The organism is Kribbella sp. NBC_01505 (assembly GCF_045040285.1).
GTDB lineage: Bacteria > Actinomycetota > Actinomycetes > Propionibacteriales > Kribbellaceae > Kribbella.
Genome location: NZ_CP109425.1, coordinates 8,996,664 through 9,053,758, shown reverse-complemented (window position 1 = coordinate 9,053,758; position 57,095 = coordinate 8,996,664). Strand labels below are relative to the sequence as shown.

General features: G+C 68.1%; 50 protein-coding genes (2 of these 50 cut by a window edge). 24 read left to right on the top strand and 26 right to left on the bottom strand.

The features are described from left to right. Positions 1-1,066, bottom strand: partial view of an RCC1 domain-containing protein gene (locus OG474_RS42295; RefSeq protein ID WP_405059312.1) — the 5' portion only. Its footprint begins 107 nt before the window's first position; 1,066 of the gene's 1,173 nt are visible here — the first part of the coding sequence; its start codon is at positions 1,064-1,066; its stop codon lies beyond the left edge, outside the window. Between the two features lie 289 nt (positions 1,067-1,355). On the opposite strand from OG474_RS42295, the gene OG474_RS42290 reads away from it, so the two are divergent. Next, a complete protein-coding gene (locus OG474_RS42290) occupies positions 1,356-3,038 on the top strand; it encodes an L-lactate permease (protein ID WP_405059311.1) in 1,683 nt (560 codons plus the stop codon). A 108-nt stretch (positions 3,039-3,146) separates the two neighbouring features. Then, positions 3,147-3,677 (top strand): RDD family protein, encoded by a 531-nt coding sequence (locus OG474_RS42285; protein ID WP_405059310.1) that lies wholly within the window; start codon positions 3,147-3,149, stop codon positions 3,675-3,677. Here the strand turns inward: OG474_RS42285 and OG474_RS42280 are convergent. Genes OG474_RS42280 through OG474_RS42270 form a run of 3 tightly spaced genes read right to left on the bottom strand, consistent with a single transcriptional unit; the run spans position 3,570 to position 5,638 of the window. Further along, positions 3,570-4,214: a response regulator gene (locus OG474_RS42280; protein ID WP_405059309.1), complete on the bottom strand. Its 645-nt coding sequence runs from the start codon at positions 4,212-4,214 to the stop codon at positions 3,570-3,572. The two genes, OG474_RS42285 and OG474_RS42280, sit on opposite strands and share 108 nt — an antisense overlap. After that, positions 4,211-5,380, bottom strand: a complete 1,170-nt coding sequence (locus OG474_RS42275; RefSeq protein WP_405059308.1) for a sensor histidine kinase — start codon at positions 5,378-5,380, stop codon at positions 4,211-4,213. The genes OG474_RS42280 and OG474_RS42275 overlap by 4 nt, the downstream gene beginning before the upstream one ends. A gap of 3 nt (positions 5,381-5,383) precedes the next feature. Next, the gene (locus OG474_RS42270) at positions 5,384-5,638 is read right to left on the bottom strand and encodes a hypothetical protein (protein WP_405059307.1); all 255 of its coding nucleotides are present in this window, start codon (positions 5,636-5,638) and stop codon (positions 5,384-5,386) included. A gap of 129 nt (positions 5,639-5,767) precedes the next feature. On the opposite strand from OG474_RS42270, the gene OG474_RS42265 reads away from it, so the two are divergent. After that, positions 5,768-6,202 carry a MarR family winged helix-turn-helix transcriptional regulator gene (locus tag OG474_RS42265; protein ID WP_405059306.1) on the top strand — a complete coding sequence of 145 codons (435 nt, stop codon included), beginning with the start codon at positions 5,768-5,770 and terminating at the stop codon, positions 6,200-6,202. Here OG474_RS42265 and OG474_RS42260 read toward each other — a convergent pair. The 6 genes from OG474_RS42260 to OG474_RS42235 form a co-directional block, all read right to left on the bottom strand. Beyond that, positions 6,195-7,436, bottom strand: a complete 1,242-nt coding sequence (locus OG474_RS42260; RefSeq protein WP_405059305.1) for a nitric oxide synthase oxygenase — start codon at positions 7,434-7,436, stop codon at positions 6,195-6,197. The genes OG474_RS42265 and OG474_RS42260 overlap by 8 nt on opposite strands. Beyond that, positions 7,433-7,903 carry a DivIVA domain-containing protein gene (locus OG474_RS42255; protein ID WP_405059304.1) on the bottom strand — a complete coding sequence of 157 codons (471 nt, stop codon included), beginning with the start codon at positions 7,901-7,903 and terminating at the stop codon, positions 7,433-7,435. Before OG474_RS42255 ends, OG474_RS42260 begins: the two co-directional genes overlap by 4 nt. Continuing rightward, positions 7,851-9,143 carry a globin domain-containing protein gene (locus tag OG474_RS42250; protein ID WP_405059303.1) on the bottom strand — a complete coding sequence of 431 codons (1,293 nt, stop codon included), beginning with the start codon at positions 9,141-9,143 and terminating at the stop codon, positions 7,851-7,853. The genes OG474_RS42255 and OG474_RS42250 overlap by 53 nt, the downstream gene beginning before the upstream one ends. A 219-nt stretch (positions 9,144-9,362) precedes the next feature. Next, positions 9,363-9,491, bottom strand: a complete 129-nt coding sequence (locus tag OG474_RS42245; protein WP_405064671.1) for a DUF1731 domain-containing protein — start codon at positions 9,489-9,491, stop codon at positions 9,363-9,365. Positions 9,492-9,505: 14 nt separating this feature from the next. Further along, complete coding sequence (locus OG474_RS42240) at positions 9,506-9,979, bottom strand: LysR substrate-binding domain-containing protein (protein ID WP_405059302.1); 474 nt, start codon at positions 9,977-9,979, stop codon at positions 9,506-9,508. Beyond that, positions 9,957-10,364: a LysR family transcriptional regulator gene (locus OG474_RS42235; protein ID WP_405059301.1), complete on the bottom strand. Its 408-nt coding sequence runs from the start codon at positions 10,362-10,364 to the stop codon at positions 9,957-9,959. Before OG474_RS42235 ends, OG474_RS42240 begins: the two co-directional genes overlap by 23 nt. A gap of 72 nt (positions 10,365-10,436) precedes the next feature. On the opposite strand from OG474_RS42235, the gene OG474_RS42230 reads away from it, so the two are divergent. Then, complete coding sequence (locus OG474_RS42230) at positions 10,437-11,099, top strand: type 1 glutamine amidotransferase domain-containing protein (RefSeq protein ID WP_405059300.1); 663 nt, start codon at positions 10,437-10,439, stop codon at positions 11,097-11,099. 144 nt (positions 11,100-11,243) lie between these two features. Here OG474_RS42230 and OG474_RS42225 read toward each other — a convergent pair whose 3' ends face one another. Next, positions 11,244-11,822 carry a LuxR C-terminal-related transcriptional regulator gene (locus OG474_RS42225; protein WP_405059299.1) on the bottom strand — a complete coding sequence of 193 codons (579 nt, stop codon included), beginning with the start codon at positions 11,820-11,822 and terminating at the stop codon, positions 11,244-11,246. Between the two features lie 87 nt (positions 11,823-11,909). On the opposite strand from OG474_RS42225, the gene OG474_RS42220 reads away from it, so the two are divergent. Both OG474_RS42220 and OG474_RS42215 read left to right on the top strand, forming a co-directional pair. Then, entirely contained in the window at positions 11,910-15,071 is a 3,162-nt protein-coding gene (locus tag OG474_RS42220) for a bifunctional cytochrome P450/NADPH--P450 reductase (protein WP_405059298.1), read from the top strand. A 15-nt stretch (positions 15,072-15,086) separates the two neighbouring features. Beyond that, complete coding sequence (locus tag OG474_RS42215; RefSeq protein WP_405059297.1) at positions 15,087-15,848, top strand: isocitrate lyase/phosphoenolpyruvate mutase family protein; 762 nt, start codon at positions 15,087-15,089, stop codon at positions 15,846-15,848. Here the strand turns inward: OG474_RS42215 and OG474_RS42210 are convergent. The 3 genes from OG474_RS42210 to OG474_RS42200 form a co-directional block, all read right to left on the bottom strand. After that, positions 15,832-16,194, bottom strand: coding sequence for a 5-carboxymethyl-2-hydroxymuconate Delta-isomerase (locus OG474_RS42210; RefSeq protein WP_405059296.1), 363 nt, complete (start codon positions 16,192-16,194; stop codon positions 15,832-15,834). The genes OG474_RS42215 and OG474_RS42210 overlap by 17 nt on opposite strands. 88 nt (positions 16,195-16,282) lie before the next feature. After that, positions 16,283-16,885: a hypothetical protein gene (locus tag OG474_RS42205; RefSeq protein ID WP_405059295.1), complete on the bottom strand. Its 603-nt coding sequence runs from the start codon at positions 16,883-16,885 to the stop codon at positions 16,283-16,285. A gap of 177 nt (positions 16,886-17,062) precedes the next feature. Further along, on the bottom strand, positions 17,063-17,377 hold the full coding sequence (locus tag OG474_RS42200) for a hypothetical protein (protein WP_405059294.1): 315 nt from the start codon (positions 17,375-17,377) through the stop codon (positions 17,063-17,065). 61 nt (positions 17,378-17,438) lie between these two features. On the opposite strand from OG474_RS42200, the gene OG474_RS42195 reads away from it, so the two are divergent. Next, complete coding sequence (locus tag OG474_RS42195) at positions 17,439-17,927, top strand: MarR family winged helix-turn-helix transcriptional regulator (RefSeq protein ID WP_405059293.1); 489 nt, start codon at positions 17,439-17,441, stop codon at positions 17,925-17,927. On the opposite strand, the gene OG474_RS42190 is transcribed toward OG474_RS42195, so the two are convergent. Together OG474_RS42190 and OG474_RS42185 are read right to left on the bottom strand one after the other, a co-directional pair. Further along, positions 17,924-19,813, bottom strand: coding sequence for a glycoside hydrolase family 76 protein (locus tag OG474_RS42190; RefSeq protein WP_405059292.1), 1,890 nt, complete (start codon positions 19,811-19,813; stop codon positions 17,924-17,926). The genes OG474_RS42195 and OG474_RS42190 overlap by 4 nt on opposite strands. Before the next feature lie 121 nt (positions 19,814-19,934). Further along, positions 19,935-20,540 (bottom strand): TetR/AcrR family transcriptional regulator, encoded by a 606-nt coding sequence (locus tag OG474_RS42185; RefSeq protein ID WP_405059291.1) that lies wholly within the window; start codon positions 20,538-20,540, stop codon positions 19,935-19,937. 98 nt (positions 20,541-20,638) lie between these two features. Between OG474_RS42185 and OG474_RS42180 the strand changes: the two genes are divergently transcribed. Together OG474_RS42180 and OG474_RS42175 are read left to right on the top strand one after the other, a co-directional pair. Further along, positions 20,639-21,727: a prolyl oligopeptidase family serine peptidase gene (locus tag OG474_RS42180; RefSeq protein WP_405059290.1), complete on the top strand. Its 1,089-nt coding sequence runs from the start codon at positions 20,639-20,641 to the stop codon at positions 21,725-21,727. Positions 21,728-21,758: 31 nt separating this feature from the next. After that, positions 21,759-22,151: a MerR family transcriptional regulator gene (locus OG474_RS42175; protein ID WP_405059289.1), complete on the top strand. Its 393-nt coding sequence runs from the start codon at positions 21,759-21,761 to the stop codon at positions 22,149-22,151. Between the two features lie 3 nt (positions 22,152-22,154). On the opposite strand, the gene OG474_RS42170 is transcribed toward OG474_RS42175, so the two are convergent. The 3 genes from OG474_RS42170 to OG474_RS42160 form a co-directional block, all read right to left on the bottom strand. Further along, complete coding sequence (locus OG474_RS42170; protein ID WP_405059288.1) at positions 22,155-23,102, bottom strand: aldo/keto reductase; 948 nt, start codon at positions 23,100-23,102, stop codon at positions 22,155-22,157. Between the two features lie 63 nt (positions 23,103-23,165). Then, on the bottom strand, positions 23,166-24,116 hold the full coding sequence (locus OG474_RS42165; RefSeq protein WP_405059287.1) for a hypothetical protein: 951 nt from the start codon (positions 24,114-24,116) through the stop codon (positions 23,166-23,168). 918 nt (positions 24,117-25,034) lie between these two features. Then, positions 25,035-25,484, bottom strand: a complete 450-nt coding sequence (locus OG474_RS42160; RefSeq protein ID WP_405059286.1) for an Lrp/AsnC family transcriptional regulator — start codon at positions 25,482-25,484, stop codon at positions 25,035-25,037. A gap of 158 nt (positions 25,485-25,642) precedes the next feature. On the opposite strand from OG474_RS42160, the gene OG474_RS42155 reads away from it, so the two are divergent. Then, the gene (locus tag OG474_RS42155; RefSeq protein WP_405059285.1) at positions 25,643-29,125 is read left to right on the top strand and encodes an indolepyruvate ferredoxin oxidoreductase family protein; all 3,483 of its coding nucleotides are present in this window, start codon (positions 25,643-25,645) and stop codon (positions 29,123-29,125) included. On the opposite strand, the gene OG474_RS42150 is transcribed toward OG474_RS42155, so the two are convergent. The 3 genes from OG474_RS42150 to OG474_RS42140 are packed head-to-tail and all read right to left on the bottom strand — an operon-like array spanning position 29,115 to position 32,015. Next, positions 29,115-29,741, bottom strand: coding sequence for an SAM-dependent methyltransferase (locus OG474_RS42150; RefSeq protein WP_405059284.1), 627 nt, complete (start codon positions 29,739-29,741; stop codon positions 29,115-29,117). The genes OG474_RS42155 and OG474_RS42150 overlap by 11 nt on opposite strands. A gap of 60 nt (positions 29,742-29,801) precedes the next feature. Next, a complete protein-coding gene (locus OG474_RS42145; protein WP_405059283.1) occupies positions 29,802-30,623 on the bottom strand; it encodes a hypothetical protein in 822 nt (273 codons plus the stop codon). Positions 30,624-30,632: 9 nt separating this feature from the next. Next, positions 30,633-32,015 (bottom strand): hypothetical protein, encoded by a 1,383-nt coding sequence (locus tag OG474_RS42140; RefSeq protein WP_405059282.1) that lies wholly within the window; start codon positions 32,013-32,015, stop codon positions 30,633-30,635. A gap of 172 nt (positions 32,016-32,187) precedes the next feature. Between OG474_RS42140 and OG474_RS42135 the strand changes: the two genes are divergently transcribed. Next, on the top strand, positions 32,188-33,342 hold the full coding sequence (locus tag OG474_RS42135; RefSeq protein ID WP_405059281.1) for a hypothetical protein: 1,155 nt from the start codon (positions 32,188-32,190) through the stop codon (positions 33,340-33,342). Here the strand turns inward: OG474_RS42135 and OG474_RS42130 are convergent, their stop codons facing one another. Next, the gene (locus tag OG474_RS42130) at positions 33,343-34,299 is read right to left on the bottom strand and encodes a zinc-binding dehydrogenase (protein WP_405059280.1); all 957 of its coding nucleotides are present in this window, start codon (positions 34,297-34,299) and stop codon (positions 33,343-33,345) included. A gap of 77 nt (positions 34,300-34,376) precedes the next feature. On the opposite strand from OG474_RS42130, the gene OG474_RS42125 reads away from it, so the two are divergent. The 4 genes from OG474_RS42125 (at position 34,377) to OG474_RS42110 (ending at position 41,242) form a co-directional block, all read left to right on the top strand. Further along, the gene (locus tag OG474_RS42125) at positions 34,377-34,952 is read left to right on the top strand and encodes a TetR/AcrR family transcriptional regulator (protein WP_405059279.1); all 576 of its coding nucleotides are present in this window, start codon (positions 34,377-34,379) and stop codon (positions 34,950-34,952) included. 84 nt (positions 34,953-35,036) lie between these two features. Beyond that, on the top strand, positions 35,037-36,311 hold the full coding sequence (locus OG474_RS42120) for a protein kinase domain-containing protein (RefSeq protein ID WP_405059278.1): 1,275 nt from the start codon (positions 35,037-35,039) through the stop codon (positions 36,309-36,311). A gap of 100 nt (positions 36,312-36,411) precedes the next feature. Continuing rightward, positions 36,412-39,129 (top strand): hypothetical protein, encoded by a 2,718-nt coding sequence (locus OG474_RS42115; protein ID WP_405059277.1) that lies wholly within the window; start codon positions 36,412-36,414, stop codon positions 39,127-39,129. Positions 39,130-39,667: 538 nt separating this feature from the next. Continuing rightward, on the top strand, positions 39,668-41,242 hold the full coding sequence (locus OG474_RS42110; protein ID WP_405059276.1) for a DUF222 domain-containing protein: 1,575 nt from the start codon (positions 39,668-39,670) through the stop codon (positions 41,240-41,242). 345 nt (positions 41,243-41,587) lie between these two features. On the opposite strand, the gene OG474_RS42105 is transcribed toward OG474_RS42110, so the two are convergent. Continuing rightward, on the bottom strand, positions 41,588-42,583 hold the full coding sequence (locus OG474_RS42105) for a LacI family DNA-binding transcriptional regulator (protein WP_405064670.1): 996 nt from the start codon (positions 42,581-42,583) through the stop codon (positions 41,588-41,590). A gap of 152 nt (positions 42,584-42,735) precedes the next feature. Here OG474_RS42105 and OG474_RS42100 point away from each other — a divergent pair, with 152 nt between their 5' ends. After that, on the top strand, positions 42,736-44,919 hold the full coding sequence (locus OG474_RS42100; protein WP_405059275.1) for an RICIN domain-containing protein: 2,184 nt from the start codon (positions 42,736-42,738) through the stop codon (positions 44,917-44,919). A gap of 12 nt (positions 44,920-44,931) precedes the next feature. Then, positions 44,932-45,603, top strand: a complete 672-nt coding sequence (locus OG474_RS42095; protein ID WP_405059274.1) for a cyclase family protein — start codon at positions 44,932-44,934, stop codon at positions 45,601-45,603. Here OG474_RS42095 and OG474_RS42090 read toward each other — a convergent pair. Continuing rightward, on the bottom strand, positions 45,593-46,831 hold the full coding sequence (locus tag OG474_RS42090) for an alpha/beta hydrolase family protein (RefSeq protein ID WP_405059273.1): 1,239 nt from the start codon (positions 46,829-46,831) through the stop codon (positions 45,593-45,595). The two genes, OG474_RS42095 and OG474_RS42090, sit on opposite strands and share 11 nt — an antisense overlap. 353 nt (positions 46,832-47,184) lie before the next feature. On the opposite strand from OG474_RS42090, the gene OG474_RS42085 reads away from it, so the two are divergent. Genes OG474_RS42085 through OG474_RS42070 form a run of 4 tightly spaced genes read left to right on the top strand, consistent with a single transcriptional unit; the run spans position 47,185 to position 51,679 of the window. Continuing rightward, positions 47,185-48,318: a metallophosphoesterase family protein gene (locus OG474_RS42085; RefSeq protein WP_405059272.1), complete on the top strand. Its 1,134-nt coding sequence runs from the start codon at positions 47,185-47,187 to the stop codon at positions 48,316-48,318. Positions 48,319-48,324: 6 nt separating this feature from the next. Continuing rightward, entirely contained in the window at positions 48,325-49,557 is a 1,233-nt protein-coding gene (locus tag OG474_RS42080; RefSeq protein WP_405059271.1) for an MFS transporter, read from the top strand. After that, positions 49,554-50,492, top strand: a complete 939-nt coding sequence (locus OG474_RS42075) for a TolB family protein (RefSeq protein ID WP_405059270.1) — start codon at positions 49,554-49,556, stop codon at positions 50,490-50,492. Before OG474_RS42080 ends, OG474_RS42075 begins: the two co-directional genes overlap by 4 nt. Further along, positions 50,489-51,679: a YibE/F family protein gene (locus tag OG474_RS42070; protein WP_405059269.1), complete on the top strand. Its 1,191-nt coding sequence runs from the start codon at positions 50,489-50,491 to the stop codon at positions 51,677-51,679. The genes OG474_RS42075 and OG474_RS42070 overlap by 4 nt, the downstream gene beginning before the upstream one ends. Here OG474_RS42070 and OG474_RS42065 read toward each other — a convergent pair. Next, a complete protein-coding gene (locus OG474_RS42065) occupies positions 51,641-52,588 on the bottom strand; it encodes a hypothetical protein (RefSeq protein WP_405059268.1) in 948 nt (315 codons plus the stop codon). The genes OG474_RS42070 and OG474_RS42065 overlap by 39 nt on opposite strands. 212 nt (positions 52,589-52,800) lie before the next feature. Between OG474_RS42065 and OG474_RS42060 the strand changes: the two genes are divergently transcribed. The 3 genes from OG474_RS42060 to OG474_RS42050 all read left to right on the top strand — a co-directional run. Beyond that, on the top strand, positions 52,801-55,740 hold the full coding sequence (locus tag OG474_RS42060) for a BTAD domain-containing putative transcriptional regulator (RefSeq protein WP_405059267.1): 2,940 nt from the start codon (positions 52,801-52,803) through the stop codon (positions 55,738-55,740). A gap of 43 nt (positions 55,741-55,783) precedes the next feature. Beyond that, a complete protein-coding gene (locus OG474_RS42055; RefSeq protein WP_405059266.1) occupies positions 55,784-56,377 on the top strand; it encodes a hypothetical protein in 594 nt (197 codons plus the stop codon). Between the two features lie 197 nt (positions 56,378-56,574). Next, positions 56,575-57,095 carry the 5' portion of a PepSY-associated TM helix domain-containing protein gene (locus tag OG474_RS42050; RefSeq protein ID WP_405059265.1) on the top strand. 826 nt of this gene lie beyond the right edge of the window, so the window shows 521 of its 1,347 coding nt (coding positions 1-521); it begins with the start codon at positions 56,575-56,577; its stop codon lies off the right edge, out of view.

Sequence of the window (57,095 nt, the reverse complement as noted above, 5' to 3'; positions counted from 1 at the left end):
ACGGGGTGATTTTGTTGTTGCCGATCTGTCCGAGGGTGTTGCGGCCCCAGGCATAGACCCGGCCGTTCCGCAACCGGGCCACGGAGTGCGAACGGCCGACCGCGAGCTGACTTGCCGGGCTGGGGAGCTGGATCGGGCCTTCCGCGGTGGTCTGGATGCCGAGCACGTCGCTGTCTCCGAGCTGGCCGTCCCGCTGGGATCCCCAGGTGTAGATGCTGCCACCGGTCCCTGACGCGTTCACGATGGCGGCGCTGACGCCGAGGCCGCCGTCGACCTGCGCGACATTGGCCAGGGGGGCGCCGTTCGGCTCGACGACCCACCCCGGTTTGGTCCGGTTGACTGTGGTGCCGTCCCCGAGCTCGCCGTCGGTGTTCCGGCCCCAGGAACGAAGCTGCTGGTTGGCCATGATCGCGAAGCTGTGGGCGCTCCCGGCGGCGACATCCTTGATCGCGGTGAGGCTGAGGACCAGGGCTGGGGAACTACGCGGCAGCGTCTGACCGCTGCCGAGTTGGCCAGAGGCGTTCGCACCCCAGGACATGACGTACCCGTCTCGGAGCAGCGCGAGGACGTGGCCGTCTCCGGCCGCGATGTCGACGACATCGGTCAGTCCAGGGACCGGGCGGGGGTCGGCGCGGGTGACGGTGGTGCCGTCGCCGAGCTGGCCGTCCTTGTTGAGGCCCCAGGTCGCGACGGTGCCGTCGGATCGCAGGGCCACACTGAATCCGTTGCCCGCGGCAACCTGGATGACATCGGTCAGACCCGCGACGGCATGGGGCTTGGCGTAGCAGAAACCGCCGATCGACCCGTCCGGATTGGCATGCTCGATCGAGGTGCCGTGGATCAGGACCTGCCCCTGGCCGGTCAGCCACAGGGCATGGTCAGCTCCGCCGTCGACCGACGTGACGGCCTGGCTCGCGGCCGGCTGTGGCAACGGGGCCCACCCCGACTCACACGGGACCTGGCCCCATTGGTAGCCCGTCGTCGCAGCCGGTATCGCCGCCGCCGGTCCGGTGCCGGTCACGAGAGCTGCCGCAACGACAGCCCAGAACCCGAGTCTGCTCCGCATTGATGATCCCTTCTGGAAGTTGAGCGGAACGTAACAACGCCCGTGCGTGCGCAGAACCCCGTCAATCGACATCGAATGGTCCACTGGACCACATCGCCTCGGCTCAGCCGTGGAACTTTTCGGTCGGTTGTGCCAGAAATCCCTGTCTGGACAGGGCGAACGCCGCCTGGCGATGGACCTTCCGAGGGCGGAGTTCCATCCCGGAGAGGACTCTTGTAAGCGTTTGCCGATCGGTGTTAGCGTCCCCTCGCTGTGCGTGAGGAACGCGTGACGAACTGGGGAGGACACCGTGGGCTGGGTTCAGGACTATCAGCCGGCCGGGCCGTTGTGGCTGTCGGCGTTGCTGGCCGCGTTGCCGGTGTTCGTGCTGCTGATCGCGCTCGGAATCGTCCGGCTCTCGGCGCCGGTCTCGGCCGCGTTGTCGTTGCTCACGGCATTGGTTGTCGCGCTGCTCGTCTACGGCATGCCGGTCGGGCTGGCCTTCGACTCGGCGGCGATGGGTGTGGTGTTCGGGGTCTGGTCGGTGGCCTGGATCGCGTTCCATGCCGTGTACTTCCACAACGTCACCGTGGCGACCGGCCGGTTCGAGCAGATCAAGGCGGTGCTCGCTGGGTTCAGTGAGGACCGCAGGCTGCAGGCGTTGCTGATCGCGTTCGGATTCGGCGCGTTGCTGGAGGGCGTCGCTGGTGGTGGTTCGCCGATCGCGATCACCGCGGCGATGATGGCGGCGCTCGGGTTCCCGCCGGTTCGCGCGGTCGTGCTGGCGCTGCTGGCCAACACCGCGCCGGTGGCCTTCGGCGGTCTGGGTAACCCGTTGATCGTGCTGGGCCGGTTGACGGCACCGATCCTCGGTATGGAGCAGGGGCGGGCAACCGACCTCTACTCGGCGATGGTGGGCCGCCAGCTGCCGCTGATCGCGTGGATCGTCCCGGCGTTCCTGGTGATCGTGATGGCCGGGTGGAAGCGGATGCTCGAGGTCTGGCCCGCCGTGCTGACCACCGGCATCTCCTTCGCGGTGATGCAGTACGTGACCGCCAACTTCATCAGCCCCAGCCTGGTGGACGTCATCGCGGCACTCGCGGCGATGGGTTCGCTCTGGATCCTCACCCGGTTCTGGCAGCCGCGCACGATCTGGCGCTTCGAGAACGAGACGGCGCCGGCCACCGAGGCGACTCCGCAGGCAGCCCAGAAGGGTGCCTTCCACGCCTGGACGCCGTACATCATCTTGATCGTCGCGATCTTCCTGTCCCGGATCGGCTCGATCATCAAGGGCCTGCCGAGCTGGCTCGACCTCAGTGTGCTGCTGCACAAGGCGGACTGGAAGTTCCCCTGGCCCGGCCTGCACAACCAGGTGATTCAGCATGCGCCGATCACTCCGAAAGACACGCCGTACGCCGCGACTCTCACCATCGACTGGCTGTTCTCACCAGGCACGGTGGCGCTGATCGCGGCCATCATCGCCGGTCTCGTGATGAGCGCGAGCCCCGGATTGCTGGTCGCCACCTACCGCAAGACCCTGCACCAGATGCGCTGGGCGTTGCTGACGATCTTCATGATCCTCGCGATCGCGTTCGTGATGAACTACTCCGGAGCAACCCAGACCCTCGGCCTGGCGCTGGCCACGACCGGCGTACTGTTCCCGCTCTTCTCCGCCTACATCGGCTGGCTGGGCGTCTTCCTCACCGGGTCCGACGCGTCTGCCAACAGCCTGTTCGGACCGATGCAGGTCATCTCCGCGCAGCAGTTGCACATCAGCCCGATCCTCGCCGGTGCCACCAACACCGCCGGCGGCGTGATGGCCAAGATGATCTCGCCGCAGAACCTGGCCATCGGCGCCACTGCCATCGGCCAGAGCGGCAAGGAAGGCCAGCTCCTCCGGATGACCTTCTGGTGGTCGGTCATCCTCGCCTTCGTCGTCGGCCTGATCGCCCTCCTCCAGGCCACCGTCCTCACCTGGATGATCCCCGGCTAGAAGTTGCACGTTGCTGCAGGTCGTTCGGCTGGACGAGCATCATCGCCTCGCACTGGTACAGCCTCCGCCGCCTTCGGGGGCGCATTCAGCTGCTGCAATGATGGGGGCATGGTAGGGACCGCGGTGGTACGGCGTCGGGTGCTGCAGGGGCTGCTCGACCGGTTGTTGTCGGTGGCAACGGGGTTTGTGCTGGCTGTGCTGGTGATTGTCGTGCTGAAGGCTCTGGGCGTGGGGGAGGACCCGGTCGCCCAGGCGGGCGCGGGGACCTTCGTCGGCGGGCTGGTGGTGGCCGGGATCCTGAACGAGGTGCTGCTGCCCTCGCGGAACGGCGGTGCCACGCTCGGCATGAAGGCGTTGCGGTTGCGGGTGATCCGGATCGACGGTTCCGTGCCGGGCCGGACGCAGTACTTCGTCCGCTACCTGTTGTGGGTGGTGGACGGACTGTTCTGGGCGATCGTCGGCCTGGTCGTCATTCTCTGTACGCCGCATCGCCAGCGCGTCGGCGATCTGGCCGCGCGCACGATCGTGGTGTCAGCCGACGAGGTGGTTCTCCCAGGCCCAGACAGCGAGCTCGGTGCGGTTCCGCAGACCGAGCTTCCGCTGAGCGCTGGCCAGGTGCGACTTGACGGTCGAGAGTGAGACGACCAGTTCGTCGGTGATCTCGTTGTTCGTGCGCCCACGAGCGACCGCCCGTACGACGTCGGCCTCCCGCTCGGTCAGTGGGTGGGCGGCCGGCTCGATCGGTGACGAACGGGTGAAGTGTTCGAGCAGTCGTGTCGTGACCGAAGGCGACACCATCGATTCGCCGTGCGCTGCCGCCTCGACCGCCTCGACGAGCAACCCCGGCCCGGCGTCCTTCACCAGGAATCCACACGCGCCTGCGCGCAGAGCGGCGTACACGTTCTCGTCGATGTCGTAGGTGGTGACGACCACTACACGCAGAGGGTCAGCGACATCAGGGCCGGCCAGCAGCCTGGTCGCCTGCAGCCCGTCGATGAGCGGCATCCGGATGTCCATCAGGACGACGTCCGGCCGCAGCTCCCGAGAGATTCGGACGGCCTCTTCACCGTCGGCCGCCTCGCCGACGACCTCGATCCCCGGGGACGATTCGAGAATCAGCCGGAAGCCCCGGCGCACCATCGCCTGGTCATCGGCCAGTACCACCCGCACCATCAAACGCTCCCCAGCGACTCGGACGACTCCACCGGCAGCGAAGCGACGACCTGCCACCGATCGCCCACCGGTCCGGCTGTCAACGTACCCCCGATCGTCTCCGCGCGTTCGCTCATCCCGGTCAAGCCGTACCCCTTGCCCCGTTGCGCATCCGCGACCAGCTGATTGCCGACCCGCACGATCAGTACCCGCAGGACGCCGCGATACTCCACGTCCGCCTCGATCGCGATCTCGGTCCCAGGTACGGCGTACCGGCGGGCGTTGGTGACCGCCTCCACCACGATGCGGTGTGCAGCGTCGACTACGGGCTTCGGTAGTCGGATGTCCGCCGCCCGGATCCGGATCCGCGGATCGACCCCGCGCGCATCGACCAACCGGGGTACGAGCGCGACCCCATCTCCCTTACGGGGTCCGGGATCCGTGCGCAGCATGCCGACCACCCGACGCATCTCGGTCAGCGCTTCGAGACCCGCCTGCTCGATCTCGACGTACACCTCAGTGTCAGCATCCTCGCCTGCGGCAACCCGCGCACCCTGAGCAAGAACCGTCATCCCGGTGACGTGGTGCGCGACGAAGTCATGCAGCTCGCGAGCCAGTCCGAGACGCTCCGCGCTCCGGGCAGACTCGGCCGCGGCCTGCGCTCGGCTGGTCGCGTCGCGCAAGACGAGCCCGGTGACCACACTGCCACCCCACAACAGCGCGGCCGGTACGGCGAGGAGCGCCCACGAGGTGGTCGGTCCGAACCGTAGTAGCGGCGCAGTGGTCATCGCGGCACCGCTGAGCAGAACCAACGGCACGACCGTGCGGGTCGCGGTGCGATGACAGGCAGCACCGCAGAGGATCGCCAGCGCCAGTACTTCGGTCACGGGTGGCTGCGGCCGGACCGCCCCGCCGACGTGGTCGGCGAGCGCGGTGATCGCGGTGACGGCCAGCGAGACCCCGGCAACGATTGCCGTGAGCAACTTGATGCGGTCGAACCTCCTGCGCAGTACGGCGAGGGCCGCCGCGCCGAGCCCGATCGCCGGCGTGAGTCCGGTGAAGACTCCCGCCAGCAGGCCGGGCTCCGGCGTCGGGGTCAGCAGCACGATCACGATGTCCGCCGCGATGGCGAGGGCCAGGGCGGCGATCTCCAGGATCAACGGCGTCCGCGTACTCACAGCGACCAGCATGCACTAACGCTGCAGATTGCGTTGCCGGAGCAACTTCTTCAGACCGGTGGTGCTCTGGAACAGCAGCGCCAGTCCGCAGGCGGCGATGATGGCGAACAACACCGTCTGACCGGTGCTGAGCTTGTCGCCCACCAGCTCGACCCCGCTCCAGATGAGCAGCAGCGCGGCCACTCCGAGGTTCAGGTAGCCGAGTCCGAGGTTCCTCGGCGTGTGCTGGTACCACGGCTCGTCGGCGGGCCAGGTCGGTTTCTCGTTCATGGTTCCTCCTTGTCGTTGTCCACAAAGTTAGGCGTGGCCGACGACGGGCGGCTCCACCGCGCGAACGAAGATTGCGGGTCCGTCTAGTACTTCTGGCTATCCTGGCGAGGACGACAGGGGAGGGGGCCGGTGAACGACGGCTTCGGGAACGATCTGGTCTGGCTGTCGGTGCTGGTGCAGCGCCGCTACGCCCAGATCTGCGCCGATCATGACCTCACCTCTGTCCAGGCCACCCTGTTGTGCGTGATCAAGGACCGCGCGGTCGGCATGGGGGAGCTCGCCCAGATGCTGGGGGTCGCCAAGAACGCGCTCAGCGGTCTCGTCGATCGGATGGAGCGCCTCGGGCTTGTGCAGCGCGAGTCGGTCCAGAGTGACCGGCGCGCAGTCATGCTGAGCACGACCGCGCGCGGAGACGAGCTCGTGACGGCCCTGTACGCCGATGTTGGTGCGCGCCTGCCCGACATTGCCGCCGTACTGCCGGCCGACCAGCGCGATCAGCTGGCGCAGGCGGTTGCCCGCCTGGCCGCTCCCGCCTACGAATCGGTGCAGACGACCACTAGCTGAAGGCCGGCGGGCTGCCGTGGAGTGCGCGGTGGGTGGCGTCGGGGTCGGTGATGAAGTTCGGCAGCTGGTCCTCGGTGTCGTAGTAGCGGTGGAAGACCGGAGTCTGTGAGCCGGACATCGGCGGTACGATCCAGCTCCAATCGGCCGGGCAGCTCCGGCCGGCCCGCTCCTCGCGTTCCAGATGGACCAGGAATCGGCGGGACTCGGTGTGGTGATCGGTGACGCTGACACCGTTCGTCTGGAACGAGTGCAGCACGGCGCGGTTGAGCTCGACCAAGGCCCGGTCGCGCCAGAGGGTTGATTCGTCCGAGGTGTCGAGGCCCATCCGCTCCGCGACCTCGGGGACCAGGTTGTAGCGGTCGCTGTCGCCGAGGTTGCGGGCGCCGATCTCCGTGCCGAGGTACCAGCCGTTGAAAGGAGCGGTCGGGTAGGAGACGCCGCCGATGACGAGCCGGCTGTTGCTGATCACCGGGACCGCATGCCACCGCAGCTCGAGCCCGGCGAACCACGGCAGCTCGGGATGCTCGAGCGGGACCTCGTGGACCGCCGATTCGGGGAGCTCGAACATTCGCACTCCCTCGTCCATCGTCTCGACGACGAGTGGCAGTACGTCGAACGCTCCCACGGGGCGGCGCCAGCCACGGCGGACGAGCTCGCTGGTGAAGGTGCGGTAGCGCGGGTCCCCGATGATCCGGCCGTCCGGTTGCTGGTGACCGGCGTACCGGACGAGTTGTTCGTTCCAGATTCTCGGCGCCGGCCGGGCCGGTGTCTCGGGAGCGAAGACGCTGATCGTCGGGCGGATCTTGCCGTCGTTGTGTGCTTCGCGGAGATGATCGAAGCAGTGCTCCGCGATCTCGCGCGCGGTCGAGACGGTCCGTCGATCACGCACCTGCAGGCTCTGCCAGTACAGCCTGCCGATGCAGCGTGCGTTGTTGCGCCAGGCGACGCGGGCGCCGAAGGTCAGCTCGGCCTGGGTGTGCCAGTAGGTCCCGGTCAGGTCGATCTCGCGCCGGACCTGGGCGAGCCGCGGCTCGACGGCACCGCGACGTGGATCCTCGGAGTGGAAAAGCTGGAGGAATTCCTCGGCCGCCGCTTGCACGGCTTCGACGTCGACGTCCGGCTCCGGTCTGAGCACCGGCTCCGGTCGGGTCCGGGCTCTGGACGGGCTGGGGGCGGCCAGCCGGCCGGTGCGAGGAGCTCGGCGCCGGCCGGCCCAGATCCGAACCACGGTCATCGATCCGCGGCACCCGGCGTACCGGGCAAGGCGGCATCGCTCAGGTGCTCGACTTCGTGGGCGAACGACTCGACGATCGACTGCATCTGGGCCTGCGCGGTCTGGGCGTACGAGCGAACCTGCTGGCCGGCGTTGTCCATCGCCTCCGCGACGATCCGGCGCTCGTGTTCGCGGGCGTGGCCGATCCGTTCGCGGGCATCCCGGCTGACGTCCTGGACCATCTCCTCGACCACGAGCTGCGCCTGGCTGAACATCTGCACGACCTGCTCGTTCACACGGCTGCCGGCCTGCTCGTAGTGATCGAGCTCGGCCTGCACCCGCCGCAGCTCCGCCCGGCCGCGCTCCAGCTCGGCCAGCAGCCGTCCGTTCCTCGCTTCGAGCTCGGTGAGCGCGTGCTCGGTGGTCTGGACCTGATCAGCCAGCTGATCGAGGTATCCGTTGACCTGATCCGCGTCGAGCCCACGCATCCGACGCCGGAACGCCGCGGACCGGATCGACTGCGGGCCCTGGTACGGCGAGCCATGGCGGCGGTGCTTGATCGTCACTTGCGGTCTCCTGACCTGGGCCGGCGGCATGCTCGCCCGCGGCCGCGTAGTAGAAGTGTTCGTACTTGATGTGCTCGGGCTGCATCCCGGCGGCGGCCAGCTGCTCAAGCGTGTGCGCGACCATCTGCGGGCCGCCGCACACCATCGCCGTCCGCCCGTACAGGAGCTGCCGGGCCGCGACCGTGCCGACCTTCCCGCGCATACCGGGATAGGACGGATCGTCGGAGACGACCTCGGTGTAGTCGAACCACGCGCGCTCCCCAGCCAGCTCGCGCAGCCGTGGACGCTCGTAGAGATGCCAAGGCATCCGGACGCCGTGCAGCAGCTGGACCAGCGGTCCGTCGCCGGCTCGCTGCCACTCCTGATCGATCTGTTCGAGTACGGCGAGGAGCGGGGCCAGCCCTGTCCCGCCTGCGACGAGTAGTAGCTCGCGCCGATCGCCTTCGCGCCGGGTCAGCCGCTCGCCGACCGGCGAACCGAGCTTGACGGTGTCGCCGGCCTTCAACGAGCGCACCACGGCCGGACTCACCTGACCACCGTCGATCTGCTGGACGTGCAGGTCGATCGAGCCGTCCACCCGCGGCGCATTGGCCGGACTGAAGTAGCGCCACTGCCGAGGGCGTTGTGGGATCTCCATCGACACCGACTGGCCAGGACGAAACCGGAACGGACTTCGCGGGCGCACCGTCAGCAGAGTGAGATCCATGGTCCGCCGCTCGGCCGTGACCACTTCGGCTTCCCACCAGTCCGGGCTGGACTCCGAGGACATCTCGGCCGCCTCGACCATGATCCGCGCGACCACCTGGTACGCAGCGGTCCACTCCGCAGCGAGCCGCTCGTCCCAGTCGGGGCCCAGGAAATGCATCAGGGTCGCGCAGAGCGAGCCGCCCACGGCGTCGTAGTGCTCCGCGACCACTGCGTACTTGCGATGGTCGCGGCCGAGGTGGCGCAGGAAGTCCGCGTCCACCTCGAGCTGGTCGGCATGGCTGACGATCCTCCCGAGCGCACCGACGAACTTGTCCCGCTGGTTCGACATCGAGAGCGGAAACAGCGGCCGCACCTCAGGGTGCGAGACGAACAGGTGCGAGTAGAAGTACAGCGGCACCTGCTCTCCGTGCTTGGTGACCTGGTCCCAACTGTGTTGCAGGGCGTGCGCATCCATCGGGTTCAGGGTTCCCTCCCGATCCAGTCCCCGAGTCCTACAAGTCCTTCGATCTCTCCGACCTACCCTCGGCCCAGTAGGCCGAAACCGGAGAATCGGACTAAATAGTCTCGAAAATCGGAACGGTGCGAAACCCCTTGTGCACAAACAAAACGCTTGATGAAATGCCGCCGTGGCAACTGCGGGTGACCGATCGTAGACCCGTCGGGCCCGACCTGGCTACAGTTCGGCCGCGGTCGTCCTTGAGGTTGCTGAAGGCAACGATTTTGTCCGGACGAGATCCGCCGCCGCGGCCGGCCAGTCCGGGTGCTCGAAGGTGAAGCCCGCCTCGGTGAGGCGACCTGGAATGACGCGACGACTCTTCAGGAGCTCGCCAGGAGGTGGTCGCGGACGGTTGCGGCTGTGAGGGAGGGGGCCGGGCCGGTCGTCAGGAAGAGCGTGTTCAGTGGCGGCAGGTCGGGGTCGGCGAGCAGTATCAGGTCGCCGGCGGCGAGCGCTGTGGAGCACAAGTAGGTCGGGAGCACAGTCGCTCCAGCGCCTGCCGCGGCGGCGGCCAGCGCGCCGCGGAGATCGGGCACCACGACATCCGGCGTACGGGTCAGGCGGGTGTTGAAGACTGTGCGCCAGTAGCGGCGGATGATCGGTGCCTCGTCGGCGTAGGCGATCAGCGGTACGCCGCGCAGGCGGTCGGGGGTGGCCGGGTCGCTGCCGGCCCAGCGAGGTGCGGCGACCAGGGCGAAGACCTCGTCGTAGTACGGCGTGGCGCGCAGACCGGGACGGCGTGGCCGGGTCGAGCTGACGACCAGGTCGAGGCTACGCCCCTTGGAGCCGATCAAGCAGCCCGTCGGGCAGGCCGAACGTCGTCCGCACCTGGAGACCGTCGGCGATCAGCCCAGCCAGCGCCGGGAGCACCTGGTGGCAGAGGAAGTCCGACGGGCCGCCGAGATGCACAGTCGTCGGGGCCGGGTCGTCGAACTCGGTGCGCAGGAATCCCTGTAAGGCGTCGACCGGATCGGCGATCCGGCGGGCGAGCTCGTCGCCGGCGCTGGTGGGGCGGATACCGCGAGGCAGTCGGTCGAAGAGCGGATGACCGAGGCGGCCCTCCAGATTCTTGAGCTGCGCGGTCACCGTCGGCTGGGACAGACCGAGCGCCCGAGCGCCGCCGGTGATCGAGCCGGCCCGGTGCACGGCGAGGAAGGTGCGGAGCAGATCGAGCGACACATCAGGAAGCTTATGCCTCGCACCAGGTCTGCCTATTGGATTTCGATGCCACTTCGACGGCAAGATCGAGACATGACACGCCTACTGATCGCACTCACCAGCCACTCCGAGCTCGGCGACACCGGCCGGGCCACTGGCTTCTATGTCTCCGAGGCAGCCGAGCCCTGGGATGTTTTCACCACCGCCGGTTTCGACGTCGACCTGGTCTCCGTGAAGGGCGGGCGGCCGCCGATCGACGGCCTGGACGACACCGACCCGATCCAGCAGAAGTTCCTGGCCGACACCGATATCGACCACACCCCGACCGCGGCCGACCTGGACGCTTCGGCGTACGACGCCATCCTGTTCGCCGGTGGTCACGGGACGATGTGGGACTTCCCGCAGGCCGACGACCTCCTGAAGCTGGCCGCTGACATCTACGAAGGCGGCGGTGTCGTCGCGGCCGTCTGCCACGGTCCGTCCGCCTTGATCAACCTCAAGCTGTCGGACGGCTCCTACCTCATCGACGGCAAGAACGTGGCCGGCTTCACCAATGCCGAGGAGGAGACCGTCGGGCTGACCGAGGTCGTCCCCTTCCTGCTGGCCGACACCCTCACCGCCCGCGGCGCCATCCACCACCCCGCCGAGAGCTGGTCCGCCCACTCAGTCGTCGACGGCCGCCTGGTCACCGGCCAGAACCCCCAGTCGGCCGAACTCACCGCCAAGAACGTGACCGCCGTACTCGCGGCAAGCTAACCCACAACGTCCGAAGCCTCGGAGCGTGTTCCGGGAAGGCGGGGTTCTTGGCTAGCCCGAGAGGCCACCGCGATCGACCAGCCACCGCCGGGCGCACCCGGCCGCACTGATTGACCACCCCGGAGTGGAGATCCACGCACGCGCCTAGCGGGGCGGCCAGGTGGTGGTGTCGAGGATGCCGAGGGTGTAGGCGCGGGCGACGAGGGCGACGCGGTTGGGGACCCGGAATCTGTCGAGCAGCCTGTTGAGGTGGTAGTTGACGCCGTCTGCGGTGAGGCCGAGCTCGTGTGCGGCCTGCGACGAGGTGTGGCCGGCGGCGGTGAGGCGGAGGACGGCCAGTTCGCGTTCGGTCAGGTCTGGGACGTCGGCGCTCTCGATCGGCGTGGGCACCAGGGTGAGGAGCAGCACCGTGAGGCTCTGGTCGGTCAGCACCTGAATCGTCAGGGTGCCGGTGCCGGTCTTCCAGCGGACGGCGACATCACCGCGACGGCGGCGACGGGTTCGGAGGCTGCTGAGGAGACGTTCGTAGTCGCGGACGTCCTTCGGCTGGAGGAGGTCGTTCACCTGGCGGGCGCGCAGCTTCATCGGCGTCGTACCGAGGAGCTGTGCGAAGGCCGGGTTGGCATCGACGAGTACGCCGTCGCCCAGGCAGAGCCCGGTCGGCGTCGGGAGCCGGTCGAGCAAGGTCATGAATCTGTTCCGCCACGCGGCCGCGTCGTTCATCCCTACCAAATCTAGTAGCCACACTCGCTCGTTGTCAGCTCGGGGAGGTCGAGGCTGGAACTACCGAGCCGAGTGAAGGAGCTTCTGATGACGAACACAGCCGACAGGATCGATACGACCGGGATGCCGCACCCTCCCGGCCGGATCCCCGTCGTCGGTGATTTCGTCGCCTCCACCAGCCACACCCCGATCCAGGACAACACCCGGCTGGCGCGCGAGCTCGGGCCGATCTTCACCAAGCGGTTCTTCGGGCGAGACATCGTGCTCGTGTCCGGCGCGGACCTGGTCGCCGAGCTCTCGGACGACACGCGGTTCGCCAAGCACGTCGCGCCGGCCCTGGACCGGATCCGCGGCGTCGCCGGCGACGGCCTGTTCACGGCGTACAACGACGAGCCGAACTGGCAGCTCGCCCACGACATCCTGCTGCCGGCGTTCGCGCTGCAGTCGATCCGCAGCTATCACCCGGCGATGCTGGAGGTGGCGAACCGGCTGCTCGGCGCCTGGGACCAGGCCGCGACGAGCAGCGAGTCCGTCGCGGTCACCGATGATATGACGCGGTTGACGCTGGACACGATCGGGCTGACCGGCTTCCGGTACGACTTCGGATCGTTCGAGTCGGCGGAGCCGCATCCGTTCGTGGAGGCGATGGTTCGGGCCCTCGCGCACGCCCAGGCCAAGAGCCGGGAGGTGCCGTGGATCGGTCCGGTACTGAACCGTGGCGCCGACGCGCAGTTCGCTGTCGACTCCGAGTTCATGGCCGGCGTGGTCGACGAGGTGGTTCGGCAGCGCAAGGACAGTGGCGACACCTCGACCGACGACCTGCTCGGCCTGATGCTGAATGCGCCGCACCCGGAGTCGGGGGAGCGGCTGGACGAGATCAACATCCGGAACCAGGTCATCACCTTCCTGATCGCCGGTCACGAGACGACCTCCGGCGCGCTGTCGTTCGCGCTGTACTACCTGGCGAAGAATCCCGCCGTACTGCAGCTGGCCCAGGCCGAGGTCGACGCGCTCTGGGGCGATCAGGCCGATCCGCAGCCGACGTTCGAGGAGGTCGGCAAGCTTCGCTACGTCCGGCAGATCCTCAACGAGGCGTTGCGGTTGTGGCCGACGGCCGGTGCCTTCGTGCGGGAGGCCACGGCGGACACGACGCTGGGCGGTCAGTATCCGGTGCAGGCCGGCCAGTGGCTCGTCGTACTGACTCCGGCTCTGCACCGGGACTCGGTGTGGGGCGACAACGTGGAGGCCTTCGACCCGTCGCGCTTCAGTGCGGAGCAGGTCAAGGCGCGGCCGGCGCATGCGTTCAAGCCGTTCGGGACGGGGGAGCGCGCGTGCATCGGGCGGCAGTTCGCGCTCCACGAGGCGACGCTGCTGCTCGGGCTGCTGATTCACCGCTACCGGCTGCGCGACGACGCCGACTACCAGCTCAAGGTCAAAGAGACGCTGACGCTGAAGCCTGAGGGCTTCGAGCTCACCCTGGTACGACGTACCGCGGCCGAGCGCGCTGTTCCGGAGCCTGCCGTGGTTGCGGTTGGCAACAGTGTCGCGGCCGGTCGGGCAAAGGCCGGGACCGGGGTGACGGTGTTGCACGGATCGAACCTCGGCACCTGCCGGGCGCTCGCGCGGCAGCTCGGCGACGAGGGCGAGGACCGCGGGTTCGCCGCCACGACCGGTTCGCTCGAGACCGCGGTCGGCGCACTTCCCACCGATCGGCCCGTGCTGATCGTGGCGGCGTCGTACAACGGGAAGCCCACCGACGACGCGGCCGCATTCGTTGCCTGGTTGGAGACTGGGCCGAACCTGACCGGCGTGCGGTACGGCGTCCTCGGCGTCGGCGATCGGAACTGGGCGGCGACGTACCAGGTGGTGCCGACGCTGATCGACGAGCGGATGGCCGAGCTCGGCGCAGTTCGCTTGGTCGATCGTGGCGAGGCGGATGCGTCCGGGGATCTCGATGGGGACATCGAGGCGTGGTCGGCGTCCTGGTGGAACCGGCTGCTGGCCGAGTACGGCGATGAGGCCGCGGAGCCGGTGGTTGCCTCGGATCGGCTGTACGACGTCCAGGTGCTGACCGGTCCGATCACGTCCGCGTTGGACGCGCGGTACGAGGTGGAGCCGATGACCGTGCTCGACAACGCCGAACTGGTTGCCGTCGACAACCCGCTCGGCAGGTCGAAGCGCTACCTGCGGATCCAGCTGCCGTCGGGGACGACCTATCGGACCGGCGACCACCTGACCGTCGTACCGGACAATCCGGCTGATCTCGTGGATCGGGTCGCGGCTCGGTTCGGGCTGGACCTCGACCTGGTGGTGGCGGTCAGTGCGCGGCACAAGACGCGGCGGGCGCTTCCGGTCGATCGGCCGGTGACGATCCGGCAGCTGCTCACGCACTTCACCGAGCTACAGAATCCGGCCACCGCGGCGCAGGTCGCGATCCTTGCCGAGAGCAACCCTTGCCCGCCCGAACGCGATGCGCTGCAGGCACTTGCCGCGGCGCCGGATGCGGTCGCGGGTCGCAGTGTGCTGGATCTGCTGGAGGAGTTCCTGGCCTGTGGGCTGTCGGCGGCTGACTTCCTCGAGATGCTGCTTCCGATCCAGCCTCGGCACTACTCGATCTCCTCGTCGTCGGTGAGCAGCCCGGATTCGGTCGAGCTCATCGTCGGGGTGCTGTCCGGCCCGGCCACGAGTGGGCGCGGGACCTTCCGCGGCATCTCGTCGTACTACCTGGCCGGACTCCAGCCGGGGGATCAGATCCGGGCCCGGGTCGAGCCTGCCCGGGAGGCATTCCGGGCTCCGGCGGCCGACGTGCCGGTGATCATGGTCGGGGCCGGGACCGGCATCGCGCCGTTCCGCGGCTTCATCGGCGACCGGGTGGCGCGCGGCGGCGATCAGGCCGAGGCGTTGTGCTTCTTCGGTGCGCGTCATCCCGAGGTCGACTACGTGCACCGCGACGAGTTCGAGGCTGCCGAGCGTGTTGGTGCGGTCTCGATGCGGCCGGCCTTCTCGCGGGCCGACGGTCGCTATGTCCAGGACCAGATCCGGGCCGACGGCAACGATGTGTGGCGACTGCTGGAGCAGGGCGCGCGGGTTTACGTCTGCGGTGACGGTCGCGGGATGGCCCCGGCGGTGCGCGCTGCCTTCATGGCGATCTACCAGGATCAGACCGGCGCGGACGAGACGGGGAGCGAGGCTTGGTTGCACTCCCTGCTCGGTGCGGATCGCTACCTCGAAGATGTCTGGGCCGGCTGACAGTAGGGTGATTTCATGACTGATCTCGCCGCAAAGGCCAGTGAGCTGCTCCGTCTCCACCACACCGGTGAAACCCTCGTACTACCCACCGTCTGGGATGCCTGGTCGGCCCGGGCGGTGGCCGCGGCCGGCTTCCCCGCGCTGAGCATCGGCAGCCACCCGCTGGCCGACTCCCGCGGGCAGAAGGACAACGAAGGCATGACCCTCGACGACGCGCTGGACGGGATCCGCCGGATCACGGGCGCGGTCGACGTACCGGTGACTGCTGATGTGGAGTCCGGGTACAACACACCTGCGGCCGAGCTGGTGGAGCGGGTGCTCGAGGCCGGCGCAGTCGGGATCAACGTCGAGGACACCGTGCACAGCGAGGGCCGCTTGCGCGACGTACAGGAGCACGCCGACTACATCGGTGCCCTGCGCGCCGCGGCTGACCAGGCGGGGATCGAGCTGGTGATCAACGCGCGGACCGATGCGTTGATCGGCAAGGTGGTCAAGTTCGACGACCCGCTGGGTGAGGCGATCCGTCGCTCGCAAGCTTGTGAAGCAGCAGGCGCGCGCTGCGTCTACCCGGTCCTGATCCCTGACGCGGATTCGCTCCGGACCTTGCTCTCGGCGCTGTCCGGTCCGGTCAACGTCACCGCGCACCCGGTCAAGGGCGCCGCCTCCGGCTCCTTCGACGACCTGAAGGCAGCCGGCGTGCAGCGCATCACCTTCGGCCCGCTCCTGCAGATGGCTCTGGCCGAGAAGCTGACCGACCTGGTCACTCCTTGGCGATGACCTGCTTGCGGTAGGTGGCGAGGTCCCGGACCTCAGCGGTGAGCTGGACGTTCAGCCCCTCGACCGGCTTGAGATGGTCGGCGAGGACAGCGAGCACCAGCTCACCGAGCCGCCCCTTCGTCTCCTCGTCCCGGCCCGGCAGGATCGCCACCGCGACGTGAATCATCGCCTCGCCGCCCTGCCCGTCGCCGATGACGGTCTCACCAGTCGTCCGGAACCGCGTCTTGAACCCGGGCAGCGCGCTACCGATCACCTCACCCGCCGCCGTGTGCAGCGCCAGCGCGAACGCCGGCCGGTCGAACGCGTCGGTCAGGGCATCGGAGTACTCAACACTGATCTGTGGCATGCCGCCCAGTATCTCTCGGGGTACGCCGCTCAATCGGGCCGGTCAAGGAGCGGACGCAACTCGGCGTACGACCAAGCAGCCCGGCTCGCTAAAGGTCGTCGGCGCTGAGCGTCGAGCCGGCGAGAGTGGTGGTCGTGGGTTTGATCGCCAAGGTGGCTCGGATCGCCTCGGGGTCGACCGCGGACGGCCAGCGGCCGATCTCGAAACGCGTCGGCCCGACCCGGCGTTCGCCCTGGATGAACTGACTGAGCGGCATCATCTGCAGGCCTTCGAGAAGCCAGTCGAACAGGGCCGGCAGATCGTCGTCGCGCCAGTCGCCGAGACCTGCCGCGTGAACTGATCGGGCCAGCCGATCGGCCAGGTACTGCGGATCGGGCCAGGCGCGAATCTCGATGTCGAGTTGCTTGAAGGTATGCCCGGGCCCGAACTGCCAGTGCCCGAAGACCCGGCCGACGCCGGTTCCAGGATGCGGTTTCGCCTCCAGGAACCACTCGTACTCGGAGATGAACGGCGCCTGCTGCTCGAGCCAGCGCCGTTCCTGTGACGGGAGGCATTGGTAGGGAAACTCCCGGAACGCCAGCCAGTCGACCTCGGGGCAGTACCACTGGGTGGTCCAGGCCCGGACTCGTTCGCGGTTGGCGACGAACTTTGCTCTGAGCTCATCCGCATCAGATCGGGTCGCTCGGCGCATCAGCCCTCCTTGGCAGTCGTCCGAGCGTTCACCTTGTCAGCCTGCGGTCGGTCCGGCGGCCGCTGACCGGAAGAGGCCAGTACGGCGAGGACCGTGCCGATGAGAGCGAGCCAGGTCAGGGCGAGTGTCCAGCCGCATACCTCGATGCTGCTATGCCGTTGGGCATGGCAGCCGGATTCAGAAGATGTAGAAGCCGGTGACGGCGGTGGGCAGGATGCCGACCAGGAGCCAGGGAGAGAGCGGGAAACGGCGGAAGATGGCGAGGATGCCGGCCGCGGTGAGGATGCCGATCACGCCGGACATGACCCACAGGCCGACGCCGCGGCCGAAGTCGTCGGCGGCGACGCCGATGCTGTAGACGGCCAGGGTGATGGCCGGGACGCTGCCGACGTGGAAGAGGATGGCGGAGGCGACCCAGCGCTGAACGGTCTCGATGTTCATCCGCTTCGGCGTGCGCCGGCGCCGGATCACGCGCCGCTGGGTCTGCTCCATGCTCGCTCCTAATGCTTAGTGTACTAATCGTTAGTCTACATAAGGTTGCTACACTAAGCACATGGCAGAGACGGAGATCACGCCGACCTCGAACCCCCTGGCCGGGAACCCGCTGGCGCTCGAGCATCAGGTCTGTTTCGCGCTCGCGGTGGCGGCCCGGACGGTCATTGCGCTCTACCGCCCGGTCCTCGAGCCGATGGGTCTGACCCACCCGCAGTATCTGGTGATGCTGGCGCTCTGGGAGCACGAGCCGGTGTCGGTGAAGGACCTCTCCGGCATGCTCCAACTCGAGCCGGCCACGCTGTCGCCGTTGCTCAAACGCCTCGAAGTCGCGGGCCTGCTCCGTCGCGACCGCTCCACGACGGACGAGCGCTCCCTGGCCGTCGCGCTCACCCCCGAGGGCCGCGCGCTCCGCGACCAGGCCCTCGAGGTACCGCCGGCCATTGTCGAGAAGCTAGGCATGGACGTCGACGAGCTGATGGATCTCCATGCCCGGCTCACCACGGTCATCGCCGCGGCGACCGGCGTACGGGCGAAGTTGACGACCTAGCTGTAGCTGGCGGCAACGTGGTAGACGCGACCGCCCCAGCCGTCGTTGGGGAACGAGTCGGAGATCCGCACGTAGCCTGCCTTTCCTGCTCCGAGGTACGGCGTGAGGTCGAACGTCCGGGCGGCTTTGTTCTCACCGTCGTGGATCTGCTGTGTCTCCGTGGCCACCGTGGTCCACGACTGGCCGTCTCCGCTGACCTGGACCACGAACTCGTTGTCGATGGTCAGCGTCACGGACGCGGCGGTCGCATCGGCCGGGAACGGGAAGCGGTACACGAAGAACGAATGACCGTCCGCGAAGCGGTTCTGGACTCCGTTGCTCTGTGAGCCGTCCGCGTCCCAGAGCCACGGGGTCTCGGCTGCCGTGCCGGTGTCGAAGTCGGCAGTGTGTGCGATCACGATGTCGGAGCGCGTGCTGAACGACAGTTGCGATCCAGACGTCGCGGTCGCAGTCACCGAGTAGCGGCCGTCCGGCGTACCAGCCGGGATGGTCACGTCGAGCTGGACCGACGCCTGCGCTGGTACGGCGTTTCCGCGCGGGCGGAGCGTCACGTTCGTGCGTGCTGGGGTGATCGTCCAACCGGCCGGGCCCGCGGCTCGAACTGTCACCGGGAGTCGGTCGCCTGCCGGTCCGGTTGCCTGCAGATCGACTCGCACCTGCACCTTGGTTGGGCTGCCGGTCGCGGGCATGATCACCGGCTGGGCCGGATCGGTTGTCGCGGACAATGACCGCACCGGGGGTCGGGCTGGTACGGCGGCGATCAGGGCGCTGAGTGCACTGGCCTGCGTACGCCAGTCGTAGGCGTTCGGGTGGCTCGTGTTGGTGAGACCGGACCACCGCTCACCCAGCCGGTCGGCCGCATCCCGGTCGTTGTCCCAGATGGTCGCGGCCTGCCGGGTGACGAAGTCGGTGTAGCGGTGGTCGTGCGTGGTGTCGGCGAGGTCCATCCAGTACCGCATGAAGATGCCCTTGAACTGCTTGCCGTTGTCGTCACAGGTCCGGTCCGGCGCATCACAAGCCTCGGTCAGTACGCCGTTCGGAGCCAGTCCCGTCGGCGCCATCGCGGCATCGGCCAATCGCCGTACCGTGGTCAGGATCTTCGGGTTGTGCGTCGCCCTCCAGAGCTCGAGGCCGGCGCCGATCGCCAGGCCCTGGTTGTAGCTCCACACGGTGTCGCCGTTGCTCTCGCAGTTGCTCTTGAGGCCGTCGTTGACTAGGCCCGAGCTGTTGATCATGCCGCTGGCGGTGAACCAGCTCCAGCCTTCCTGTGCGCGGCCGAGCCAGTGCTTGTCGCGCGGCAGCCGGTTGTGCAGCTCGGCGGTGAGCCGGATCCAGAGTCCGTTGGTGACGGCGTTCTTGTAGGTGCGTTCGCCGTCCCACCAGACCCCGCCTCCGCACGAAGTCGGGTCCCAGTAGTCTTCGACGTACTCCGCGATCGTGACCGCCATGTCGAGGTACTTGCGGTTCGTGGTGAGGTCGTAGGCCTGGATCCAGGTCAGCGCCCACCACTCGGAGTCGTCGATGGCGCGGCTGGTGAAGTTGCCGAGCAGCGGATCGCCCGAGAGGTAGCCGGCCGGGAACACGCCCTTGTCCTTCTCGAACGTGTTGTCCAGCTGGGGCAGATAGCGCCGGTCGCCAGTGCGCTGCATGTAGTCGCCAACCGTCTGCAGAGCGACGGCCGAGTTCCACCAGCTCGACGGGAACCATGCCTTGACGGGCTCGTACGAATCCATCAGCACGTCGGCCGCGACCCGAGCTCGCGCGGTGGCGGTCGAACCGGCGGCAGGATCCGGATGGGCACCGGCGGACGGTGGGGACGTGAGGGCCGCGGTCACCAGGATCGCCGCGGACATCAGGACACGCAGAAGGCGGGCAGAGCGAATCACGGCGGATCTCCTCGACTGCTTCGTGGCGGCTCGGCGGAGCGAGGCTGGAAACGTTTCACCAGGCTTTGAGGAGCTATCGTCGTCACACCCGACAACGATGTCAATGCCCTGTGCCGCTTGGTCAGGGCCGGGGGAGTGCAGGCAGCGTCGTACCGTCGCTTCCCCCGACACGCATGCCGTCGAGGAGTAGGTGAAGGTAGCGCCGCCACAGATCGGGGTCGCCGGTGTGGTCCGTGACCGCTGCCACCATCAGCTGAATCATCGGCAGGTCCAGGCCCTCGACGTCGGGCCGCAGTGTTCCCTGCTCCTTGGCGCGCTCGATCATGGCGTCGACGGTCGGTCGGATCCGCTCCGCGACCAACTCCTCCCGCCGCCGGCCGCGGCCGGTGCCGAGCATGATGTCGCGTAGTCCGTGGTCGAAGGTCTGCAGTTCGCACACCCGCTCCAGGCTGGCGCTCAGACCTCGCCAGGCATCCGGGTCCTCAGCGGCTTCGGCTGCCAGTGCGGCGACTTTGCTGATCATGTCCTCGAAGAGCGCGTCGATCAGTGCGTCCCGATTGGCGAACCGCCGGTACGCCGTTCCGATCCCGACGCCCGCGTGCTTGGCGACGTCCTCGAGCGTGGCGCTGAGCCCGCGATCCCGGAAGACCTCGTGGGCGGCCGCCAGCAGGCGTTGGCGATTGAGCTCGGCGTCGCGCCTGAGCGCCGGCTCCGCGGGCGAATCCATCCACGCTCCCCTAACTGGAGGATCTTCCTCCACTTGATGCTACCATCGCCATAAGTGGAGGGCGGGCCTCCAGTTAATGCCGTGAAGGAGACCGTGAAATGACTCTTGGGCGCAGAAGGACAGCGTTCGTTGCGATGGTGGTGGTGGCGGGCCTGATGCTGGCCGCTTGCTCGTCGGAGGAGACCGGAGCAGGTGGTGCGGCTCCGGCCGGTGGTGCGGCCGCCCTGATATTCGCCACGACCGTCAAGGCGAGCGATACGAGTACCAGCACGGTCATCGCGCCCACGGGTGCGCAGATCGTGCGCGGCAAGACCAACGTCACCGCCCACAACGACATCGTCTACTCGGCGCCGACGGTCAACGGACAGCAGACCGAACTCAAGCTCGACCTCCAGGTCCCCGAGACGGCGGGCCAGAAGCCGCTGGTCATCTACATCCCTGGTGGTGGGTTCGTCCTGTCCCAGAAGACGGCGAACCTCGATCAGCGCACCTACGTCGCTGAGCAGGGCTACGTGGTGGCGAGCATCGAGTACCGGACCATCGGCCAGGGAGCGACGTACAAGACGGGTCCTGCTGATGTGAAGTCCGCGGTGCGTTATCTCCGCGCGCACGCCGACGAGTACGGCATCGATGCCGGCGAGGTCGCGGTGTGGGGCCAGTCGGCCGGCGGCTACCTGGCGGCGATGACCGGAACCACCAATGGCGACAAGCAGTTCGACGTCGGCGACAACCTGGATCAGAGCAGCGACGTACAGGGTGTCGTGGACGAGTTCGGCGCGTCCGACCTCTCGAAGATCGCGGCGGACTTCGACCAGGCCGCGCAGGATGCGAACTACGCCCCGGGCAACTCGTTGGCCACCTGGGTCTACGGTGCGGGCACCAAGGAGTCCGTCAAGAACCCCTCGGCGGCGATCACCGCGTCCGACCCGATCGGCTACATCTCGAGCCGGACAGCCCCATTCCTGTCACTGCACGGTAGTGCGGACCGGTTGATCTCGCCGAGCCAGACGCTGCTGCTTCACAACGCCTTACGCAGCAAGGGGATCGAGAGCAGCCGCTATGTGTTGACCGGTGCAGATCACGGCGACCTGTCCTTCACCGGCGACACCGCGGCCGGCAAGCCCTGGGGCACCCAGGAAACCATGAATCACATCGTGGACTTCTTGGACAAGCAGTTGGCCGGCTGACGCGGTCGGACGACGTGGGAGAATCGACCCCATGACGCGGAACGGTCAGTACTCGCCCGGTGAGGCGGCGGAGGTCACCGGCCTCAGCCTGGACACGTTGCGGTACTACGAACGTGAGGCGCTGATCGGGCCGATCGAGCGCCGTCCTGGCGGCCGACGTGTCTTCCACGAGGGCGACATCGCCTGGATCGGCGTGGTCACCTGTCTGCGCGACGCCGGGCTGGGGATCGCCGACATTCAACGCTTCACGTCGCTGCTCCGGACCGCGGGCGACGCGGCGTCACGCGTGGAGTTCCTGCGTGAGCGCCGAGTCGCGCTGATCGAGCACATGGCCCGGATGGAAGCGGCCCTCGGCGTACTGGATGACAAGATCGCGCACTATGGCGCGCTCCAGCCCCAGACCGCCGAGTCCGCAAAGGCCTGACCGCTACCAGGCTTCGTCGAGTTTCGTCCGGAGCTCTGCGGGGAGTTCGAGGCGGGCGCCGGTGATCGAGGCGGTGAGCTGTTCCGTCCGGCTTGCGCCGACGATCGGGCGCACCGGGGGAGTCCCACCTGTCAGCCAGGCCACCACGACGCTGCTCCGGCTGACACCGAGCTCCGCCGCCACCTTGTCGAGCACCTCCAATCGCCGAGTCGTGCCCGGGTGGTCGAAGGCCTCCTCGATCGGGCGATCCGCACGTTCGTACGCTCCTGACATCAGCGGGCTGTAGGCCCAGAGATCCCAGTGCGGCTGGTTGTCGACGAAGTCCAGGACCTCGTCGGTGATCCACCCGAACCGGTGGTTGTGGATGTGATCGCGGACCAACGGCCGCGGCTGCAGGTACGAGTACCGCAACTGGAACGCGCTCGGCTCCGCCACCCCGGCAGCCGCGGCAAGCCCCCGGGCCCGCTCGACTCTCCAGAGGGCCCAGTTGGACAAGCCGATCTGGCCGATCGTGCCCGCGCCGTGATGCTTGCCGAAGGCAGCGACCGTCTCGTCCAGCGGTGTGCTCCGGTCGTCCCAGTGCGCCCAGTACAGGTCGATGTGGTCGATCCCGAGCCGGCGCAGCGAGGCCTCGAGCGCCGCATCGATCGCAGCCCCGCCAAGCCCTTCGGTGTGATCCGGAAAGCCGCCAGGGACGGTGGGCTCGCACCCGACCTTCGTGGCGATCCGCACGCGCTCGCGGACACCGGGCCGCTGTGCGAACCACCGCCCGAGCAGCTCTTCGCTCTGCCCCCCGAAGCCACTCTCCGACTGCCAGAACGAGTAACAGTTCGCCGTGTCGATCCACACGCCACCCTCGGCGACATACTGGTCGAGCAGCGCGAACGACGTCTTCTCATCGATCCTGCTCCCGAATTCCATCGCACCCAACGCAAGATTCAGTTCGCTCATGACGGCAGCGTTCCTCCTGGAGCGCACTCCAGGTCAAGCCCGCTCCAGGTCAGGCCCGCACCGTCAAGCCACTGCCGCGGCCTCGATGCGGTGCATGGCGGCGGAGAACGCGGGGACCCGCCTGAGGTCCGCCGTACCAGTGCTGTAGTCGGTCAGCTGGTGCCACTCGTTGTCCGCCACGTAGTACATGTGCGGGCTGACCGGGCCGGGCGATTCGCGGTAGAAGCAGGTCGCCAACCGCATCATCGCCAGCAAGGCATCAACCACCGTTGGATCCCGCATCACATGCACGAGCAGCATGTCTCGCGCGGGCATGGCGACCACGCAGCCGTACGGCGGGTTCTCGACGTGCAGGGATTCGCGCAGCACGGTGTCGAGGACCAGCGCCCGCGAGGCCGTGAACATGCTGCCGGTCAGCATCGCGATCTCGGCGCCCTGGAGCTGCACGTGCTCAACCTTGTCCTTGAGCCGACGAAGGTTCGCCAGGCCGATCCGGTTGATCTCGTGCCACGGAATCCCGATGCGGTCGAGGTCGAAGTGCATCGCAACAGCTCGTCCCGTGTACGTCGCCGGCGCGATGAGCAGACCCGGCACGAACTCCGGCACGCGCTCATGCCAGTCCGGGTTGATAGTGGACGCGTCGACCAGTCGAAGGTACAGCTCGTTCTCCAGATCCTCCGGAACCGTCGGCACACCGCCACCCGGGTCCATCTGATCGAAATGCGCCGACACCGCCGCCTGCCACCGCTGCCGCGGCAACCCACCGACCGTCCGGGCAAGATTCACCAGCCCCGCGACCATGCCGTCCTTCATCAGAACGCCCCCGTCGCCGACCGGCAGCAACGCACTCGAACCGTCGTACCGCATCGGGAACCCACGAGCCACCGTCGCATCCTCCGCCAGCCGGACCAGACGATCCACCTGCGTCATCGTCAACGGCTCCAGCACCGGATGAGGCCGGTCTGCGCCCTGCCTGCCGCCCACGCGGCCCTTGCTCTTCTTGCGTGTACTCATGCGAGCACCTCCTTGCCCAAAAACATATGGACTTTCACCCCCCGAAAACCGCCCGCCAAGCAATCTGTGGATAACTTCCGACGCCCTGCCAACCGCGAGGTAAGAGCGTTGGTCGGAAACTCCTGGGCGCCATGTGCCAATTGCGTTTGGCGACTGCTCTTTCCCAGAACGGTTCGGGGAGCGGGATCGCGGCGGCCGACGCGTGCGCGGTGGCTGAGGACTTCGCCTGGTCAGGAACCCCTCCGCCCCGAAGGTGCTCGTCCCGTCCGGCCGCTCGGATTCGGCCGGTGGGGTGGTCGGTGGCTGGTCGCCGCTGCGGCCGGTCTGACGGAGACGGGTGGCTGGGGTGGTCTTCGGCTGAGGGGGATGGTGCGGTCGGTGACCACGGTTGCGGTTGCTTGGGCTTCCGGGCTGTGGTTGCTCCCGACGATCGGGAGGCCTGTCAGGTGACCCGCCGCCGTGGTTGACCACTGGGGTTCGGGTCGGCTGCCAGCGTGTGAAATTTCACTGGATATCCGTTCAAATGGGCCCTTCTCTGCTCAAATATTGAGGGGAGAACCAGCAACTTGCAGGGAGATCCCCTCGTTTCCGGGACCGCAACCGAAGCCCGGAAGCTCAAACGACCGGCACGCGGTCACCGGCCTCGCCATCCCCCTCAGCCACAGACCACGCCCGCCTAGCGCTTCAGTAAATCGGCCGCCGCGGCGACCAGCCACCGGGTACGTGTCCGGCCTGTCCGGTGCGGCGCGAATCGGGGGCACACCAACCACCTTTGCGGGGATCTGCTGCCTCTGAGAGACAGTAGATCCCCGCAAAACACGCACTAGCCGCGACCAAACCACAGATTCGGTTAGGGTGCCGCGCTATCCGGTGGATTTTGGGTGCTCGGTGACGAAAATCCACCGGATAGTGCAGGGGTTAGCCGAGGCGGGTCCATTGTTCGAGGACTACGAGGGTTTTGGTGCCGGCGATGGCTCGGGCCGAGCGGAGGGAGCTGACGACTCGGCGGAGGTCTTCGACGCCTTCTACCTGGATGCGGACGAGGGCGTCGGGGTCGCCGGCGAGGGTGAGGACTTCCTTCACCTCGGGGATCTGGGCGACGAACTCCATGATCTGGGCGAGGTCGAGGTCGTCGGTGAAGTGCAGTTCGGTCATCGCCTCGATGCCGGTCGCGATCCGGCCGTGGTTGATCTGCACGGTGTACCGCTCGATCACCCCGAGCTTTTCCAGCCGGGCGATCCGGCGCTGCACCGGCGCGACGGTGAGGCCGACCGCGGTTGCTATCTCGCGCAGCGGCCGACGCGCGTTCTCCTGCAGCAGGTCGAGGATCGCGCGGTCGGTCTGGTCCAGTGTCGCTTGCTCGGGCACGCAACAAACACTACCTCGTACGGCGGATCTGTTGCCGTCCAGCAGGTCAGATCGTCGCACGGGTTGCGGATCGTCGCCAAACTCGACGGCGACTCTTGTGACGCCGCCCACCCAGACCGCAGGCTCTTGGGAACCGCCGCGGACCACCTGGAGAGCCGATGACGACCATCGCCCCCGCCGAGATCACAGTGGAGCGGCTCGCCGCACCGCCGTACGACCTCGCCGATCGTTTCCGGCCGTCCGGTCCGTCGACGCTGCTTACCGGCGTCCAGGCGATCGCACGGCTTCTCGTGGAGCACCGCGCCCTGGATCGGCGTCGCGGGCTGCGGACGGCGTCCTTCGTGTCGGGCTACCAGGGCAGTCCGCTCGGCGGCCTCGACAAGCTGCTCGCCGACCTGCAGAACGTGCTCGACGCGAACGACATCCGCTTCGTGCCCGGTCTGAACGAAGAGCTCGCCGCAACCTCGGTGTGGGGGAGTCAGATCGACCTACCCCGCGGCACCAGCACGCACGACGGCGTCACCGGCTTCTGGTACGGCAAGGGCCCCGGCGTGGACCGCGCCACCGATGCACTACGCCACGCCAACATGTACGGCGTCAATCCGCGTGGCGGTGCTGTTCTCCTGGTCGGCGACGATCCCGCGTCGAAGTCCTCGACCGTCCCGGCGGTGAGTGAGCGATCGCTTGCTGCGCTGGGGATTCCGGTCCTCTTCCCGCGCAACGCGGCCGAGATCGTGACGCTGGGCCTGCACGCGATCGAGATGTCGCGCGCGACGGGTTGCGTCGTCGCACTCAAGATCGTCGCGGATGTCGCCGACGGCGCCTGGGCGGTCGACGACGTCGCAGGCAGTATCGAGCCGGTCGTCCCCACGATCGAGTGGGACGGCAAGCCCTACACCTACGAGCAGCGTCCGATGGTTCTCCGCCCGGACGCCATCGTGCGCGCCGAAGCTGACCTGGTCGGCCCCCGGACCGAGCTGGTGCGCGCGTACGCCGCCGCGAACCACCTGGACGTTCTCGACATCGACCCGATCCAGGCCAGCGTCGGATTCGTCGCCTCGGGTAGCTGCTACGACTCGATGCGCCAGGCAATGACTGACCTCGGAGTGACCGAGGAAGCGCTCGCCCAGGCTGGAGTCCGGGTGCTGCGGCTCGGCCTGATGAGCCCGGTTGCCACCAGCACCATTCGCTCGTTCGCCGCGGGACTCGACCGCATCGTCGTGGTCGAGGACAAGACGTCGTTCGTGGAGACGCAGATCCGCGAGATCCTCTACGGTACGGCGAACGCGCCGCAGATCGTCGGCAAACGTGACACCGGCGGCCGTGCACTGATTCCCGCGGACGGCGAGCTCACCTCGGGCCGGTTGCTCGCCCCGATGCGGCACCTGCTGGCAGACCTGGTCACGATCACACCGCCTGCTCCGAAGCGGATCCCGCTCCCGCTGCTCTCGACCAGCCGCTCGGCCTACTTCTGCAGCGGCTGTCCGCACAACCGCTCCACCGCGCTGCCCGAGGGCTCGATGGGCGGCGGCGGGATCGGCTGCCACGCCATGGTCACCATCTCCGACCGCGAGGACAGCGCCGTCACCGGTGTCACCCAGATGGGCGGCGAGGGTGCGCAGTGGATCGGTCAGGCATGGTTCTCCGATGCCGGCCACATCTTCCAGAACGTCGGTGACGGTACGTTCTTCCACTCCGGGCAGCTCGCCGTACAGGCTTGTATCGCTGCCGGCGTGAACATCACCTACAAGGTGCTCTACAACGACGTGGTCGCGATGACCGGCGCTCAGGACGCCGAAGGCGCGCTCACCGTGCCGCAGTTGACGCACAAGCTCCGCACCGAGGGTGTGAAGCAGATCGTCGTCTGCGCCGACGAGCCAAGCCGGCACCGTCGCCGCGACCTTGCGCCCGGCACTCTGCTCTGGGACCGCGACCGCCTCGACGAGGCACAGCGGATGCTGCGTGAGGTTCCTGGCGTGACAGTGCTGATCTATGACCAGCACTGTGCCGCCGACGCCCGCCGTCAGCGCAAGCGCGGCAGCCTGCCGACCCGCACGCAGCGCGTGGTCATCAACGAGGCGGTCTGTGAGGGCTGCGGCGACTGTGGTGTGAAGAGCAACTGCCTGTCCGTACAGCCGGTCGACACGGAGTACGGTCGCAAGACCCGCATCGAGCAGACCTCCTGCAACACCGACTACAGCTGCCTCGACGGCGACTGCCCGTCGTTTGTGACGGTGGAAACGAAGAACACCAAGACCAAAGCGCGCAAGGCCTTCCCGACTCCGCCTGCGGCCGCGCCGAGCAGCGCGGAAGAGCGCGTCACCGGCACCCAGAACGTCTTCATGGCCGGCATCGGCGGCACGGGCATCGTCACGGTCAACCAGGTGCTCGCCACCGCGGCACTCAGAGCCGGGTACGCCGCTGAGTCGCTCGACCAGACGGGTCTGAGTCAGAAGGCCGGACCGGTCACCGGTCACCTGCGGTTCGCCGACGGCGACCTCGAACCGGCCAACCGGCTCACCCCCGGATCCGCGGACTGCCTCCTCGGCTTCGACCTGCTCACCCTCGCCGAGGACCGGAACGTTGCCTACGGCAACTCGGCTTCGACCCGGATCGTCGTCTCGACCAGCCGCACCGCGACCGGCGCGATGGTCTACGACCCAGCTGTCCAGCACCCGGACGAGGCAGGACTCCTGGAGCGCGTCCGCACGGCCGGCGCGGAGACCTTCGACTTCGACGCGCTCGAGGCTGCCGGCCGGATCTTCGGCAACACGATCGCAGCGAACTTCCTGCTCGTCGGCGCCGCCTACCAGACCGGCGCCCTCCGGCTGCCGGCCGCGGCCATCGAGGAAGCCATCAAGATCAACGGCACCGCGGTCGCTGCGAACGTCGCCGCGTTCCGCTGGGGCCGGGTGGCGGTCACCGACCCGGCCGCCTTCCGCGTCGCCGGAACGACTCCCGCGCAGGCCCGCACCCGCGTCGTACCGGCTTCAGTTGCGGCCGCCGGCCTGACAGGCGAAGTGCACCGGCTCGTCGCGCAGCGCGCTACTGATCTGGTCGGATACCAGAGCATGAAGCTCGCCAACTCGTACGTCGACTTTGTCGCTCGGATCGCGGCTGCCGAGCAGGCGGTCAGCACTGAGACCCGCTTCACCGAGGCGGTCGCTCGGAACCTGTTCAAGTTGACGGCGTACAAGGATGAGTACGAGGTCGCTCGGCTGCTCACGGACCCGGAGTTCCTCGGCAGCACCGGAGAGGCTTTCCCCGGCGGCACGGTCTCCTTCAAGCTGCACCCGCCGGTACTGCGCGCGATGGGCCGCACGAAGAAGATGTCCTTCGGCCCCAAGTCTCACGTGACACTGCGCGTACTGGCCCGCTTGAAGTCGCTGCGTGGCACCCGGGCCGACCTCTTCGGCTACGCCCACCTCCGCAAGGTCGAGCGCACCCTGCGCGACCACTACCGCACCATGGTCACCGAGCTGGCCGCCGGCCTGGACCAGGCGTCGTACGACCGCGCCGTGCAGCTCGCCGAGCTGCCCGACGTCGTCCGCGGCTACGAGTCCGTCAAGCTCCGCAACATCGACCGCTACACCGAAACCCTCCAGGCCCTCGGCGTCGAGCCGCCCCAACTCAGGTCGTGACCGCGCGACGGCGGGCCTTCAGCGTGCCGTCCTGGTAGTGCACCTCGTTGCCGTCGATCACCTTGACGCTGTCGTGCGCCGCGGAGGTCAGAATCTCCCAGTCGTCGCCGAGGCCGAGGTCGGCGGCGACCTCGGCAGGCGTCGGGAAATGTACGTCGGCATGGCCGTCGTGCCGGGCCTTGTCGGGGAACTCGAGGTGTCCTTCGACGAGCAGGATGCCTCCGGCAGCCACCGCCTGGGCTGCCTGCCGGAGGATCTGCTCGCGGGGCAGGTCGATCGTCGAGTGCAGGAACTGCGCGGACACCAGGTCGAAGGTGCCGGTCGGGAACGACTTGCCGAGCTCGTGGTGCTGCCACTCGATCTGCTCGTCGACACCGGCCTCCTTGGCGTGCTGCTCGGCCCGGCCGAGCGCGATCGGTGAGACGTCGACGGCCGTCACCTGCCAGCCCTGCTGGGCCAGCCAGATGGCGTCACCGCCTTCACCGGAGCCGAGGTCGAGCGCGCGCCCGGGAGTGAGACCGGCGACCTCGACCACCAGCGCGGCATTCGGCTTACCGCTCCAGATCCGCGTGCTCTCGGCGTACCGGGCGTCCCAATGCTCTTCTGCAGTCGTCATGTCACCAGCTTCCGTCCTGGCTGCGCGATCGACAAACTCCCTTGCCGTTCCAGCAAACGCTCAGGACCGGATGATGCCCTGGCTGCTGGTCCGGTTGCCGTCCCAGTCGCCGACCAGCGGCCGGTCGCCGGTGTCGCCGTACCGGATCTTCTCCGTGGTCTCGGTGGGATCGATCCCGCTCATCCGGAAGTAGAAGGTCGCGTTGGCCGGGTTGTAGAGGCCCGGTTCGTCCCGGCCGTCGCCGTTCCAGTCGCCGGTCAGCGGCTTCCAGTACGCGTCGCCGTACACGAAGGACCGGGTGCTGCCGTCGGCGAGCTTGAGGTCGAAGGCCGCGTCGGCGGCGCGGTAGACGCCGACATCGTCGACGCCGTCGCCGTTCCAGTCGCCGATCAACGGCATCCGGTACGGACCGCCGTACACGACCGTGGCCGTCGTGCCGTTGGCCGCGCGTTTGGTGAAGGTGCCGGTCGACGGGGTGTAGGTGCCGACCTCGTCGGTGCCGTCGCCGTCCCAGTCCCCGACGATCGGGCGGTCGCCGATGTTGCCGAAGGCAATGGTCACCTGGCCGACGCCGCCGTTGAAATTGTTCGTCAGGAAGAACTTGTGGTCGTCCGGGCTGTACGCGCCGGGCGTATCGCCGCCGACGCCGTCCCAGTTGCCGGCGAGCGGAAGCATCGGAGTGTTGCCATAGGCAAACGCTGGGATCGTTGCCGTGCCTGACGTCCGGCTGTTCGACAGATACCAGTTGTAGGTGCAGACGGCAGCCGGCGCGGCAACCTGCGTGGTGTCCTTCGAGAAGACATTCGGGACCGCGATCACTGCCGCGGCGACAGCGGCCGCGACGCCGCCGGTGATCAGCTGACTGAGGAGCTGGGTGCGCATCTCGTCCCCTTATGCGTCGAGCCGGTAGAGGGCCGCGGCCCCGGGTGCCAGGGTGGCGACGATCTTGGTCTTGTCGGCCTGGGCCGTGTAGCCGCGGGTCGCCGGATCGAAGACCGACACCTTCGTGACCGTTGTCTGGTTCAACGAAACGGTCGTGGTCGAGCTCGCCCCGGACTGCCGGTTGGCGATCAGCAACCAACGGGTCTTGGCGGCATCGGTCGGCCGGAACAGCCCCAGTACGGCGGGGCTCCCCGACGTACCGGTCATGTAGGAGTCCGCAGTGAAGCCGACCGTTCCTGGTGGCGGGGTGTGGTTCGCATGCAGCGCCCGCTCGGAGACCAGCGGCTTGAGCTCGACGCCGACCGGGCGGAGCCAACCCGTGTTGATCGCCTTCGCGGCGTCGTACAGAGGGGTGTGGGTGCCGTCGAGCGTCGTGATCGCGCGGCCGAAGTTCTCGCCGCGGGCGGGATCGGGCTGCCAGTAGGTGAAGTACTGGATGCCCTTGCACCCGTAGGCGAGGCTCGTGTTGATGTTCCACAGCAGCTCGGCCTGGGTCGGGAACCGGTGACCGGAGTACTCGACGCTCTGGACGAACACCCAGGACGGGATGTTCGCGAGCAGCGCCTCGGCGCGGATGATCGCCCAGTTCTCGAAGTAGTTCGGGTCCTCGCCGGAGGTCAGCAGCGGGTACCGGTCGTACGACAGCATCGGCGGCCGGCAGGTGGTGACGAAGCGGTGGACCATGTCCTTGTAGCCCTGGCCGGTGCCAGGCACGAGATTCGAGTACGGCGTGTACGTCGGCGCCTGCTCGCGAGCGATCGTGAACGCCTTGCCGAGCGAGTCGAGCTGCGACTCCGGCGGCTCGTCACCGAGGCTGAACCCGGCGAACGACTCGAACCCGCGGTACTGGTTCAGCGAGTTGGTCAGCAACGTCCGGGCGTCCGCGGTGGTGATCGACATCGGCACCGACCGGTTGTCGCTGATCGTGAACCGCCGCGCCATGTTCTGCACGTCGGGATCGCTCGAGACCAGCACCTTCAGACCGACCTGCTCGGCGATCGCCAGCGTGTGCCGGATGATCGCCTGATCGTCGACGTAGTTGCCCGTGATCACGAAGTTGAACCCCGCGTCCCGCATCTCGCCGTACCGCTCGACCGTCGTCTGGTACGGCGGCGGTGGCCAGAACACGCCGATCGGGAACTCGGACCCGCCGACCAGCGGCAGGTCCACACATGCGGCCGCGGGAGCAGCGGCCGAAGCGGGGACCGAAGCCGGGGCAGAACCGGTCAGGCGATGGGCAAGGGGAAGCGGCGCGGCGGCGAGCGCCCCGATGACGGCACCGCGAAGCACCGCCCGCCGGCCGACCCCGGTCTTGTGTTCGGGAATCATCATGCTCCTTCTCTCTGGTCACGACGCAGACCAGAACAACCGAAGCAGTGACGCCACGCAATCCTTGAAGCTCAGAACGTAATGAACACCTGCCGACCAGTTCCGGACACCCGATGCACATGGCCGGTGCAGGCCAGGGGCGATAGCCGGACGGGGGTTTCGATAGCGTGGGGAGATGCGAGCTGCTCGGCGTTGGGGAGTCTGTCTTGGTGTGGTGTTGCTGGTCAGCGCCGGATGTAGCGGCGGCGGCACCGAGCCGGCAGCAACACCGCCGGAGCCGCCGCGGCCGGCGGCGTGGGTGACGGAGTACTCGAGCCCGGTTGCGAGCTCGGCGATGAACTATCTCGCGGTCGCCAAGGACGCTGTCTGGGCGCTCGGCCAGGAGACCCCGGCCGGGTCCGAGGTCGACAAGGCGGTGCTGCTGCGGCTCACCGATGGCAAGTGGGTGCCGGCCGAGCCTCCGCGGGAGTACGCCGGCGCCCGGGACCTCGCCAACGTGAGTCTGGCGGCGTCGCCTGAGTCGCCGTTCGTCTGGCTCTTCGCCAAGGTCGCCGACAGGCCCCGTGCCTGGCGGTGGGACGGCAGCCAATGGCAGACCGCGCCTGCTGGGTTCAGCCCGGTACAGGTTCTGGCGCTGGGGCCGGACGACATCTGGGCGATCGATTCGGTTGGCCAGGTGGTGCGGCACTGGGACGGCCTGCAGTGGAAGGGGCAGACCGTCCAGGCTGTGGAGTTGTCGGCGGTCGCACCGGACAGCATCTGGGCGGCGGGCTACCTGCCGGGCAAGACCGGACTGTCGGAGCCCGCACTGTGGCATTTCGACGGGCAGACCTGGCAGCGGACGCCGACGCCGTCGTACGACTTTCCGGACCAGCCACGGGGAAACGAATCGGCGACTCTGGACAGTGTCGTGCCGGTGGCACCCGACCGTGCGTGGGCGTTCGGTCTGCACCACATCTTCACGGACCCGGGGGCCGATCGGGAGGACGAGAAGATCGTGCTGCAGTGGGACGGATCGCGCTGGACCAAGGCGTCGCAGACCCTGTACAGCTGGCCGGCCGGACCGGACGGTGCGGGCGGCATCATTCTGCCGGAGGCCGGCCTGCACCATCCGAAGGACGGCGCCGATCGGGTGATTCAGGCGCCGCCCCTGCTGCCGGGCGAGAGCGGCAAGGTTTCCGCGGCGGACAAGGCGCAGAAGCTGACTGCCCGGGAAGTGGTCTGGGACCCTGTCCGAAAGACGACCTGGGTCGTCGGTTACATCGGTACCGAGAACTCAACCGCGTTCTCGCGCGGCGTACTGCTGCGCTTCGATCCCGGCCACGTCTGATCAGGGGGTGAGGACGATCCGGCCGAAGACCTGGCCGGCGTCCATCTGCTCGTGAGCCTTGGCGGCTTCGTCGAGCGGGAGGATGTCGTGTACGACGGGGTGCAGTTCGCCGCGGGCCGCGGCGGCGAACTGGTCGCGGCGGACGAGTGCACGAGCCGGCCGGGAGATCGTGTCCAGGCTGAACGTTGCCAGGGACAACGACCGCTGGAACGACTGCATCAGGTGGCTGCTGAGGTCGGCCGGCGGCAGACCGGCGATCACACCCAGCAGGACCAGCCGGCCGTTGGGGGAGAGCCTCGGGATGAAGGCGGGCAGGTCGGGACCGGCGACCACATCGAGGATGACGTCGTACGTCGCTGGGCCGTCGCCGCTGCCTGAGCGATCGAGAACGTGGGTCGCGCCCAGCTCGCGGAGTCGGAGGCCGCGCTCGGGGGAGGAGGTGGTCACGGCGATCGCCTCGCTCCCCGCCTGGGCCGCGAGCTGGACGGCCAGCAGGCCGATGCTGCCCGCCGCGCCTCGGATCAGCACGGATTCGCCGGGCGTGAAATGGGCGTGCCGCAAGGCGAAGTGGGCGACGGATCCTGAGTTGCCGAGAGCGACGGCGGCCTCGTTCGTCAGCCCGGCGGGGATCCGTTCCAGGTCGGCCACGGCCGCGACGGCCTGTTCGACGTACCCGCCGCCGGTGCCAGTGAAGGCCCAGACGCGTTCCCCGATCCAGGACGGATCGACCTCGGCGCCGACGCCGGTCACGGTCCCGGCGACCTCCGAGCCGAGGATGTGACCGGGGCTGAAGCCGTACCCGCCGAGCGTGCCGCGGCGGATGACGGCGTCGACGCCGCCCACTCCGGTCGCCTCGACCGCGATCGCCACCTGACCCGGGCCGGGCTCGGGGGCCGGTACGTCGACGACCGCCATACCGTCCGGGGTTCCGAAGGTCTGAACCACAACCGCCTTCACAACTACTCCTTCAAGTCGAGTGTGCCTGTGTTTCGAACGTAACGGACGCCTGCGTCCGGTTAGGTAGAGTGAGAGAGATGAGCGTCGAACTGTCTCGTTCCCTGCGTGCCGATGCCGCCGACAACCGCGAGCGGATCGTCGCGGCGGCGTACGAACTGTTCGCGACCGAGGGCCTGACGGTCACGATGCGTGAGATCGCCCGGCATGCCGGAGTCGGTCCGGCGACGCTCTACCGGCACTTCCCGACCAAGCAGGACCTCGCGGTCGAGGCCTTCGCCGAGCAGGTCCGGAGCTGTCACACGATCGTCGACGACGGTCTGGCCGAGCCCGATCCGTGGACCGGGTTCCGCCGGGTGATCGAGCGGATCTGCGAGGCGAACGCGCGCAGCCGCGGCTTCACCGAGGCGTTCCTCGCGACCTATCCGGACCTCGCAGACCTGCGGACACACCGCGAGTACACGCTGGGCGTCGTCGCCGAGCTCGCCCAGCGCGCCAAGAAGAGCGGGCAGCTGCGCGCGGACTTCACGCTCGACGATCTGACCCTGATGCTCTCGGCCCACCGCGGTATCCCCGGCAGATCGCCGCAGGCCCGTCGTACGGCGTCACGTCGTTTCGCCGCGCTCACGATCGAGGCCTTCAGCGCCCGATCGTGAGGTTTTTGGTCGCTCCGGGTAACCTCGACCCTCGGTGCCCGAGCGAGCGGGTTGCCGCGTCGACGGGGTGGGTACGAGGAACGGATGCTGATCGCAGGGCGGTACCGGCTGGGCGAGTCGCTCGGCCGTGGTGGCATGGGCGAGGTGCATCGCGCGACCGACGAGGCACTCGGCCGAGTGGTCGCGGTGAAGACGATGCTCCGGTCGAGCGCGGACCCGTCGGCGGCCGAGCGCTTCCGGCGTGAGGCGCGGGCGGCCGCGCGGCTGAGCGATCCGCACATCGTGGCGGTCTACGACTTCGGTCAGTACGACGACTCGTTCTATCTGGTGATGGAGCTGGTCGAGGGACGTTCGGTGGCCGGTGAGCTGGCCGAGAGCGGTCCGGTGCCGTGGGATCGGGCGATCGGAATCGTCAAGCAGGCCGCGGCCGGGCTGATGGCTGCCCATGCCGAGGACGTCGTGCATCGCGACATCAAGCCCAGCAACCTGATGGTCGCCACGGACGGGACCGTCAAGCTGGCGGACTTCGGCATCGCGCAGATGTCCGGCTCGGAGGCCAGTGAGCTGACGGTCACCGGTCAGATCCTGGGCAGCCCTTACTACCTGTCACCCGAGCGTGCGCAGGGTAGGCAGGCCGGTCCCGAGGCCGACATCTACGCACTCGGATGTGTCCTGTACGAGCTGGTCACCGGCCGGCCGCCGTTCACGGGCGACCATCCGACGGCTGTGCTCTACCAGCACGTCGATACCGAGCCGGTTCCGCCGAGTCAGCTGCGCGCCGAGCTCGCCGGGCCGCTCGAGCCCCTGCTGCTGCAGATGCTCGCCAAGGACCCAGCGGAACGCCCGACGGCCGCGCAACTCGCTACCGGTAGCTGGACGCCGGCCCCGGTGGTCGTTACCCAGCCGATGACGACGCCCGCTCCTGCGGTGCCGGCGACGACGGGGCCGGCGACGAGGGGGCCGACTTCGCCGCGATCGACGACGACCTGGCTGATCGCCGCTGCGAGCGTGCTGGTCATCGTCGGCGCGATCACGACTGCCATCCTGCTGCAGAACCGGGGCGACGACCTGCCGCCGACCGTCGACATCGGCCCACGTCCGAGCACGAGTGTCAGTACGTCGAACACTCCGCCGCCGACGGTGCCTACTCAGGACAGCCAGCCGACCCCGCCGCCTTCGACGACGCCGTCAGCGACCCCGACGCCAACACCCACGCCGACCCCCACCCCAACGCCGACGCCGACCCCGACTCCGCGTCCCACGCCGACCCCCACGCCGACGCCGACGCCGACCCCCACACCCACGCCGACGCCGACGCCCTCGGACACCCCGACCCCGTCGGACACCCCAACGCCGTAGCCGCCGGGTTGCGGGTTGCAGGTTGCTGCCACCTCGCGCCGGATCCACGTGATCTGCTGCAGAGTTCCCGTGGCGTCTGTCATCTGGCGAAGGGAACGCTATGCGGCTGCTCCGGTGTACCGGACTGGTGATCGTCCTGCTCGCGGGGCCCCTGTTGGCTCCCACCGCTCACGCCGCATCTCCAGGCCCAGCGGTTGTCCAAGGAGAGAACTGGCAGATTCGCCCCGTCGACGGCGGCTATCAGGTGACGCTGCTGCTCGACAAACCGCTGCCGGTCCGGGACGCGTTGCCCATGCTCGCCGTCGACGGCGTACCGGTCGGTGTGGCCCGGCAGTCGCCGGACGGCCGCACACTCTCCCTGCTCAGCACCGACAAGACCGTGCTCGACGCGCGTAAGGTCGAGCTGCTCTGGCCGGGGCAGGCGACCGCGCGGCAGCACAAGATCGCTGGCGAGAACACCGACGAGGACTGGGCGAACGCGCCGCAAGGCCCACCGTTGCCCGTCGATCCCGGCGCGGCAGGCAAGTACGCGGTCCGCACCGCGGAGTACAACCTCGGCGATGAGGCCGTCTACCTGCCCGGGCTGGAGCGCAGGGCCGAGGTGATCGGTAAGGTCTACGCACCGCAAGGCGCGCCGGGTGCGCGGCCGCTCGTCATCTTCCTGCACGGCCGGCACGAGGTCTGCTATGGCGGGACCCGGATCCTGGGCATCAAAGCCTGGCCGTGCGCCGCCGATGAGAAGCCGATTCCGAGCTACCGCGGGTACGACGGGCCGGCCCAGGCGCTCGCGAGCCACGGATACCAGGTCGTGTCGATCAGCGCCAATGCCGTGAACGCGAGTGACGCCAGGGCTTTCGACTACGGCGCCCAGGCGCGCGCCGAGCTGATCCTGCATCATCTGGATCTGTGGAAGACCTGGTCGACGGTGGGCGGTGGACCCTTCGGCCGCCAGTACGTCGGCAAGGTCGACCTGAACAATGTCGGCCTGATGGGTCACTCGCGCGGTGGTGAGGGCGTCGCTCGGGCGGCAGTTCTGAACGCGGATCGCGGCGGCCAGTACGGCATCCGCGCGGTCCTGCCGCTCGCGCCGACCGACTTCGCGCGGGCGACCGTCCCCGGCGTCGCGATGAGTGTGATCCTCCCGTACTGCGACGGCGATGTCGCCGACCTGCAAGGCCAGAAGTTCTTCGACGACACACGCAATTCGATCACCGGCGACGCAGCGCCGCGATCGACCGTCACGATCCTGGGAACCAACCACAACTTCTTCAACACCGAATGGACACCAGGCCAGTCGGAGGCGCCGTCCAATGACGACTGGTCCGACACCAGCCCCGGGCCTTGTAACCCGCAGTCGCCGAGCCGGTTGACCGCGATCGAGCAGCAGGCGGCCGGAACGGCGTACGTGGCAGGGTTCTTCCGGTTGCAACTCGGCCACGAGACGTCACTGCTCCCGTTGCTCGACGGCACCAACAGCCACCCGAAGTCGGCCGGCAAGGCCATCGTCCGGGTCGTCTCGCAGGCCCCGGCGGCGACGCGTCAGGACGTGCAGCCCTTCGACCAGGCGCTACCGGCGGGTGCCGTCACAGGCCCGGCCAGCGCGACGGTGTGCGCCGGTACGCAGCAGACCGAGGCGCTCGCCGCCTGCGTGACAACCGACGAACCGTCGAACTCGCCGCACTGGGTTGCCGCGGCGTTCGCAACGCAGGCACAGACGACGGCCGTCACCAAGCTGACCTGGACGGGCCGGACCGGCGTCGTACGGATCGACGTCCCTGCGCCCCAACGAGACGTGCGCAAGTACGCCGCCCTCTCCTTCCGCGCGACTCCGGATCCGGCCGGTGCGCCGAAGACCGACCTCACCGTCCGGGTGGTCGACGGCCGGGGCCGGTCGGCGTCGGTGCCGGTCTCCGCGGTCAGTGACGCATTGCTGCGGATGCCGGGTTCGCCTGGCGCCGGTCTGCCCAAGAACCTCCTGCGCACGGTCCGGATCCCGACCGCGTCGTTGACTGCAGTCGACCTTCGGGACATCCGTGCGATCGAGCTGCGGACCGACCTGGTCGACTCCGGCACTGTGTTCATCTCCGACCTGGCGTTCGCTACTCCGAGCCTCGGCAAGTCCGGGCCGGCCAACTTGCCCAAGCTGTCGGCGGCGAGCGTCAAAGGCGCCGTCCAGGAAGGCGATGCGGGCACCCAGACCTTCGATGTGGCGGTGCAGCTGTCTCGTCCGAGCATCCGTCCAGTGACGGTGCACGCCGAGTCGATCGGCCAAATAGTGAAGACAGCCGCCGACCTGACGTTCACTCCCGGCCAGACCCGCAAGAACCTGCAGTTGACAGTCACCGGCAACCCCAGAGACGGCTTCGACAAGTCCTACGTCAGCATCGTCCTCTCGGCGCCCAAGGAAGCCCAGCTGGGCGACTCGTTCGGCAACGTCAAAGTCCTCGACGACGACCCGACCCCTGTGCTGACGATCGGCTCCGCCACCGCCACCGAGAACGCGGGCACCCTGAGCTTCCCCCTCACCCTCTCCGCCCCGAGCGACATCTTCGCCTACACCTCCGGCCTCCTGGTAGACGGCACCGCGACCCTCCGCCAGGACTACGCCGTACCGGGCGATACCGGGACCAACCCACCGGACCGCTTCGTCTACGGCTTCGTAGCCCCAGGCCAAACCACCGGCGAGCTCCAACTCAACCTGGTGGACGACAAAACCCCGGAACCCACCGAATCCTTCACGCTCAACCTGACCGAGGTAGTAGGCGCCACCCTCAACCAGCCAACCCCGCTGACCGGCACCATCACCGACGACGACTAGCCCCGTGAAAGGCCGAGACCAGCGGCCGGCCTCTCTTTTGCACCGCAACCAAAGCCCACTAGCCCAGGTCACGTTCACCGCCGGCCGCCGGCCTCGCTATCTACCTCAGCCACTGCGGCGGCCAGCCATGCTGTCTTTCAGATCGGCCGGTCGCGGCGAGCAACCGCAGCGCACGTCCCCGGCCGAGTCCTTTCGGCCTGCACCCGGCGTCCCGGCCGCCGGAGGCGGTCGACTGAAGCGCACGGCGAGGTGTGCGGATGGTTGAGGGGGTTGGCGAGCCCGGCGACCGCGCTCTCCGTTTGTCTGGGGCCGACGGGCTGCGACTGGGGTGCGTGAAGTGGCGGCTAGCCCGGGAACTCTTCGGCGCCATGTGACGAAAAGTTTCCGATCAACACGGCCACGGGCACCTGAAATTGGTTGAGGTCAGGTGTGGGCAAGTTGAGCACACAATCAGCCCACAACAGAGCCCACACATTCCTTTGTGTATAAGGGGTTCTGGGCTCGGAAACTGTCGGTGGACCTGTCTATGCTTTGGGGTATGGAGATCTTGGCGATGCCACCGGTGTACATGCAGAGCGGCGGTGAACTGCTGTCCAATCTGGACACCCTGCACGCCATCTCCGCCCTGGTCGACACCCTGAAACTGCGAATCATGGGCCGCCTCGACGACATCGGCACCGCCCAAGAACTCGGCGCCCGCGACACCACTGAACTCCTCGCCCAGCGCTACCAACTCGTCCCCACCGACGTCCGCGAAGACCTCACCTTCGCAGCAGCCCTGCCCAAATACACTGCCGTCACCGACGCCCTACCCAACCCCGCCCACCCGACGGCCGACCCAGCCGACCCAGCCGACCCGTCGGACGCGGAGGACGCGGCGGTTCTGACACCCGGCCAGGCCAAAGTCATCGTGTCAACACTGGAGAAAGCGCCCGCCACGGTGCCGGTCGAGGTCCTCGACGTCGCCGAACGCCAAATGATCCAGGCCGCCCGGCACACCAACACCCGCGAACTCGCCAAATTCGGCCGCGACGTCCTCGCCCGCCTGGACTCCGACGGCCCAGAACCCGCCGAAGACCAGGCCCACACCCAACGGTCACTACGGCTGCGAGACGTCGACGGCGGGGTGAAGATCACCGGGTTCCTGCCTGGTGCCACCGGCGAACAGTTCAAGACCCAGATCCACACCCTGTCCAAGCCGCACAAGACAATCGACGGGGAACGCGACCCCCGCACCCAGCAACAGCGCCAAGCCGACGCGCTGACGGTCATCATGGACGCCGCCGCCGGCAACCCCGACTACCCCGGTGTGCCGCATCTGACCGTCACGATCGACTTCAACGACCTGAAGAACGCTCTTGCCGCCATCCCAGACGCCTTCAACAGCGCCGCAGCCGGTGCGATTGGTGGATCGGGTGGGATGGGTGAGTTGGTGTTCGGTGGGAACCTGTCCGCGGGTGCCGTCCGTTTGCTGGCCTGTGATGCGGCGATCCTGCCGATCGTGCTGGGTGGGGATTCGCAGCCGCTGGATGTCGGTACTGAGCAACGGTTCGTGAACCGGTATATCCGGCGGGCTTTGAACAAACGCGACAAGGGCTGCGTGGTGTGTAAGGCACCGCCGTGGATGTGTCATGCCCATCACGTGATCCATTGGGTCGATGGAGGACCGACCAGTCTGCAGAATCTTGCCTTGGTGTGTTCTGCGCACCACCGGGCGGTTCATAAGAACCAATGGACCATCACCATCACCGGCGGCGTCGTCCACGTCGGTCGCCCATCCTGGGCGGATCCACCACCGCCAGACCCGGTCGCGCTTGCTGCCATGGCCGCGTGGGTCACCCCTGCCCACACGACCGACGCCACCGCTAGTGCCAGCGGCCGCACCGGTGGGGCAAGCACGGCTACTGCCAGCACGAGCAGCCTAGGCGGGGCCGATGCTCGCGTGGACGGCGTCAGCAGAGCTCACGCCGACGACGCTGGTACCGGTTCGACCAGTGCGAGCCGAGCTCGTGCCGACGAGGGCGGCGCCACCAGGGCTCGTGTCGACGCGGGCAATGTCAGTGGGCTTCGTGACCCCTGGGGTACCAACGCCACCCCAGCAGCCAGACCGTAGGCCAACGACTGCTGGTGGCTCGCGGCCCGACCGCCACCACCCACCCCGAAACGGCAACCGGCGCTCGTGAATCACCAACCACAGCGCCGGATCAGCCACGCGCCAGCGTGATCCCGAACAGGTTCACGTCGTGGCGTGGGGCGCCCGGCGTCGGCGGCGGAGTAGCGGCCGAGCTACTGGAGTTTGAAGTGTGGTCCGGGCCGGGCGTCCCTCAGTTCGGTCAACGACGACGGTAAGTGGAACGTCGACGCTGTTTCGACAACTTCATCGAACCCCAGACCTTCTACGACGCGAGGGCTGCCGCGAATCCCTTCACGGTGGTGTGGTGCTGAGGCGACCGATCAGTTAGTGGCGGGCTGGGGCGGTGCTGTTGCGGATTACTAGGGAGGTTCGGAGTAGTTGGGCGGCGTTTACTGGGGGAGTGCCTTCGGTGATGGCTCGGAGGAGGAGGGTGGTTGCTTGTTGGGCCATTTGGCGGGCGGGGATGGCCACGGCGGTGAGGGCTGGGTGAGTCAGGGCTACGGGGGCGGTGTCGTCGAAGCCGATCACGGAGACGTCGCCGGGGACTGAGCGGCCGGACTCTTTGACGGCTTCCAGTACGCCGAGGGCCAGCAGGTCGTGGGAGGCGAAGATTGCGGTGAGGTCGGGGTCGGCGGCGAGGGCTGCTTGGGCTGCGGCGAAGCCGCCGGCTGGGGTTGCTTCGGTGGGGGTGAAGACCATGTCGTCGCCGATCCGTAGGCGGTGCCGCTCGAAGGCTGAGCGCAGGCCGGCCAGCCGGCGGTGATGGGTTGGGAGCTCGACCACCGCTGCCACTCGCTTGTGGCCCAGGCTGCGGAGATGTTTGCCGGCCAGGAAGCCCGCGTGCTCGTAGTCGATCGTCACGACCGGGAGCGAGTCGGGGATCTCGGTTTCCCAGGCACACAAGGCGATCGGGAAGCGTGGGTCCGGTAGTAGCGCGAGTGGATCGGTGAGATCCCGGTCGCCTGCGATCAGCAGGGCGTCGACCAGTCGGCTGGACAGGCCGGCGAGCTGCCGTTTGGCACGGTCGCCGTCGGCGCGCGTCGTACCGAGGACGAGGTGGTAGCCGTGCTCGTCCAGGACGTTCTCGACCTCTTCGACGATCTCGGAGTAGAACGGGCTGGCGATGGTCGGCACGATCAGTCCCACGGTCATCGTCGTACCGGTCGCCAGGGAGCGCGCCACCAGGTTCGGTTTGTAGCCGAGGTCGTCGATCGCGGCCCGGACCCGCGCGGCCGTGTCCGGGCGGACCGCGGCCCGTCCGGTGACGACGTTCGAGACGGTCTGCTTGGTGACGCCCGCCCGGGTGGCCACGTCCTGCATCGTCACCACGGGCGAACCTCATTTGTTGGACCGGTCAACTAGATCTTCGAGTATCTGTTCCCTCAGTAGCAACGTCAAGGCTGGCGAAGGCTTGTTTACCGGTCAAATGGATCCTAAGGTTCCGGCTACCCCGCCTGACCTAAGGAGTTCCGATGTCCCGTTCCCGGAAGACAGCTGTGGTCGCCGTGCTGGCCCTGGGGCTCGCCGCCGGTGGTCTCGGCCCGGCCGCCGCGGCGCCCACGGCGTCGTACACCGTCACAGTCGGAAGCAAGGGCAGTTGGACGACGCCCACCGACACCCCGGCCGGCACGTACATCGACAAGGACGGGACGTTCTACTTCCAGCAGTCCGCCGCCCTGTACGGCGCCACCGAGCCGCGCAAGTGGGACTTCTACACCGGCACGAACCTCGAGACCGCGACCAAGTCGAGCGCGATCAGCAACGCGGTCAATCCGGCGAACGCGAACGACAAGAACAACGACACCACCTGGCGGTGCAACAACAGCCCGACCGGGCTGGAGTCGACGTTCGCTCCGAGCGGCTCGGGCTACTCGCAGAAGAACTTCTGCGATCTGGCCGGCGTCTGGGTCGATCCGGACACCGGCGACTGGTACGGCCTGGTGCACAACGAGTTCACGCCACAGCCCTTCGGGGACGGCTTGCACTACGACGCGATCGACTACGCGGTCTCCACGAACCAGGGCAAGACCTGGACGATCAAGAGCCACGTCATCACGTCGCCGTACAGCACGAAACGCAACGACACCACGGCGTTCCCGAACCAGACCTACTCGTACGGCGATGGCGACCAGCGACTGTTCGTCGACGCGGCCTCGGGCTACTTCTACGTCTACTACGGCTCGCGGATCGTCGACAAGTCGGGCGGCTGGAAGAACTTCCGGCAGCATGTCGCGCGGGCCAAGATGTCTTCGAAGATGGCGCCCAGTTCCTGGCAGAAATGGTACGACGGGGCGTGGTCGGAGCCCGGGGTCAGTGGGCGCGAGAGCAACTTGGTGCCGGTCGACGCGAGCAATCCCAACGGTTACACGCCGCTCGCGAAGGAGTACAAGCCGACCAACACCGGCACGGTCGATCAGCAGGTTGCCGCAGGCACCCTTTCTCCGACCTCGCCGCTGTTCGTGATGGACATCGCCTACAACGCCTACCTGGGGTTGTATATCGGTGAGCCGCAGTCGGTGGGCCAGGACGGCAAGGCTCCCCAACAGTTCTACGCCACCGATGATCTGACCAGCCAGAAGTGGACCCTGATCGGCGACACCGGCAGCTACACCACAGCCTCGTGGTACCGGTGGTTCCTCGACAGCGTGAACAAGACCAGCTCCACCATCATCGGCAAGGACTTCCGTACGTACTGCTCGTTCGGCTGCTCCGATGGCAAGTCCGGCGAGTACGTCAATCTGTCGATCACCTCGTCGGCACCCGCGACCGCGCCCTTCGACCTGACGAAGGCCTATCGGATCGCCAACGGCGACGGCCGGGTCCTCGCCCAGCAATCCGGGTCCACAGCAACGACCTCTGTCGGTACGGCGTCCGGGTCGGCCCTGGAGAGCTGGTACTTCGTTGCCGTCGGCGACGGTTCCTACCAGATCCGCAACGTGTCGAGCGGGAACGCTCTCGGCGTCGACGCCGGTACGACGACGAGTCGCGCCTGGGGCACGAAGCCGACCGTCACCGCTGATTCGACCGCAGGGCAACAGTGGTGGCTGGTGACGAACGCCGGCGGAACCTTCCGATTCGTCAACAGGCACAGCGGTCTGGTCCTCGGGCTCTCCGCAACTGCTGGTCGTTTGGCCGAGACCACACCGACCCGGGATTGGAGCAACGCGACCGGCAACGCCGTGGGCGGCACTCGTACGGGGGCAGAGCAGACCCTGGCGCTGACGCAGGTCGGGACCGCACCGCAGAACCTCAACGGCGTGCACACCATCGCGACCGGCGGGAAGGCACTCGACGATCCGGATCGCAGTACGACGGCCGGAACCCAGCTCATCACCTGGACGAACCACGGCGACCTGAACCAGAAGTGGACCTTCACCCAGCAGAGCGACGGGTCTTACACACTGAAGAACAACTCGTCGGGTCTCTGCGCCGACGTCAACGGTGGCGCGACCACGGCGGGTACCGCGATCATCCAGTGGACCTGTACCAGCGGTCTCAACCAACGGTGGACTGCGACCAAGCTTGCCAATGGCACCTACACCCTCACATCGGTCCACAGCGGGCTGGCGCTCACCACCGCCGCCAGCACGGACGGCGCCAAGGTCACCCAGCAAGCCAACACGAGCTCTGCTCTCCAGCAGTGGACAATCAGTTAGATACTTGGCTGCATGCCAAGCTATCGCGCGCGCTTTGATGCCACGGTTGCCTTCACCAACGGGGGTGGCTTGCAGGTCCAAGGGTTCCTGGTCGATGTTCCGTCGGCGGAGGTCACGCCGGCGGAGATCGGCGAGCTCTTCCTTGATTCGCTGGGGCTCCTGATGGCCGGAGACGTCGGGCTCACCAACGTCGAGGTCATCGAGGCCGCACACAAAGGCACCCGCGGCGGCCCCGCCACGACCGGCGAGCAGAGCGGCGCAGGTACGACGTACGTGGAGCTGAGCCACTCGGACGACATGAGTCGGACTGTGGACCTGCCGGCGGTCGTCGTTCGGGTGCAGGACAGCTGGCGGCTTGGGATCGACGCGGCCGCGCTGGCGACGTACGAGGTGCGGGGCAAGGCGGTCTTGCTGCATACCGGTGACGGCGCGCATTTCCTGACACGGGACGGGGCTGAGTGGCTGATTGATCGTGGAGCGGTGTTGGTCGGGATCGACGCGGCCACTATCGACGACGTGTCCGACGGCGAGACTCCCGCGCACACGCTCTTGCGGGGCGCGGGAGTCGTGGTCGTCGAGGACCTGACCAACCTGGGTGAGGTGCCGCCGCTCGGGGCGTTGTTCACGGCAGTCGCGCCGGGGGAGGAAGGCACGGTCCGCGCCTGGGCGAAGGTCAGCGGATGAAGTCGACCTCGGAGTAGCGGGGAGAAGGCCCGCGCAGGAGCGGCTGGGGGCGATGGCTGAGGTACTGGTCGAACCACGCAGCGAGGTAGGCACGCTGAGCCTTGATGCTGCGGCTGGGCACGATGTCGCCGATCCCGGCGGTCACCGTCTCGGGAGGGATCGGGTACGCCGCCGCTAGCTGCGGAATGGCGAACTGGTAGTCGGCGAATGACGGGTGCCGGCTGCCGACGAGGTTCAGATCCAGCTTCGGCCCGCGTTGGTGCTGCCAGAAGGCTGCCCACGACGGGTCGTAGTCCGGACTGCCGACCGGTACGGCGTGGTGATGACCGTCCGAGCCGAACAACAGGAACGGCCGGTCGAGTCCTCGCAGCGCCGACTCACCAAGCACCTTGCCGTCGAGGTCGTAGACCATCGCGCCGTCCAGATTCACCCCGACGTCGATCCGCCGATCGATCAGCATCGCCTCGGCGGCTGCGAACCCGCCCGCGGAGTAGCCGAGTACGCCGATCTTGGTCAGATCCATCGCCTGGTCCAGCCCACGCGGTAGTCCGGCCTGCCCACCGCGCCAGCGGGCAAGCTCGTCGAGGACGAAACGCAGATCGTCGACCCTGGTCCGGATCGCCTGCCGGTACACCTCGGTGTCGTCGCTCGGAGGCATCGTCGCGCGCTCGATCCGGCCGCCCGGAAACTCGACCGGCGCCTCACCGGTGTGGTCGATCGCCACCACGATGTACCCGCGGCTCGCCAGATCCTCCAGCTGTTGGGTGCCGAACGTGCGCGACGTCCCTAGCCCCGGCGAGTACAGGATGACCGGATGCTGCCGACCACGGACGGCCGCACCGAGCCGTGCGTTAGTCCGCGTCCGGGCATAGTCCAGCTCCGGGCCTTCCAGGCCGATCAGCGGCAACCAGTCAGCCGCCAGCACCGGCCCGAACGCCTCCGACGCATAAGCGGCATATGGCTCGTTGCGCGGTATAGCCGGATACAACACGCTGACCATCAGCTCCCGCTGCCGCCCCGGAGTCCACGGATCCATCCGCCCCCGGTCAACCAGCCGCAGCGACGCCGTACCGATCGCCGCAGCGCTCGTCGGCCGCGGAACACTCAAGGCCAGCCCAACATCGCGCGACGCCTCGGCCGTCGGCACCCCGGTCAGACCCAGCACGAGACCCAGCACCAGAACCAGCCGGAGCATCAGCCCGGCCAACCTGCGATCGGCTTGCCGCATCACATCCCCTCACGAATCTCAACACCCTAATACACGGAACAATCCGTTCCGGGCCGGGGAATTCGGCGTGGCGGCGCTTGGGAGGGGTGCTTGGCGGTGGCGTTCATTCAGTGAACATCTGACGGCCTTCGGGGGGACCTTGATCCTGCTCGTCGGGCCGCTACCTTGCTGTTCCAGAGACTTCATCCTCCGCCCCGAGGAGTGGGACAAGCATGGTCAAATTCCGTACGACGCGTAGTCGAGCGACGGTGGCTGCCGTGACCGCTGGTGGATTGGTGGTCGCTGCGGCGATCAGTACCGCAGTTGCGTCCGCAGCCCAAAGTGATGATCCGCCTAACGTTCAGGCCGGCCCTGTGGCAGCTGAGCGCCAACAGGTGGCCGAGAAGGGCGCCAGCATCGGCCGCGCCGCCCTCTCCGCGACCGGTGCAGCCGCTGCCAAAGGTCAGGTCTGTGCGGCTCCCGGCGCGAAGTGGTTGCGGGTCCGGTTCGCGAAGCTGGATCTTCGCGGTGCCGATTCGGTCGTGGTGGCCGGTGCGTCCGGCGGTTCCACGACCTTGACCGCACGCAACTGGCAGGGTCAGGCCTTCCACACCAAGGCGTTCTCCGGGGGCTGTGCCACCGTCACGCCGAAGCTCGCCGATCCGGCCAGCAGCTACGCGATCGACGCCTACCAGTCCGGCACCCAGCCGTTGTCCTTGGCAACAGTCACGGTCGCGGGCGCCGGCGACATCTGCGGCTCGGCGTGCAACCAGACCCGCGCACTGCTGGACAGCATTGATCCCGACGCGATCTTCACCGCGGGCGACAATGCCTACGAGGCCGGCACGCTATCCGAGTACAACAACAGCTACCACCCGCAGTGGGGCGCGTTCAAGAGCATCACGCACCCGACGCCGGGCAACCACGAGTACGGGACCAGCGGGGCCTCCGGATACTTCAGCTACTTCGGTGCCGCGGCGGGCCAGTCCGGCAAGGGCTACTACTCGTGGGACATCGGTGACTGGCACTTCGTCGCCCTGAACTCCAACATCGACAAGAAGGCCGGCAGCGTGCAGGAGAAGTGGCTGCGCAGCGATCTCGCAGCCAGCACCAAGCCCTGCACAGCGGCGTACTGGCATCATTCCCGGTTCGCGGCCGGGAACTACAGCGACGACTCGTCGCTGAAGCCGTTCTTCCAGGCGCTGTACGACAACCACGCGGACCTGGTACTCAGTGGTCACGACCACAACTACATCCGCTTCGCACAGTCGAAGCCGGACGGCACGAAGGACACCGCCAACGGGATCCGCGAACTGCTCGTCGGCACCGGCGGACGCGCCCTGTACGGCGCCGGCGGCAGCACCGCGGCGACCATCGAGAAGAGCAACTACAACACCTTCGGCGTCGCGAAGCTGACCCTGAACAGCACCAGCTACACGGCGAACTTCGTACCGGTCGCGGGCCGCACCTTCACCGACACCGTGACGACCAGTTGCCACCCGAAGTAACGGCTGATGTATCTGTCCTCGATGCGGGCGGCTGACACCGCCCGCGCCGGTATCGCCGTTCAAGGTGCGGGGCGGGTGCCGGTCACGGTGGTTGCCCTGGGCATCGTCAGCTTCGTGACGGACGCCTCCGCGGAGATGATCACCGCGGTACTCCCGATGTACCTGATCTACGGGCTCGGCCTGGGCTACCTGCAGTTGGGCGCGCTGGACGGGCTCTACACCGGCGCGACCGCCCTGCTCCGGCTCGCCGGTGGCTACTCCGCTGACCGGCTGAACCGGCCGAAGGCCGTCGCGATCGCCGGGTACGGCGTCTCCGCCCTGACCCGACTCGGCTTTCCACTAGCCGGTGGCTCGCTGGCCGGAATCAGTACCTGCGTGGCGATCGACCGCGCCGGCAAGGGCGTCCGGACCGCGCCCCGCGACGCGATGATCACCCTGGCAACCCCGGCCCGCGATCTGGGTCGCGCCTTCGGTGTCCATCGTGCGCTCGACACCGCGGGCGCACTGCTCGGCCCGCTGCTCGCCTTCGGACTGCTCGCGTTGCTGCCCGGCGACTACGACTCGGTGTTCACGGTGAGCTTCTGCCTCGGCGCGATCGGCGTACTCGTCCTGGTGTTCTTCGTCCGGGAGCCCCGCCGGGCCGCGGCGAAACGCGCCGCGACGAGCCTGCGCGCGGGCGTGCGCGTCGCGCTGCAGCCGGGTGTCCGCTCGCTGGTCCTCGCCGCAGCCCTGCTCGGCCTGCTGACCGTCGGCGACATGTTCCTGTACGTCGCCCTGCAACGCCAGACGGGTCTGCCGAACGCCGTGCTGCCGCTGTTGCCGCTCGGCACAGCCGCGACCTTCATGCTGGCCGCGGTTCCGCTCGGCAGACTCGCGGACCGAGCTGGCCGCTGGCGGTTGTTCCTCGCCGCGCACCTCCTGCTGGCTGGCGCCTACGTGCTCGTTGCCGGTGGCATCAAAGGCTGGGTGGTCGCGGGCGCCGTACTGCTCCTGCACGGCTTGTTCTACGCCGCGAGCGACGGGGTGCTGATGGCTAGCGCGGGGCCACTGGTGCCAGCGGAACTGCGCGCCACTGGGTTGGCCGTCGTACAGACTGCTCAGGCGCTGGCACGGGCAATCGGAGCGGTGGGATTCGGTATTGCCACGGCGGCCGCCGGTGCGCGTCCAGCCTTCGGAGTGTTCGCCGTACTGCTGATTGCCGGCGTGCTCCTGGCCGCCGGGATCCGAGGACGCGCATGAGCCGGGCGCGGATCGTGAGCGGTGTCGTCTCGATCGCGGTGTTCGTTGCCGCGGGCATCGGCTACGTCAGCTGGCGCGCGAACGCGGCGGACGGTCCCGCCACGCCTCCACTCGATCTCTTACGCACCGGCACCATCCTGTACGTCGACAGTACGAGCACCGTCCGACAGGTGACGCGGGATCACCCGGACCAGGTGATCGGCTCAGGCCCGTCGTGCCAGCGGGTGTACGCGGCCGCCGGGACTCTCGGATGCTTGCGGTCAACCGCCGTACCGATGTCGGCCGAACTCAAGATCTATCGCAAGAACGACGCGGAGGTGAGTCTTCCGGTCTGGGGTGATCCGAGCCGGGTGCGCGTCTCGCACGACGGCCGGTTGGTGGGGTGGACGGTGTTCCGGGCCGGGGACAGCTACATGCGGCAGGGCGCGTTCTCGACCACGGCCGGCATCCTGGATCTGAGCACCGGCACGCAGTACGGGTCGTTGGAGGACTTCACGATGTTTGTCGACGGCAAGCAATACAGCTCGCCGGACGTCAACTTCTGGGGCGTGACGTTCCTGAGCGACGCGACGTTCTACGCCACGATGGCCAGCAAGGGCCGGACCTGGCTGATGCGCGGCGAACTCGCCGGCCGCCGCCTGACGAGCGTCCGGGAGAACGTCGAGTGCCCGTCGGTGTCGCCCGACCGGACCCGGATCGTCTACAAGTTCCGGACCGGCGACCACTGGCGGCTGCACGTGCTCGACCTGGCGACCGGGGCCGACCACCCGCTCGCCGAGGCGGCGCACATCGACGACCAGGCTGCTTGGCTGGACGATCAAACCATTGCCTATAGCAAGAACGACGGGGCCGGACCGGCCGTGTTCACCGTCCCGGCCGACGGCACCGGGAGCCCGCATCGACTGCTGGCTGGTTCGTCCCCGGCGCCGCTGTGAGTCATAGTCACGGTGACACCAGTGCAGTCGACGCGGACACGGTCGTTGCGCGACGGGTGCGGTGGCTGCTCGGCGCGGTCCTGGTTCCGCTGCTGGTTCTGACCGCACTGGGCGTGATCCTGCTCTGGCCTAGCCACGCGGTGAAGGTCGACGCATTGCAGACCGCGAAGGCGCGTGGCGTCGTACTGTCGATTGCACCCTGTGCAGAGCGGCCGGATGAGTGCGACCGGGCCCGGGTGAAGGTCACGGCGGGCGAAGGCACCGGCACTGAGGTCGACGCTCGGGTGGTCAAGCACCCGCTGGTCCCGCGGGTGCACACCGGCAACCGGATCCTGATGCAGGTGATCCCAGAGGCCGCCGAGGACGAGCGCTACAAGTACGTCGACCAGGACCGCGGCCGGCCGTTGCTGCTCCTTGTCGGGATCTTCGCCGCCGCGGTGATCGCGTTGTCGCGCTGGCGTGGGGTCGCAGCCCTCGCAGCGCTGGCCATCACCGCCGTGGTGCTGACCCAGTTCGTGATGCCCGCGATCCTGGCTGGGGGAGACCCGCTGCTGGTGGCCGTCGTCGGAGCGTTTGTGATCATGAGCGTCACCCTGCTGCTGACGCATGGACCGAACGCGCGGACCGCGATCTCAATGGTCGGCACCGCCGGAGCGCTGGTGCTCACCGCAGCCCTCGGCGAGCTGTTCGTGGTGGGTAGCCGGATCAGCGGCCTGGACGGCAACGGTGCGTCCGAGGTGGCGTCGTACGTTCCCGGCGGCGTCAACCTGCAGTCGCTGGTGGTGGCAGGCCTAGTGATCGGAGCCCTCGGCGTACTGGACGATGTGACCGTCACCCAGACAGCTGCGGTGTGGGAGCTGGCCGCAGCCAACCCGACCGCCAGCCGCCGCGAGCTGCTCGCCGCCGGGCTGCGGATCGGCCGCTCGCACGTCGCATCAGTGGTCAACACGCTGGTGCTGGCCTACGCGGGCGCCGCGCTGCCGCTGCTGATGCTGTTCGCCATCACCGGCACCCCTGACGCGTACGTCGTGTCGCTGGAGACCGTCGCCACCCAGATCGTCAACGGGCTGGTCGGCAGCCTGGGCATCATCGCCGCCGTACCGCTCACGACCGCACTCGCGGCCGCCGCCGTGGCACACCGCGGCGGGTCAGTCCCAAGCCCACGCGACCCGGTAGATCCCGGGTAGCGGGTTCACCTCGACCAGTTGGGCCGTGTGCGACGCACCGAGCCAGAGCTCGGTCTCCTCCGGCTCGCTGTCGGCGACCGAGAGCCGGTGTGTGCGGTACACCCTGGCCGGGAGGCAGGACGGGTCGAAGCGCACCTGGATCGAGAAGTCCAGCAGTCCGGGCGTGGCCCGATGCGACTGGTAGGCATCGATCTCGGCCGTGACCGACCGCAGCGTGTAGCGCAGGACGGTCAGCTCGCCCGCCCGCAGCGGCCGCTCCAGCAACAGCTCGTAGGTGCAGAACCCGGTGGCCTCGTCGTCCCGCCGCCGTCCCAGCCGGCAGCCGGCAGTGCCCTCGATCCGCAGCGGCTCGACCATTCCGGCATCGGTCCGGAACGCAGCGACGTACCGATCGACGTCGTCCTGAGCGGCACGCACGACGATCAGGTACGTCGACTCCAGCAGCTTGTGGTTTGGACCGACCGTGCTGGTGATGTGCACACCGAGTTTGGTGAGCCGGTGCAATGCGTCCAGGCTCGTGCCCATCCGCTGCAGCGCACGCGCCAGCCCATCGGGCCGGGCCCACGCCTCGTCGATCCGCAACGAGTTGGGCTGCTGTGCGAGCCATCGACCACGCGGTCGCGGCGGACCCAGCAACGACGACAACGCCCCCGCCTCGAGCCCAACCACCTGCTCGACAACCGCGAGCGCCCGCAACGACTGCGGCCGCTCCGGCCGGGTCCGGCCATGCTGCCAATAACTCAGCGCGGTCTTGCTGACCGGCGTACCGCGCTCCTCGAGCTTGTGCTGCAGCCGATCCAGGCTCAGCCCACTACCCCTGATCGCCAGCCGCAGCGCAAGACTGAACGGCCCGCTCACCAGCACCTCGTCCAGTTGCACGCGGTCGGAGTAGCGCTCGTCGACGCCCATCCGGCCACCGTAGCGGAACGTCGTACCGCAGCCCCGGTGTATCAGTGCGGCGTGCTGCGAACTCCGTGTGTAGTACGGATGCGCAGCGCGTCACGTCGTGGTGTATTTGCTCGGCGTCTGCGGGTCGCCATCGGCCATGTTCTTTTGGGGGGAACATGCGGTATCGGATCTTGGGGTGTCTGGAGCTTTGGCGGGGCGATGAGCAGTTGGGGGTGGGGGGTCCGCAGCAGCGGGCGTTGCTGGCGTTGTTGCTGCTCGAGGCCAATCGGGTGGTGTCGGCCGATCGGCTGATCGCTGAGCTGTGGGCCGACGAGCCGCCGGTGATGGCGCGGAGTCTGCTGCACGGGTGTGTCGCGCGGCTGCGGAAGGTGCTGGCCGTGGGTGGCCGGCAGCCGTTGGAGCGGCGCGGGCCTGGGTATGTGCTGCAGGTTCTGGCTGGTGAGCTCGACCTGGATCGGGTGGAGGCGCTGGCCGACGAGGCTGCCGCTGAGCCTGATGAGGGCCGGCGGGCTGGGCTGTTGCGGGAGGCGGCCGGTCTGTGGCGGGGGCCGACGTTGGACGGGATCGAGGTCGAGACCTGTCGGTCGGCGGCGGTTCAGCTGGAGGATCGCCGGTTGGGCTTGTGCGAGCAGCGGATCGAGATCGAGCTTCGGCAGGGGAGGTTCGGTGGGCTGGTCAGCGAGCTGCGGCAGCTGATCGCGACGTACCCGTTGCGGGAGCGGTTGTGGGCCCTGCTGATGGCGGTCAGCTATGCGACGGCGCGGCAGGCTGAGGCGTTGGCCGCGTACGGCGAGTTGCGCGCGCGGCTGGTTGCCGAGCTCGGGACGGAGCCGACGGCTTTGATTCGGGAGCTGCACGGTCAGATGCTGGTGGGGACTGATCCGGCTGAGCTGCTGATCCCTTGCGGGCGGCCGCAGGAAACCGCGACGCCGTTGAAGGATGAGCGGACAGTGCCGGCTCAGCTCCCTGCCGGTTCGGGGGAGTTCGTCGGGCGGTCGTCGGCGTTCCAGTGGCTCGCTCGGTTGCTGGACGATCTGGAGCGGCGGGTTCCGATCGGCGTGGTCTGTGGGAGTCCTGGCGTCGGGAAGACGGCGTTGGCGGTGCAGTGGGCTCATCTGGTGCGGGAGCGGTTTCCGGACGGCCAGTTGTACGTGAATCTGCAGGGGTATTCGTCGACCGCGCCGGTTTCGGCCGAGCAGGCGCTGGCGGGATTCCTGCGGGCGCTCGGGGTTCCGTCGCGCAAGATCCCGGTCGATCTCGAGGAGGCGGCCGCGCTCTATCGCTCGATGGTCGACGGGAGGCGGGTGCTCGTCGTACTGGACAACGCGCGCAGTGCCGCACAGATCAGGCCGCTGTTGCCAGGGGCACCCGGCTGTATGGCGCTCGTGACCGGGCGCGGCGGGTTGGGTGGTGTGGTGGCTCGTGATGGCGGCCAGTTGCTCACGCTCGATGTGCTCAGCGCGGACGAGGCGACCGAGCTGTTCGTTGGGCTGCTGGGTGCGGGCCGGGTTGCGGCGGAGCCGGAGGCGAGCGCTGACCTCGTGCGGCTGTGCGCTGGTCTGCCATTGGCTGTGCGCATCGCGGGTGCGCACTTGGCCGGGCATCCCGGGCAGCGCATCGACGCGCTGGTGTCCGAGCTGCGAGCCGAGCGGCTGGATGTGCTTGCGCTCGATGACGACGAGTCCGCCGTACGGATTGCCTTCGACCGGTCGTACGACGCTCAGGCGCCGGAGGCTGCACGGGTGTTCCGGCTGCTGAGCTTGATCCCCGGCCTCGATGTCACGGCCGAGACGACTGCGGTTCTTGCCGATATCGCCGTACCGGTGGCTCGGCGGTTGCTGGCCGGCTTGGCGTCCGCGCATCTGATTCAGCCGTTGGATACGGGCAGGTTCGGCCTGCACGATCTGCTGCGGATCTACGCGTACGAACGGCTGCTGGAAGAGGAGCGCCCCGAGGACCGGGCCGCGGCGACCGACAGGCTGGTGACCTCGTACTTGGCGCGCGTCGAAGGGGCCGCCCGGTCGCTCTGGCCGGAGGTCCTCCGGATGCCGGGGCAGGGGAGCGGTCAACCGGCCGATCTGGTGTGGCTCGACGTCGAGCGGCCCAATCTGGTGGCCGCTGTTGTCCATGCCGCGAAGCACGGTCCGAAGGACGTTGCGGCACGCCTGTCCGACGCGCTCCGCGGCTACTTCTGGCTCCGGCGGCACAGCGTGGATTGGTTGACGGTCGCCGAAGCCGGTCGGGCTGCGGCTCAGGACACTGGCGATCTGCATGCCCGGGCGGCGGCGGAATTCAGCCTGGGCATGGCCAGCCTCTGTCTCAACAGGTACCCGCTGGCCGTCGAGCATCAGGTCCGCGCCCTGACCTTCAGCGACGAGGCCGGCTGGGACGAGGGCGTCGCGAACGCGCTCGGCAATCTCGGGATGATCCAGTTCGAGCTCGGCGAACTCAGCCTGGCGATGGACGGTCATCGACGGGCACTGGAAGTGAACCAACGCATCGACTCCCGGCGCGGGCAGATCGTCAACCTCGCGAACCTGGCCCACGTGTACCTGGTAGCAGGCCGGCCGGTCGAGGCAGCGGCGTACCTGGCCGGTAGTCTCCGGGCACCGGACCTGCGCGGAGGCTACGGCAAAGCCTTCACCAGCTATCTTCAAGCCCTGCTGGCGATATCTCGCGGCGAATTCGAGAAGGCATCCGGCTACCTCGATGCCGCCCTCCCGCTCTACCGCAGCATCGGCAACATCAACGGCGAGGCGATGGCGCTCGCCGCCTTCGCCCAGGTGCACAGCCGGCGCGAGCGCCCTGCCGTGTCCCGGGACTACGCCCTCGACGGTCTCAAGCTGATCCAGGGCTCCGGCGACCGCTACACCGAGGCCTGCCTACGCAACCAACTCGGTACGGCGTTGCACGCGCTCGGTCATCGCGGCCAGGCGATCGACCAGTTCTGCCAGACGCTGACCCTCGCCCGCGACGCCGGCTTCCGCTACTCCGAGGTCGAGGCCCTGATCGGCCTGGCGATCTGCCACCAGAGCAACGGCAGCTCGACCGAGTTCGCCGGAGAAGCCGTCCAGCTCGCCAAACTGGCCGGCTACCGCCACCTCCTCCGCGACGCCGAGATTGTGGGACAAACCACAAGTGATCTGCGCTGAGGGATTACGTCTGGCTGGGGCGAGATGTCACCATGTCGGGGTTATGGCTGAGGGTGGGTGGTCTCGCGCGGTGCGGGCGGCGGTGTTCGCCGTCGTCTGTGTGCTGCTCACTGTGCTCGGCCATGTGCTGATGTCCGGTACGGCGTTGCCGTGGTGGGCGACGGCCGGGGCCTTCGCCGGCGTCTACGGCACCGGGTGGTGGCTGGCGGGGCGTGAGCGTGATGTGCCCTCGGTGACAGCGATCGCGGTCGCTACGCAGGCTGTGCTGCACGGTGGATTCACGGTCGCCCAGATGCTCAGTACGCCGGTGATGTCGGGTCACGAGATGTCGGGTCATGCGATGTCGGGTCACGCCATGGAGCTCGGCCCGGCGCTCGGGATGTTCGGTGCGCACCTCGTGGCGGCTCTGCTGAGCGGCCTCTGGTTGGCGTGGGGTGAACACGCCGCGTTCCGGATCGTGCGCTTGGTGGCGCAGCGCGTCGGGATGTCGCTGTCCCTGGTGGCGCGTACATCGGCACCGCTGCTCTTGCCGCGGGTTGCGCGCTGCCCGACGTACTGCGGCTGGACGATGCGGCAGTGGCGTCTGGTCCACGCGATCGTTTCTCGAGGTCCTCCATCGGTGGTCGCTGTCGGCTGACAGCTCGACTCACCCGGTGCGTGCCGCTCTGGCCGTGCCGGGCACGGCCATGTCCACCGGACAGAGCCGCACCGATCATCCGGCCGGACCGCTCGCCGGATCGAGAACTTCGAAGGACTCCGCTGATGGCATCTGTCGTAGATTCCCCAACCCGCTTACCTGGAGACGGTGAGCGGCAACGATCCAGAGGGGCCGGCTTGTTCCGGGCGTTCTGGCGATGGCACTTCTATGCGAGCTTCCTGGTGATTCCGGTCGTGCTGATCCTGGCGGTGACTGGGCTGATCTATCTGTTCCGCTTCCAGATCGAACCGGCGCTGCACGCGGATCTGATGAAAGTGCAGCAACCGCCTGGACTGCGGGCCGAGCAGTACTCGTCGCAACTGGACGCGGTGAAGGAGGCGTTCCCGGGCTCGACCGTGGTGTCGATGACCGAGCCGTCCGGCCCCGATCGGTCGACGGTCTTCTCGGTCGAGATGGCGGACGGCGCGACGCGGGACGTGTTCGTCGATCCGTACCAGGGCCAGGTGCTGGGTTCGCTGGATCCCGACTCGACGTTGTCGGGCGGCGCCATCCTGCTGCACGGCGAGCTGATGGCCGGTCGCGTGGGCGACGCGGTGATCGAGATCGGCGCCTGCTGGGCGCTCGTGATGGCGATCACCGGCTACTACCTGTTCGTCCGCGGCCGAGCCGCCCGCGCGCGACGCCGTACGGCGAAAGC

What these genes read in the sequence shown, in the direction of transcription:
- OG474_RS42285 (WP_405059310.1), top strand. Translation starts at nt 3,147, where the DNA reads ATGGTAGGGACCGCGGTGGTACGGCGTCGGGTGCTGCAGGGGCTGCTC.
- OG474_RS42275 (WP_405059308.1), bottom strand. Translation starts at nt 5,380, where the DNA reads ATGCTGGTCGCTGTGAGTACGCGGACGCCGTTGATCCTGGAGATCGCC.
- OG474_RS42270 (WP_405059307.1), bottom strand. Translation starts at nt 5,638, where the DNA reads ATGAACGAGAAACCGACCTGGCCCGCCGACGAGCCGTGGTACCAGCAC.
- OG474_RS42260 (WP_405059305.1), bottom strand. Translation starts at nt 7,436, where the DNA reads ATGACCGTGGTTCGGATCTGGGCCGGCCGGCGCCGAGCTCCTCGCACC.
- OG474_RS42255 (WP_405059304.1), bottom strand. Translation starts at nt 7,903, where the DNA reads ATGCGTGGGCTCGACGCGGATCAGGTCAACGGATACCTCGATCAGCTG.
- OG474_RS42250 (WP_405059303.1), bottom strand. Translation starts at nt 9,143, where the DNA reads ATGGATGCGCACGCCCTGCAACACAGTTGGGACCAGGTCACCAAGCAC.
- OG474_RS42230 (WP_405059300.1), top strand. Translation starts at nt 10,437, where the DNA reads ATGACACGCCTACTGATCGCACTCACCAGCCACTCCGAGCTCGGCGAC.
- OG474_RS42225 (WP_405059299.1), bottom strand. Translation starts at nt 11,822, where the DNA reads ATGAACGACGCGGCCGCGTGGCGGAACAGATTCATGACCTTGCTCGAC.
- OG474_RS42220 (WP_405059298.1), top strand. Translation starts at nt 11,910, where the DNA reads ATGACGAACACAGCCGACAGGATCGATACGACCGGGATGCCGCACCCT.
- OG474_RS42215 (WP_405059297.1), top strand. Translation starts at nt 15,087, where the DNA reads ATGACTGATCTCGCCGCAAAGGCCAGTGAGCTGCTCCGTCTCCACCAC.
- OG474_RS42210 (WP_405059296.1), bottom strand. Translation starts at nt 16,194, where the DNA reads ATGCCACAGATCAGTGTTGAGTACTCCGATGCCCTGACCGACGCGTTC.
- OG474_RS42205 (WP_405059295.1), bottom strand. Translation starts at nt 16,885, where the DNA reads ATGCGCCGAGCGACCCGATCTGATGCGGATGAGCTCAGAGCAAAGTTC.
- OG474_RS42200 (WP_405059294.1), bottom strand. Translation starts at nt 17,377, where the DNA reads ATGGAGCAGACCCAGCGGCGCGTGATCCGGCGCCGGCGCACGCCGAAG.
- OG474_RS42195 (WP_405059293.1), top strand. Translation starts at nt 17,439, where the DNA reads ATGGCAGAGACGGAGATCACGCCGACCTCGAACCCCCTGGCCGGGAAC.
- OG474_RS42185 (WP_405059291.1), bottom strand. Translation starts at nt 20,540, where the DNA reads ATGGATTCGCCCGCGGAGCCGGCGCTCAGGCGCGACGCCGAGCTCAAT.
- OG474_RS42180 (WP_405059290.1), top strand. Translation starts at nt 20,639, where the DNA reads ATGACTCTTGGGCGCAGAAGGACAGCGTTCGTTGCGATGGTGGTGGTG.
- OG474_RS42175 (WP_405059289.1), top strand. Translation starts at nt 21,759, where the DNA reads ATGACGCGGAACGGTCAGTACTCGCCCGGTGAGGCGGCGGAGGTCACC.
- OG474_RS42170 (WP_405059288.1), bottom strand. Translation starts at nt 23,102, where the DNA reads ATGAGCGAACTGAATCTTGCGTTGGGTGCGATGGAATTCGGGAGCAGG.
- OG474_RS42165 (WP_405059287.1), bottom strand. Translation starts at nt 24,116, where the DNA reads ATGAGTACACGCAAGAAGAGCAAGGGCCGCGTGGGCGGCAGGCAGGGC.
- OG474_RS42155 (WP_405059285.1), top strand. Translation starts at nt 25,643, where the DNA reads ATGACGACCATCGCCCCCGCCGAGATCACAGTGGAGCGGCTCGCCGCA.
- OG474_RS42150 (WP_405059284.1), bottom strand. Translation starts at nt 29,741, where the DNA reads ATGACGACTGCAGAAGAGCATTGGGACGCCCGGTACGCCGAGAGCACG.
- OG474_RS42145 (WP_405059283.1), bottom strand. Translation starts at nt 30,623, where the DNA reads ATGCGCACCCAGCTCCTCAGTCAGCTGATCACCGGCGGCGTCGCGGCC.
- OG474_RS42140 (WP_405059282.1), bottom strand. Translation starts at nt 32,015, where the DNA reads ATGATGATTCCCGAACACAAGACCGGGGTCGGCCGGCGGGCGGTGCTT.
- OG474_RS42135 (WP_405059281.1), top strand. Translation starts at nt 32,188, where the DNA reads ATGCGAGCTGCTCGGCGTTGGGGAGTCTGTCTTGGTGTGGTGTTGCTG.
- OG474_RS42125 (WP_405059279.1), top strand. Translation starts at nt 34,377, where the DNA reads ATGAGCGTCGAACTGTCTCGTTCCCTGCGTGCCGATGCCGCCGACAAC.
- OG474_RS42120 (WP_405059278.1), top strand. Translation starts at nt 35,037, where the DNA reads ATGCTGATCGCAGGGCGGTACCGGCTGGGCGAGTCGCTCGGCCGTGGT.
- OG474_RS42115 (WP_405059277.1), top strand. Translation starts at nt 36,412, where the DNA reads ATGCGGCTGCTCCGGTGTACCGGACTGGTGATCGTCCTGCTCGCGGGG.
- OG474_RS42110 (WP_405059276.1), top strand. Translation starts at nt 39,668, where the DNA reads ATGGAGATCTTGGCGATGCCACCGGTGTACATGCAGAGCGGCGGTGAA.
- OG474_RS42105 (WP_405064670.1), bottom strand. Translation starts at nt 42,583, where the DNA reads ATGCAGGACGTGGCCACCCGGGCGGGCGTCACCAAGCAGACCGTCTCG.
- OG474_RS42100 (WP_405059275.1), top strand. Translation starts at nt 42,736, where the DNA reads ATGTCCCGTTCCCGGAAGACAGCTGTGGTCGCCGTGCTGGCCCTGGGG.
- OG474_RS42095 (WP_405059274.1), top strand. Translation starts at nt 44,932, where the DNA reads ATGCCAAGCTATCGCGCGCGCTTTGATGCCACGGTTGCCTTCACCAAC.
- OG474_RS42090 (WP_405059273.1), bottom strand. Translation starts at nt 46,831, where the DNA reads ATGCGGCAAGCCGATCGCAGGTTGGCCGGGCTGATGCTCCGGCTGGTT.
- OG474_RS42080 (WP_405059271.1), top strand. Translation starts at nt 48,325, where the DNA reads ATGTATCTGTCCTCGATGCGGGCGGCTGACACCGCCCGCGCCGGTATC.
- OG474_RS42075 (WP_405059270.1), top strand. Translation starts at nt 49,554, where the DNA reads ATGAGCCGGGCGCGGATCGTGAGCGGTGTCGTCTCGATCGCGGTGTTC.
- OG474_RS42065 (WP_405059268.1), bottom strand. Translation starts at nt 52,588, where the DNA reads ATGGGCGTCGACGAGCGCTACTCCGACCGCGTGCAACTGGACGAGGTG.
- OG474_RS42055 (WP_405059266.1), top strand. Translation starts at nt 55,784, where the DNA reads ATGGCTGAGGGTGGGTGGTCTCGCGCGGTGCGGGCGGCGGTGTTCGCC.